Raw genomic sequence first — 57,251 nt, forward strand, 5'->3', positions numbered from 1 at the left:
AGTCCCGACTCGGCGACACCATTGTCGTCGAGCCAAAAGTTACTTCCCTTCTGACGGAACATCTCCTTGAGAGCGGCAGCGGCGATCTGCGGATAGCGCGGCGCCCGGGAGTAGCGGCGGGCGAGGGATTCATCCATATACTTGAGGTCGGGCAGGTAGACAGCGATGGAGCCCTCGAGTTCGCGAATCGTTTCGACGCGATCGTAGCCGCCGTTGTTGAAGACGTAGCGCAAGCCGGGGCGAATGTAGTTGAGGGCGCGGATGAGCACTTTCATCTGCGGGATGAAATGCGAAGGCGAGACGAAGCCGACCAGGTTGATGCCGCCATCGAGGACGGATTCAACGCGAGCGAGAATGTCGGACAGGTCGGATAGTTCCTGCTCGGGGGACTCGCGATTGCGGCTGATTTCGTAGTTCTGGCAATAGACGCACTGCATGTTGCAGCGATTGAAGAAGATGTTGCAGATACCGCGTGGGCCGGAAAGTACGGGTTCCTCGCCGCGGTGTGGGAAGATCGAAGCGACGGAAAAACCGACGCCGCTTTGGCAGAAACCGAGTTGGGGCGAGTTGCGGTCGGCATGGCAATCGCGCGGGCAGATGGAGCAGTCGGAAAGTTCGGCCAAGGGCGCGAGGATTTCGGGCCAGGGGAGGTGGGTATAGCGGGAATGCATTAGGGAAAGGTAAATGTTTCTGAGAGCGAGGGCAAGCAGAGGGCGCCGATTTCAGGAAGCCAGCGCGACGCAGAGGCACCCTCACCTCTGCTCTCCCAAGAGGAGAGGGGAAGCAATCTGCTGCGTTGCTCGGTTGGGGTCGATCCACAATAAGTATGGACATAAGGATCACGGGACCTTGTTCTACTTGCTGCAGGAGTTTGTCCCACCGCGATCCCTTGTTCCTCGGGACGCTGCGCAGGCGGTGGGGCACCGGTGGTTTGGATAGTCCGGCTGAAGTTTGGAGCGTCCGACTGAAGTCGGATCCACAGAAGTTGGAGATCAGATCGCATTCTGGACGTAGGGACTGCAGAAGTCATGGCTCATGGACGAGCCCGTCAGGAAGGGATTCCTGACGGCGCAGGAGAGGGGTTTCCTACCCCGCGCTTGTGGCGTGTAGGCCATTTCTTCGGGACTCTCCAGCGGGAGAGGAGTGAAGGCCGCAACGGCGAGAATGGCGAGATTTTCGCCGGTTAGTGCTTGCGATGGTTGTAATGGTCGACTGCGCGCACGAGGAGTTGCAGCGCATGGCGGAGGTCGGCTTCCTTGAGAACGTAAGCGATGCGAACCTCCTGCTTGCCCTTGCTCGGGTCGGCGTAGAAGCCGTCGCCGGGGGCCACCATCACGGTGGCGCCGTCGTGCGAGAAGTCGGTCAGCAGCCACTGGGCAAAGTTGTTGGCGTCGTCGACTGGCAGCTTGGGCATGATGTAGAATGCGCCGGCCGGTTTGGTGAAGACAGCGCCGGGAATGCGCGCCAATTCCTCGCAGACGATATCGCGGCGATGCTGATATTCGCCGATCATCTGGTCGAGGAACTTGTCGATAGTCTGGTAGCCGGCGATAGCGCCCATCTGCTCGATGGTGGGAGGACAGAGTCGCGCCTGGCCGAGTTTGAGGGCGGAATCGAGGACTTCACGATTGTGGCTGATCAGGCAGCCGATCCGAGCGCCGCACGCGGAGAAGCGCTTGGAAATCGAATCGAGACAGATGGCGCGCTCCGCGACCTCCGCCATATTGAGAATCCCTGTGTGGACGCCGCCATCGTAGGTGAACTCGCGGTAGACCTCGTCAGAGAGAATCCAGAGGTTATGGTCGAGCGCGATATCGCAAATAAGCTTGATTTCGTCACGGGAGAAGATGGCGCCGGTCGGGTTGTTGGGCGAGCAGTAGAGGACGGCGCGGGTGCGCTTGGTGATGCGCTTTTCGAATTCCTCGCGCGCGGGAAGACGGAAACCGTTTTCGACCCGGGTGGGAATCGGAACCAGTTTCATGGCGGCCATGCTGGCGAACCCGTTGTAGTTGGTGTAGAACGGTTCGGGCACGAGGACTTCATCGCCGGCATCGCCGCCGGTCATGAGCGCAAACAGTATCGCTTCGGATCCACCGGTAGTGACGACGATTTCGTCGGCGGTGATTTTAGTGTCGAAGCGCAGGAAGTATTTGCGGATTTCCTCGCGGAGCGGCAGCAGGCCCTGCGACGGGCCGTAGGCGAGGACATCCTCTTGGAACTGGCGGACGGCGGCCATGATTTGATCGGGGGTGATGATGTCGGGCTGACCAATGTTGAGATGATAGACTTTGGTGCCGCGTTTCTTGGCGGCATCGGCCAACGGCACGAGCCGACGAATCGGCGAAGCCTGCATTTCGAGAGAACGTGAAGAAATGGTTGCCGCTTGAGCAGCCCGATCACTGGTCTTGAGAGTCATAGATCACCAATTGCGCCGAGGCCGATAGAAAGTGGTTGCGTACGATACACACGGTATTAGTCTACGAGCGAAGCGCGCCCGAGTCAATCGAATTGTCGCGCAGGAATTGCAGCCGACAGGGCGAGAAATTCTTGACTTCAATGCAATCAGAGACGATTATCTGCGGGCAAAAGCGTCGAAGGTTATGGCAGACAGCAAACAACAGGCACAGATATTTAAGGCGCTCTCGGATGAGACGCGGCTCAAAATTCTCTTGATGTTGAACACGCGGCCGCGGTCGGTGGGAGAGATCGTTGATTTCTTCAGCCTGTCGCAGCCGACGATATCGCGGCATTTGCTGCTGCTGAAACAGGCGGGTCTGCTGAATTCGAAGCGGCGCGGGCAGCAGGTGATTTATGCGCTGAATGAAGAGGGGCTGCGAGAGGATGCGCTGGGGTATTTTCGGGGCTTTGAGTGTCTGAAGGGCGCAATCGGGGCGGCCGTTAGCAAGAAGAAGTAGAAATCGAGAGATTAAATATTGGGTGGCGCGGCTGTTCAGGCATCCTCACCCCCGCCCCTTTCCCTCAGGGAGAGGGGAGGTATCGTTCGTGCGGTGAGTAAAAGCGGGATTGGGTGCCGTACTGACGGAGCGATCAGGTGATTGTTCAGTTGGCTTGCGCTGAGGGGGCCATGATCTCGTGAACAGGCGGCGTGCGAAGATCCGATGCATTGAGAACACGGGAAGCCGACTGAAGTCGGCGCTACAGGGGTGGGAGATTTTGGCGGCGAAGATTGCTTCGTCGCGATGGAGGGCGGAGAAAACGTCAGGGACTCGTTCGCTCCTCGCAATGACAACCAGGATCTTTCAGATCGTGTAGGTCGTGTGGATCGAGTGAATCGAGATCTGCGCGGGAGTTAGCTCTTATCCGCGGCGGACTGTGCGCGACGAAGCGGACACACCCTTGGCAGCGCTCGGGGTGGGGCAGCGGGCCGATTATTCAGTGATGGTGGTGTCGTCGTGCTCGTACGGCGGCGTGCAGAGGCAGAGGAAGACGAGGTCGGTGTCGCCGCGGTTCCAGATCTTGTGGATAGTGCCGGGAGGAAGTGCGATGGCATCCCCTGCCCTAACCGGGAATAGCTCGTCGGCGGCCACTGATGAATCGTCGATGGCGGGCAGACTATGCATTGACATCGTCATCGTAGCGGCGCCGGCGGTAATAGGTTTCTCGGTGGAACGCAGCTCGGCACTCGAAGATTGGACGGCCGGACGGCGGATTCGCATTTCGCCAATGCCGGAAACGATGAAATAGATTTCCTCGGAGCGAGCGTGAAAGTGGTCGTGCGTGGAGCCACCGACGGGAACGACGGCCTCGGCAAGCGATTGGCGATCGATCCGGGAGTTGCGCGGCGCCATGATCTCCCGAATTTTGGAGCCGTCCTTGGTGACGAACTGGGGGCAGTCCTTGAGATTGACTACGCGTGGTCGTTGAGCCATAGGTCAATTTCCTCCTGACACTTCTTGCAGCGGCGGCCTTTGATGCCAGTAAGCTCACTACCAAAACCGTGGCGACGGATGACGGCGCTGTGGCACTTGGGGCAGTAAGTATCGCCGGTTCCGGCGATTTCGACGTTGCCGAGATAGACGTACTTGAGGCGGCGGGCGGCGATGTCGTAGGCGCGTTGCAGGCGCTCGAGCGGCGTCGGCGGCGCCGTCATTTCGTTGTTCGGAAAGTAGCGCGAAAAGTGGACAGGGATGCGATCATTGACACCGGCGACGAAGTCGGCCAGTAATTCGAAGTCGCTGTCGGAGTCGTTTAGACCGGTGATGATCAGATAGGTGATTTCGAGCGGCACCCGGTGAGCGGCGGTCATGCGGACGGCGCGTAACACGTCGGGGAGCGAGCCGTTGCAGACGTGGGTGTAAAATTCCGGGCGCATCGATTTCACGTCGATGTTGATGGCGTCGATGTGCGGCAACAACTCGCGATAGGGTTCTTCATTAACGTAGCCATTGCTGACAAGGACGGTCTTGAGACCACGCTTGCGGGCGATCGGGGCGGCTTCGATGATGTACTCGAACCAGATGAGTGGCTCGGCGTAGGTATACGCGATGCCAACGGAGTGGGCGTGGATCGCCATATCGACCAAATCCGCGGGTGGAATGAAGCGCGTCGGATGCGTATGCTGAGAGATCTGCCAGTTTTGGCAATTCTGACAGCGGAGATTGCAACCGTTAGGTCCCACCGAGAGAATGCGCGCGCCGGGGTGGAAATGGTAAAGGGGTTTCTTCTCGATCGGATCGATGGCAAGGGTTACAACCTGGCCGAAGTTGGAGGCATACAGTTTGCCTTCGATATTTTCGCGGCCCATGCAAACACCCATCTGACCGGCTTTGAGACGGCAGCGGCGTGGGCACAAGTTACATTGGACTTCCCCACCACTTAGTGGTTGCCAGTGGCGAGAGAGCACGAGTTCACCCATGATTGACGATCCACCTCACGGCCGCCAGAATATCAGGCACAACTTCCGCCGGGCAGTTAGTGTCGGACGCATCGCCGACTTCGACCGAGCCGTAACCGGTCAACACCATCACGCCAGTAGCGCTTACATTGCGGGCGAGTTCCATATCCAGGAGACGATCGCCAACGACGAAGGAGCGCGCGAGATCGAGATCGAAGGCGGCAAGTGCTTGATCGATCATGCCGCGCGCGGGCTTGCGACAGGCGCACGGCCCGGAGATGACCGGCAGATGCGGACAATAGAAGATGCCATCGAAATGAACTGCGCCGGCGGCAACAAGTTCTTCGAGCCGACGATTGACGCGGCGGACGTCGTCCTCGGATCCCAGACCGCGAGCGACACCGGACTGATTGGTGACAACGAAGAGCCGAAAGTTGTGAGCGCGGGCAAGTTGGAGTGCCTCGAGCGCGCCGGTGATGAGTTCGACCGCGTCGGGATTAAAGTTGTATTCCTTCTCGACAGTAATTGTGCCGTCGCGATCGAAAAAGATAGCGCGCTCGATCATAGTCGGCGGCTCGCGGCAGCGGCATTTTTCTTGTCAAGTAACACTTTTATTCGTTCGCTAATTACATTGTCGGCCATACGGTTGAAACAGAATCTCTCGTCTCGATGGCAACGGCGTTTCCCGTGCAAGCTGCACGGTGAGCAATATTCATTTACCGTGTAATGATCGGCGAAGTTCCCTAAAGGTGCAAAGCCGAGAACCGGGTGAGTCGGACCGAAAAGGCTCAGAGTCGGAGTGTCGAGGGCTGCGGCAAGATGAGCGACGCCGGAATCGTTGGAAATGACGAATTCGGCGGACTTGAGGACGGCGGCGGCATCGCAGATGTGGGGTTCGGCAATCACCGTGGCGGTGCCAAGTGAGTCGGCCAGAGAGTGGAGTAGCGCTCGCTCCGAGGGAGCGCCAAGAAGGATCAGTTTGCGGTCACGTTCGCGAGCCATAGACGCATGGATTCGTTGCCAGAGCTCGGGGGGAGCCTGTTTCGTGGCATGGGCAGCGCCGGCGGCAAAGATCATGTACTTCCCCGTCAGGTTACGAAAGACTCGCTCGCGCGTCCACCAGGCTTCGTTCTCAGGCGGGACGCTCAGGCACGGCGAAGGCGGATCAGGAAGGCTAAGGTGCAGCGGTGAGAGTGCGGCGGCATAACGATCGACGGCGTGAGAGGGAGTGCGCCGCCCGAATGATTTCAAGCGGACGGCCGCCACCCGACAGAACCACTCTTTACGGGTGCGATAGACGGGAACGCCGAGAGTGCGCGTGACGTAGTGGCTGCGCAGATTGTTGTGCAGGTCGATGACCCCATCCAGGTGAAGTGATCTTAGATCGGAAAGCAGAGACTCTTGCGATTCCGGTTGCCAGGGGTGAATACGGTCGAGGCCGGGAATGAGCGTCAGGAGATGCTGATGTTGCAGCTTGGTCAGAAAGTGCAGTTCGGCCCGCGGGTAAGCATGGCGCAAAGCGCGTACGATCGGCTCGGTCAGGACGAGGTCACCGAGCGAGCTGAAGCGGATAATCAGCAGGCGCTGCATCTTAGAGAAATAAGATAGTCAATATCCCGACGAGGAGGCAGTAGAATCCGAAAAGATAGAATTTGCGGCCGGCGAGCAATTTGAGCAGCCAGTGAATGGCGAGTAGGCCGACCACAAAGGAAACGATCGCGCCAACGGCAAAGGCGGAGATATCTTGAACTGGCGCAGCCTCCTTCATGAGATCGAGACCCTTAAGGAGGACGGCACCGGCCACGGCCGGCAGCGAGAGGAGAAAAGAAAAGCGCGCGGCCTGGCGCGGTTCGATTCCTTGAAACAGCCCGGCAGAAATCGTTGAGCCAGAGCGCGAGATGCCGGGAAGGATGGCGCAGAACTGCGCGACGCCGATCAGAAAGGTGTTGAGAAAACTCAAAGGTCGCTGTGCGGTTTTGACGAAGTGCGTGGCAATCAGGAAAGTCGCGGTGACCAGCAACATCGCACCGCTGAATTTGGTCGACTCAAAGGTCGCCTCAAACCAGTCCTTGAGAAGCAATCCGCCGACAGCGGCCGGGATCGAACCGATGATTATGAAGAGGCACATGCGGAAATTGTCGCGGTGCTGTTCGCGGTTGCGGCCGGCGAGATAGGCGAAGAACGATGAGAGCAATTGCGTGACGTCTTTCCAATAGTAGATCAACACGGAGAGCAAGGTCCCCAGGTGCAGGGCGACTTCGAGAAAGATGCTGGGTTCGTGGACCTTGAGCAGCGCCTGACCGATGACCAAATGCGCCGAGGACGAGATCGGCAGAAACTCGGCAGCCCCCTGCAAGACTCCGAGGATGATGGCGTCAGTCATGGTCATTTACTTGCTGCCGGGCTGCCTGCTGCTTGCTACCACATGAAGAAGCTGATGCCGCCGATGAAGCCGAGTTCGTCATCGATGAGCAATTCGCCGACCAGTTTAATCTTATCGGTGATGGAGAACTCGGAGCCGAGATTGACGGCGATGTTGAAGTCGGAATCGTCGGCGGATGAGGCGGCTTGCCCGATTCCGGGGATGGCGTCATAATTCCAGCTATAGCTGTCGGAGCGCAGGTTGAGGCGGCCATACGGTGTGAAGGCGAAGCCGTTTTCGAGTTTGACCGGGCGGCTGATGACGTAATTGGCACCAAGCGACCACTGTTTCAAGTCGGATGCGCCCAGGTCAAGCTTGTAGTACTCGAAGACCCCGCCAAGAGCCATGTCGAGAGGCCAGCCCATATCGGAGCGCATGAACTGATACTGCAAGTCGGCGTTAATCAGAAATGCGGGATCATCAGCGGATTCGGCATCAACGATGGCCAGCGAGGCGGAGACATCGAGCGGCGCAGCGAGTCCATAGCGAACCGTACCGTAGATGTCGCGAGAGTTTTCGAACAAGCCGATGCCGGTACTGAGACTGAGGCTCCCCATCCCGAGCGTCTGGGCGGAGCGCATCTGGCCGATAAACAAAGCCTGCGACGAGCCGGCGAGTGTGATCACCAGAAGTGAAACGATCAGCGCGAATTTCTTCATCTTCCCTACCTCCTCAATAGAGCTTGTCAATAATTGCAGCGCGGGCGCAAAGTCAACCACAAACTGATGGATAGTATACTCTGGGATCGGAGGAAAGTTCGGATTGAACTTTGGGGGAGGAGTGAGTCGCCAGATCGCGATGAATGGTAGAGGAGGTGGTGGCGCCAGTGGAGATCACCCTCACCCCCAGCCCCTCTCCCAGGGGGAGAGGGGAGAAGACGGCGCATGCTAGAACGGCGAAGCAAATTCGGAGACAGATTGCTTCGTCGCGATGGAGGGCGGAGGGAGTCCTGAGGGTGTGGACGCTCCTCACAATGACACCCGACGACAGACCAGCAGTCAATTCCCGGGAGGCGCTGCTTCGACGACGCCAATCGGCGCAGGGCGGGATTAGAGATATCGGCAGGTCTCCGGAAACATGTCCGCAAGTGTCGATTGTCGTCGGCAAGGAGACCTGCCCTGCTTCCTGTGGCGGGTTAAGTAGTGCGCGGGATCAAGACCTGCCGCAGCAATGTGCCGCAAGGGATGTGTAGAATCGTCGCTGGTCGCGTTTGAATTTGAGGCGGATCGAGTTGCCGACGAGGTCAAAGGTCGGCGCTATTTGCGCTTAAATTTAAGGCGAAGGGAATTGCCGACGAAGCCGAAGGTGTCGCGGATGCGATTTTCCAGATAGCGGATGTAGGAGCGGTCGACCTGTTCGGGGTGGTTGACGAAAAACACGAAGGTCGGCGGCGCGACATCGGTTTGTGTGACGTAGTTGAATTTGATCCACATGCCGCGATGGGCGGGCGGATGGCGTTCGGCCAGGGCTTGCTGCAGGAAGTCGTTCAATTGCGAGGTCGGGATGCGCTTGAGGCGGTCGGTGTAGACTTCGATGACTTTGTCGAGCACCTTGGCTACGCGCTGGCCGGTTTTGGCGGAGACGAAGATGAGCGGAATGTAGCTCATCGTATGGATGCGTTCGGCAAAGGTGCGGGTAAATTCGTCGACGGTCTTGGTGTCCTTCTCGACGAGGTCCCACTTATTCACGACGATGACGATACCCTTGCGTTCGTCATGCGCCTCTTCAATGATCTTGATATCCTGATGATTGATGCCTTCCGGACCTTCGACAAGCACGAGGGCGACGTCGGCACGCTGAAGCGCGCGGATGGTGCGCATGGCGGTGTACATCTCGAGGTTGTCCTTGACCTTGGCCTGACGGCGGAGTCCGGCGGTGTCGACGAGAACGAATTTCCGGTCCGCGTATTCGAGGAACGTATCGATGGAGTCGCGGGTGGTGCCGGCGATCTCGGTCACGATCAGGCGGTCGTCGCCCAACAGCCGATTCACGAGCGAGGATTTGCCGACATTGGGACGACCAATCACGGCGACGCGGATCGCATCGACAGCGGGTTCCTCGGCGTCGCTCGCGGCGGGCAAACGGGCCAGGATTTCGTCGAGCAGGTTGCCAGTATTGCCGCCGGAGATCGCCGAGACTGTGATCGGTTCACCGAGGCCGAGCGAGTAGTGCGCATTGGCTTCGAGGTGCAGGTTGAAGTTGTCGGCCTTGTTGGCAACGAGCAAGGTTGGCTTACCGGACCGGCGGAGGATCTTGGCGATCTCCTGATCGATATCGACGGGACCGACTTGAGCATCGACCAGGAAGAGCACAAGATCAGCTTCGGCGATCGCCAGTTCGGCCTGTTCCCTGACCTTCTGGTCGAACAGCTCATCGGAACGTGGCAGGAAGCCACCGGTGTCGACCATCAGGAAGTAGCGGCCGGACCATTCGACGGTACGATAGAGGCGGTCGCGAGTAACGCCGGGGGTGTCATCGGTAATGGCAACGCGATCGCGGCCGAGGCGATTGAAAAGCGTCGACTTGCCCACGTTGGGGCGACCGATTATGGCAACTACCGGCAATGGCATAACAAAAAAATAAGAGCGGGTGATGGGAGTCGAACCCACGACATTCAGCTTGGGAAGCTGACGTTCTACCACTGAACTACACCCGCAGCTGACCCGCAAGCTACGGGCGAGTAGCGGGGGAAGCAAGGGATTTCTTGGCGAGCTCAGGCGTTGACTGGTACGGGTGATTCGGCGGCGGTCGGCTTCTGCTGCTGCTTGGTCTTCTTCCACTCTTCCTCGAGCAGGCGTTCGCGATTGGGGTCGAGTGTGGACTTGGTGATGGCATCGCCGAGCTTCTCGAAAACGACTGGCCCGGCGACTTCTTCCTGAATCTCTTTGTAGACAGGACCGAAGTGGATGACGACGCCGGGGTAGACGCGTTCCTCGGCGACGATTCGGGCCCCGGTGAGCTCCTGGAGCTGGCTCTTAAGCTCATCCTGCTCGCGTTTGAGGTCATCCAGCAAGACTGGCAGATCACGCATGTACGCCTTGAACTGGTCGAGCGCTTGTTTCTTGTCAGGCGGGAGTTTGCCGTTGAGTTCGAGCTTGTAGAGCACGACCATCGCTTCTTTGATCCGCTTCTCATCCGCGGAGATGCGCTCGATTTCGTGGGCAACTTCGCGGAGACGCTCGACAGTCTTCATGTCGTAGGCAACGCGGATATGGGTCGGGACGCCGGCGGAATTGCCGATGACGCCGGTCTTGACGAGATGCTTGGCAGCGACGGAACCACCAACGATGTTGCCGGGCCGCCCGACGACGATGACGGAGTCATCGGCGTAGACGTCGGCGTTATGGCATTCTCCGCCGATATAGCAGGTACCGCCGGCGCGGATTTTCTGATTTTCGACATATTTGGCGGTGACATCGCCACCGGCCACGAGGCGTCCCTTGCCGCCGCCGAAGAAGCCGCCGCGGATGAGGATGTTGCCGCCGGCCTGGACGACGGCGTCCTCGACGTTGCCGCCGACTTCGAGGTCGTGGGCCACAGCGACCTTGAAGTCGCAGGTGATATTCTTGCCAATCTTGAGCGAACCGGCGGCATCGAGGTTGCCCGTGGAGGCATCCACGGAGTCGTGGATACTTTGATTCGGCTGGACGCTGACAACGCCGAATTTGACGGCGAGAGTGCCGTCGATCTTAGCAACCAATGCTAGGCCGTCGTGACTAACCTCAGTATTGGCGCCCTGCCCCAGCTGGCGATCGCGACCGGGCTTGGCTGGAATCTCCGTGCCAAAGACCGACTTGCCGGGTTGTCCGGGAGTCGGCGGACGCTTGCGGACAAGGATCTGGCCGGCCCTGGCATTCTGGATGTAGTTCAAGTTCTTGTAGTCGATGCGGCCGTGCTCGTCTTCCTTCGGCTTCCGGTTGAGATCCATGTCGAAGAGGTAATCGAGTACGGCATCCGACCCGGGATGTGACGGCTGGCCGCAGGCGATGCGAATCGTGGTATCGACCAGAGTCTGATTGATGATGTCGGCGATAGCATCCTCATCGATGCCAAAGACGACATTGTTCTCGGCCAGCATCTGCTTGATCTCTTCGCTCGAGGGCAGACGCCCCTCGAGTTCAGCAGCGACCAACTGGATGAAGGCCTCGGAGGCGTCGGTGTTGGTCGAGAGGATGATGCCTTTCGGCGCCTTGAGGTACTTGACGTCGCTGCTCATCGGGTGTCCTACGTGTTGGTGTTCGGGATCTGATTGCGGCCGGCCTGGGTTCGCCAGTAGGCCCGCTCAATGACAACTGTGACTTCGTAATGCTTGAATGGCTTGGTGATATACTCATCGGCGCCGGCAAGCAGAGCGTCTTTGATCGTGAACGCATCGGCGTAAGCGGTCATCATGATAACGGCAACATGCGGATAGTCGGCTTTAATTTCGCGGAGGAGATCAAAACCATTCACGTCCGGCATTTTGACATCAGTCAAGACAATATCGATCGGCTGTTCGGCGAGAACACGCTTGGCCATCAGGCCACCACCGGCCGTGGCAACTTTGTAGCCAGCCTTCTCGAGAATTTTGATCATCAGGTTGCGCATGACTTCTTCGTCATCAACCACAAGCACTCGAATCGGGTCGAATTCTTCCATCAAATCTGCTCCCGTATTGTCTAATTTAGTTATCGGCAAGGAAATACTGGGGTTCACATCCGACCGGCTTTCTGGCGAGCCGGAGCAGCCAGTTTGTTCTGGTCGGTAACAAGACAAGCGATAATCTGCTGGGCGGATAGTTCGCGGGCCGCCGGATGATGCGCCAGGACGCTGCGGCCAAGGTCGGAGACGACGGACTCGGCGCTGCTCAGGACAAGGGTATCGCAGCGATGTTGTTCCAGAGCGGAACAAGCGGGGCAGGTATCGGCGTCATCGCCGCGACCGGAGAGAAAGACGACAGTCAGGCCGGCACCGAGTTGCCCGGCCAACCGAGAAATGCTGGAGCTGATCCAGCGCTCGTCGGCCCGATCGGGCGTGAGTGCCAGGCGCCGGCCCGTGTTGTTGAGCGAGCAAGCGCGCCCACTTACGGCGAAGTAGACATGGCCGGCCTGGAGTTCGGTCTCAGTCTTAGCCTGGTGGAGTTTCAGCGGCGTGGTGCGCTGGAGCGCGCTGATCGACGACTCGTGCAAGAGCGGGTCGGAAGTAAGGAAAATCACGATCGGCAGCCGAAAATCGGCGGGGAGTTCCGACAGCAAATTGTGAAGCGCGACCGGACCGCCGATGTCAGCGACAATAACGATCAGGCGCGGGCTGTAGTTACGAGCAGGAGAATCAGGCTTCACGATTGATTCGTTGTCCTTTCTTAATCGCCAGCACGGTATTGATGATGCTTTCCGCCGCCTGGCGGATGCGGTCGAGGTTTTGGTCGAGTTCCTTTTGGATGTAGAGCTTCTCGTCATCCGACATTTCGTCACCGCGGGCGCGTTTGAGTGCGACTTCGGCGGCAGTTTGAGTGTCGGTGGCGGCGTCGATCAACTGCCGGAAGCTGCCACCGACGGCCTGGAAGGCGTTGTCCGTCAGGCGCAGCCGGGCATTGGCAATGGTGAGGTTGAGGTTGACGAGTTTGATTTCGTCGACCAACAACGCCACGCGTTCAACGAGGGTCGCCAGGTCCGGAGTCTGCGGTATGGTGGTCATTCGAGGAACTTCCCGATTTTGGATTTGAGTTCGCGCATGTCGCTGCTCTTGATCAGATAGTCGTTGGCCAGCCAGCTCTTGAAGTCGGACTTGTAAGTGTTGAACGCCGAGTGAAGGATGATCGGGAGCGTGGGGTCGCGGCGTTTGATTTCGGCCAGAATATCAAGGCCGTTCTCGGTACCCATCTTGATATCGAGCACAATCAGGTCGATCGGGTAGAAACGCATGCACTCCAGGGCTTCATTGCAGGTGCAGGCGGTTACCACCTGATACCCTTCGTCGGTCAAGATCTGCTCGTAGAGCTTGAGCAAGTTGGCTTCGTCGTCGACGCACATAATCGTCTTAGACATAGAGTTCCTCCAGCGCGGGATAGGCGATATAGAGAGCGGCCTGGCCATCGGCGCAGACGCCGATCCCGGGTTCGCCACCGTTATAGCGAATGGTTTCGAAAGCCAACATCATACGCAGGGAGCCGCCCTGCAGCTCGTTTTCGTAGAAGGCGGTGACCAAGTCGCGCAGGCGCTCGTGTGAGTGGGCACCGGAGCAGACGGCAATTTCGATACGATAGGTTCCCAGCTCGGCGGCGATGGTGATGCGCAAGGCGACGTCCGGCGGGAAGACCTGATCCATCTGACTGAGCAGGTCAAAGAAGACCTGGATCGACTGGTCGTGGTTGATGCGAACGGTAGCGGCGGCGGGTGCGTCAACCGCGACCTCGAGTGGCCGACGGCAGCCGCGCTGCACGAGGACCTCGATGGCGGCCGTCACGACCTGTCGGAGATCGACGAATTCGCGCTCCTGGGCAAAGGACTTGGAGAAATTCAGGACGTCGGTCATGGCCGTTTCCAATCGCATTGTCTCATCCATGATAATCTGCGCATGCTCACTCATTCTATCGGCAGAGTTGAGTTTGCTTTTTAGCAGTGCGGCGAAGCCGCCAATGATGGTGAGCGGATTGCGCAATTCGTGGGCGATTTTGTAGGTTAATTGCGCAAGCAGGGAGCTGCGTTCGATGGCGGTAATCTGGCGCTGGACCTGCTCGATCTTGCGCTGGGCCGCTTCGAGCGAGGAGGCGCGGCGTTCGAGTTCCTCGAAGAGCTGAGCGTGCTCAATGGCCGTGGAGGCATGCGAGGCGAAGACCTGGAGCAGGCGCACGGTGGTGTCGGGAATCGGTTTGCCGGTGATCAAGTTGTCGGCCACGATGACGCCGAAGGCGCGGCCGCGGGACAGCAGCGGCACGACGGCGCAGCGAGTGGTATTCAGCTCGCGCAACGCCGGCGATTGGTGGGCGAAGGCATCATACAGACCGGCGTCGACGTTGCACCACTCGCCCTGCTCCATGACCCGGGCAAAGAAGGGATCGACCGCCAGGTCGATCCGCAGGGAGCGGACGCGGCCGGTGACCTCGATGTCGTAGTGTTCGACGTTGCGCAGATAGCACTGGAGGACCTCATAGAGCGACCGGGGCGCAGAGCTGATACCGGCCCAGATGCGTCCGGCTTCTTCGGGACTGGAAGGGCCGATCGCGAGTTTGCCGACGAGGGCGTTATCCTCCGGGCTGAGCACAAACAGGAAGGCGCGATTGAAGCCGAGGCCTTCGCGCGTGGTTGCACCGGCGAGAATCATGCGCAGGATGTCGTCGGTATGCATCGACGAGTGCAGGGCGCGGGAGATTTCTTCGATGATCTTGAATTCGCGCAAGTGACGTTCGAGACGCGCCGTGGTCTCGGAAGAATCGGTGAGATCGTAGAGCACGATGACGACGTGATCGAGGCTATGGCGATCGGGTGCGAGCGAGCCGGCCAGCGAATAGAGGCGTCCGGTCCCATCGGTGAAGGCGAGCGGCGGTAAATCCAGCGGCAGGCCGGAGGCAATGACATTGGTTACGGAAGCGCGAATGTTATAGTCCAGCAAACCATCGAGTTGAGACAAATCGTCAAGCACTGAATGCCCGTCGGGTGAAAAGAGACGGCTGAAGGCTCGGTTGGCGTAAACAAGTCGCCCTTCCCGATGCCCGACGGCCACGGCGAACGGGACGTGGTCGAAGGCTGCGAAGACCGCGTCGGCAGCAGACACGGCCGAGTCGGAGGCGACGGAGGACATAGCTATCCCGACGCGGCTACCGCTGCCGCGCCAAGTCCTCGACTTCGGCGGCGACCTTCTCAGCGGCCTCGGTCTCGAGGTGGTCGAAAAGTTCTTTGCGGCTCTCGTACGAAAGGTAGAGATCAGGATCGGCGTCGGTGAAATCGAGGTATTGCATGGAAGATGGACCATACCGACGGAACTTGAGCCGTTCGGAGGCCACCGTACGACCTCGCAGGCAGTCGAAGATCCGGTAGTCCAGATTAAGCCGTGCCGTCACGCGCCGCTGTTTGGCAAGGAACGGAAAGGCAAATCCCTGCTCGACGCGCACCTGCTCGGACTCGATTTCGCACCAGACGATATAGCGGTAGCTGTTGTTCAGGCCGGCTTCAACGATTGCCTGCTTGTCGAAGCGCAGGCCAATGCGATCCTGGACGCGGCGGGCATCGGCGCTGTCGGCGACCAGGATGCCGTTGGTTTCGGCGATCCGGTCGACAAGCAGTTCAGCGAGCGTTCCGTCGGGCCAGGCACTGGAGGCCGTGTTGACGATCACAACGACCGATTTCTCGACCTGAGCGGAAGCCGCACCGAAGGCGGCGGCAAGCAGCGCAACCAGCAGGATGACGCTATTCAGCGGTCTGGCCATGGTCCGCCTCTTTCATTCGCTCCTGCACCTTGCGCGCAAAGATATAGCGCAGCAGGAAGCGTTTGACGCGGTCGTCGAAGCTGGAAATGACGCTGCCGATATTGGGCTGGCCGAAGACCTGGTTGAGTTCGGAGTCCGTGCAAAATTCGACGCCAACCAAGTATCCGCCTTCGCCGTCGTCATCGACGCGCTTGACCTTGCCGGCGATGCCGGTGAGCAGGTCGGAGCCGGCGAGTTCGAGGCTCATGGTGAGATAGGCGCCCTCGGCGAGCTGATGTTCGCAGACCATCAGCACACCGCCGCCGGAAATGTTGAGCATGGTGGCGTTCTGCTGACTGGCGTGGGCGTCGCCGAGCGGACGATCGAGATCGAGCACCGCATAGACGATCGGCGCGGCGATCTCGAGGCGGACGTAGCGGCGTTTCTTCTCGCGATAGAGCTGCAGCGGTTGCTTGATGACGAGATTGTCCGCGGCGGCTTTGCGGGGTTGCTGGTGTTTGCTCATGTGCTCCTCCTGTAGATTCCTATATGATGCCGCGCTTCTTCATCGCCACTTGCTGAGCGAAGACGAAGTTGAGCAGCGCGGTGCGTTGGGTTTCGGTGAACATTTGATAGCGGCGCGGGACGCGTTGAAGTTCGCGCTGGGAGAGCAGCATCTGTTGCTCTTCGAGCGTGAAGATTTCCAGACCGTAGTAATGCCAACCGTCTTCGTCGGTGTCGACCCGGCGGGCTACCGCCAGCAGCGCCAATTCGCGCGGGAAGTCGTTCGGCTTGAGGCGGACGAAGAAGCGTTGACCGGCACTGCCGGAATAGCGCGATTTGACCAGCAGCCCGTTGCCGGAGAGGTTGCGGCAGGAACCTTCGAATTCGCCCAGGTCACTTTCCTCACACTTGCCGGTAAGAAAGCTGTCGCAAGGGATGAGCACGGCGACGCCCTCGACCTCAATCCGGTAGTAGCGGCGGCGCTGGTTGCGCTCGATATTGCGCGGGTACGGGATCAGGTAGGTATCGCGGCCATCCGGATCCTTGGACAGGATCGTGCCATTAAAGGTGTAAGCAGAATCAGGTTTGAAGAAGTAGGCCGTGAAATCGGCACCGACTTCGAAGAGGGCGTCGCCGGAAATCAGGCTCGGGCGATCGATGACCAGGCTGGTCTCGGTGATGTCCTCCAGTCGCGTGCGGTAGCGGCCGGTGCGGCCGTGGTCTTCAAACACCAGTTCCAGCTTGTCCCAGAGGTCGAGCAGTCCGCCGACGCTGACTTTTTGACGAGTGGTTTTCTCCACGTCACTCACCCCGGGCGGCCTCAAGATTAAGCTTGCCTTGCGCGACGGCGAGGTCGACGATTTTGCGCGCGAGCGCGGTGCGAGTCTGGTCGCCGCGGTTCTCGAAGATCATTTGTTGGCCGGCCTTGATCGTATTGTTGAAGTAGAGCTTGGCTTCAACATTGCGGCCGGCGCGGCGGGAGAGTTCGGCGATAAGATACATCGCCTGGATTTCCTGATTGCCGGGCTGGATTTCGTGGCCGTCTTCGAACGCGGCTTTATAAAACTCCACGGCAAACAGGAGCGCTTCCTGCTCATTGAGCGGCGCGTATTCCCATTTCACTTTGACTTCGCGCAGGAATTCTTCGAACGAGGCGAATCCGCCGTAGGCGACACTGCCGGTGTTGGCGCCGCCGGTCGGAATGCGCTGACGCATGTTGTTTTCGATGGCGCCTGCGAGACCGGCCATGCTGGCGTTGAGTTGCTCCTGCAATTCGCTGATGCGCCGCAAGTGGCTCTTGAAGCCTTCCTGAATGGTCAAGAATTCCGAATTGTGCGGCGCGGCACTTCCCTGCTGGCCGAGGCTGTCGTCGACCAATTGCGAGATCGAGTTAACGTTGAGCGCAAAATAATCGCGCGCCTGCCGCAGCTTGGCGTAGGCCTTGTCGATGTCGAAGGCAAAGTGGGCGACTTCGTCGGCGGGGCGGGAGGCGGCACCATAGTATTCGCGATAGAGCCAGGCGATGCGCAAGAAGAAGCGACCGAGATCCAGCTTGCGCGGATGCTCATTCAACAGTTCGTCGTAGATGCCAAGCAGGAACTTGGTGACGGCAGTGCCGAAGGGGTTGGTTTGGGGGTTGCGGGCCTGGCCGAGCATCTTGACGACCGAGCCGTCGACGGCGACCGCTTCGAGATGGCGCGCCTGAGTCGAGCGCTGGCGGTAGGTGCGGAAGGCGGTGTCGTTCTTCCAGTCCTTGAATGCCTGATTAAATTCGCGGGTATAGAAGCAATTGTCACAGGTAGCCATGAAGAACAGGAGCGGATTGAAGACTTCGTATTTGGGATTGCGCCACTGGCGGCCCTGGGGACAGAAGTCGGTGTCGTGGTCTTCCTCGATGTAAGCGCCGACCTTGATGTTTTCGAATTCGTTGATGGTCTTGCAGACCGGACACTCAACTTTGGTCAAGAAGAACGGTGATTCCATGGCCATAATTGCCTTCCTGTGCTTAAAGTCCCTTCCTTATTTCAACTGTCCCAGCAGCTCCAGCTCCATGAAGGAGATGCCGAGAGCGCGCTCGATGTCTTCGCGGCGGCTGCCCTGGCGGTACATGCGGACGGCTTCCAGATATTTTTCGGTGCGGCTGAGACGCCGCCGACCGCGCGACGGCGGTTCCGCCACAAAGGCGCGCTGTGGTTCGTACTGCGCGACCAGGCCCGGGCGGACCGGACGCGGCGCAGCAGGCGCGGCGGCACGGACAACCTCGATCGGTTCCGGGACCGAGGCCGGTTTTGGAGCGGCGGGCGCGGGGGCAAGATTGTTGAGAACGTGTTGCGCGATCAGCGCGCGGAGGCGTTTTTCGCGGCGGTAAAGGAAATAGCTGACCATCGCCGCGATGATGACGATAAATCCGAAGTCTACTGCCAGTCTTGCTACCATCCATGTATCCATAGCTGACTCCTGTCCTATGCGGTTACATCCAGACCGCCGGGATTCTCCTGTTCTTTGGGTTTCTCCTGCTTCTGTTCTTTCTGCTGCTGTTTCCGGTCGCGGTCGCGGTGAATGATCGCCTCATCGGTTTTTTCGGTCGGAACCGCCTGGCGCTGTTTTTGCACATTGTGCTGGTCGACGACCTGGGCAGCCTGACGCTGATCGGTGTCGGGTGCGACCTTCTGGAGCTGGTTGACGCGCTCGGCGAGCGGCGTCTTGGCCAGATTGTCAACGACCGCGATCGGTTGCACCAACGACCATCACCTTCTTTACAGCGCGAACTTCTCGTGCACGAGGTTGCGCAGCTTATTCACGGCTTTGGTATGAATCTGCGAGACGCGCGATTCGGAGATCTGCATCACCTCGCCGATTTCCTTCAGCGTGAGTTCTTCGTAATAGTAGAGCGCGATCACGAGGCGCTCCTGCTCGGTGAGATTGGAGATGGCGACGCCAAGGTAGGCTTTCAGTTCCATCTCCTCGATTTCACCGAGGACGGAATATTCGGCCGGACCTTCCACAGTCTCGATGCGGGGAATCTGGCGGTTGTCTTCCTCGCGGTAGATCATCTCGTCGAGAGAGAGCAAGGTGGCGCCGGAGACGTCGCTGAGGGTGGCGCCGAACTCATCGATCGAGACGTTGAGGTGCTTGGCAACCTCGACGTGCGACGGTTTGCGGCCAAGCTTGCCTTCCAGTTCGGAGAAGGCGCGGTCGAGTTCGCGCGACTTGGCGCGGGTTGAGCGCGGTACCCAGTCGAGGCTACGGAGTTCATCGAGGATTGCGCCGCGGATCCGCGGCACGGCGTAAGTTTCGAACTTGATGCCACGGTTGGGGTCGAAGTTGGCGAAGGCCTCGATCAGGCCGATAACGCCGGTGTTGACGAGATCGGGGAGTTCGACGGTCTTGGGAAAGCCCATGGCCAAGCGGCCGGCAACGTTGCGCACCAAGGGGAGGTAATGGGCGAGCAGACGCTGCCGAATTTCCGGGTCGCCGGTGTTACGATAGGATCGCCATGCATCTCCAACGTTGATCATAGGATCTTTGCGCCTTTCCTGAAATATTGATAACATGATCTATTTGCTTCTCTTAATTGTTAGGGCCTGAGCTATCAGTCCGGTATCGTCAGAGTCGATAGCGGTTTTTAGAGAATTCGCGTCGGCGAGGGCGTTCCAGAGGGCGGAAGCGCGCCGGGGCGACGTTATGTGATTTTCGCGTAAGGTCTTAGTCAGCTTGTCCAATTTTCTAACAGCGGGGTTGCCGGCGCCCGAAAGTGCCACGAGCGCGTGCGTTTCGGCGAACTGCCCCAGCAGCGGGCTTTCCTCGATGATTCCGAGCGGCGCTACAGCTGTTTGAAGAAACTTCTCGACCAGTTCAGTGAACTTGGCGGCAGCCTGGAGTCCCTCCGGCTCCGATTCGACTCGATTGACGACGAAGGCAGCGGTGAGACGCGGATTGAGTTGCAGCGCCTCCTTCAATTGCGTGTAGGCGTCGGCGACGGCGGGAATGCGTGGTGTCGTGACGACGACGCTGAGGTCGGAATAAGCCATCAGAGAAAGTGTCAACGCATCGAGGCTGGAGGAGGTGTCGAGAATGACGACATCGAAGAGTGCATCAAGCTCGCGGCAGGTGTGCAAACCGCGTTCGTTCAACATGACAAGGTCGCGGGTGGCGCCGGCTTCAGTACCGATGAGCCAGAGATTCGGCGCGATCTTGGTAACGGCGGCATTCAAGTCGGCCTCGCCGGCGAGAACGCGTTCGAAGCCACAGCGGACGACAGCGTTGGTCATGACGGCGAGATCGCCGAGGCCGGTATCGGTGTCAAGCAGGAGCGTGCGGTAGCCGGATTCCGCCAATTTGGCGGCCAGGATCACCGCCGTGGTCGATTTGCCGACGCCGCCTTTGCCGGAGCAGACGGTCAAGTAGAACGCGCGGGTCTTGGTCTCAGTCATTGAGCCCTCCCGTGAGCTTGGCGAAGAAGTTCTCGACGGTGAATTGGGTCACGAGTGCGGTGGGCAGTCGCGAATCACTGATACAGAGGAGCGGCGGGTATTCGCCGACAACAAGGTTTAACAGGGCACCGCAACCGGCGGCGGCGTCCAGTTGCGTGAAGGCGACAGCGTCAACACCGAGCGGGCGGACAAAATCGAGAAAATGGCGCATATGCCGCCAGCCGGTAGTCAGGGACAACACGGCAATGGTGAATCGCTGCGGAATCTCGGCCAGTTGCCGAGTCAGAGAATCTAAGGAATCCTGATCGCCGTTGACCAAGCCGGTAGTGTCGATCAGATGCCGCGACAGCTTGCCAGCGACAGATTGACGGGGCTCGACGGCGAGTTCGAGGATGTCGGCGAGGTTGCTGATTTCCTCGTCGGCGCCAGGACGGAAGTTATCAAGCGTTTCGAGAGTCACGCGTTCCTTGCGGTTGAACACGAAGTGGGTCGCATACTTGGCGAGCAGTGAACTCTTACCCGAGCCGCAGGGACCGATGAAGACGAGATTGGCGGCTTCGGCCGGCAGCTCGATAGCGGTCGGCATGAAAGCGGAAATGATGCGGATCAGGCTTTCATCGGAAATCTGCTCGGTGCGCTGGAGGCGGCGACAGATATCAAGTGCGAGGTTGGCTTCAACATCGTGGAGACGAAGCGCCAGATAGTAGTTGCGTACCTGGCCCTTGAGTAATTCGGGCAAGACGACGTCCAGCATTGCCGATTCGAGGCCCGGGTCCCCGAGGCGTGCGATTCCGGGGTTCGGTGCGGCCGGCACGGATGGAGTCATCGGTGACGGAGTGCGCAGTGGCCGAGCGGCAGGCGCGGCGTCCTTGGCGGCAGTCACCGAGAAGAGGCGCGTGCCGTTATCGCGGATGACGTCGGTCTTGAGAATGACCGCATCGGCGCCGAACTCACGGCGGACGAGATCGAGCGCGTCCGGAATCGTCGGGGCTTGGAAGTTCTTAATTAGCATCGTATATGCTCACTGCTTCTTTTGAGAAAACTTCGATATGAGGGAGGATCTCCGAGTAGGAGAGCACGACAAGACCGTTGACGGCTCCCTGCAGGTAGCGCTGGAGTGCCATGCGGACGTTGGGGCTGACGAGCAGCACCGGCGTGAGTCCTTCACGGGTCATGCGCTCGACCGACTTGGCGATGCGCTGGGTCAGTACTTCCCCGTTGTTCGGCGGGATGACGAGCATCAAACCCTGCTTGGTCGCCTGAACATTGTCGGCGAGGAACTTTTCGGTACGCGGTTCGAGGGTGAAGACGGTCATCTGATCGTTGTCGCCAGCATAGTTGCGCGTGATGCTGCGGCGCAGGGCCATGCGCACGTACTCCGTGAGCACGTCGGCATCCTTGGTCTGCTGGGCGTAATCGGCGAGCGCTTCGAGGATCGTCACCATATCGCGGATGCTGACGCGTTCGTTGAGCAGGTTCTGCAGGACTTTCTGCAAGGTCGCGAGTGGGACGATTTCCTCGACGACGCCTTCTACAGCCGCCGGGAACTCGCGCTTGACGCGTTCGATGAGATTCTTGACATCCTGGCGGGTGAAGACTTCGGCCGCATGGGTCTTGATGATCTCGGTCAGGTGTGTGGCCATAACGGCGGCCGGTTCGACGACGGTGTAACCCTTCATTTCGGCGAGTTCTTTGTAGTTTTGAATGATCCACTTGGCGGACATGCCGAAGGCCGGTTCTTTGGCGGCAAAGCCTTCGAGGTCGTCTTCGATGTACCCGGGATTGATGGCCAGCAGGTGGTCGACCATCAGCTCGAAGTTGGCGATCCGGTTACCTTTGAGTTTGACCTCATACAAATTCGGACGCAGTTGAACATTGTCGCGAATGCGAATCGGCGGCACGATAACGCCGAGTTCCTGAGCGATTTGGCGGCGCAGGCCGGAAATGCGGTCGAGCAGGTCGCCGCCTTGCTGGGTATCGACGAGCGGGATCAAGCCGTAACCGATTTCCAGCTCGAGGGTATCTAGATGCAATGACTCTTCGGCCTGTTCCGAAGGGGTTTTCTTCTGCTCCGGCTCGATGCGCACTTCGGTGGACTTGGCTTCTTCGCGGCGCTTGATCGATTGCATTGTGATGAAAGCGGCGGCACCGACGATCACGGAGAAGACGGTAAATGGGACAAACGGCATGCCGGGGACGACACCGAGCAGGAAGACGATACCGGAAGCGACAGCCAACGCCTTTGGCTGTAGCGTCATCTGCTGGGCCATTTCAGTGCCGAAGTTCGAATCACCAGCGGCGCGGGTGACGAGGATACCGGAGGCGGTGGCGACGATCAGCGCCGGGATCTGGGTGACCAGGCCATCGCCGACCGAAAGCAAGGTGTAACGGCGGAGCGCTTCGGAGATCGGCAGGCCTTCCTGCGCCATGCCGATGATGAAGCCGCCGATGACGTTGATCAGCGTAATGAGGATGCCAGCGACGGCATCGCCGCGGACAAATTTGGAGGCGCCGTCCATCGCACCGTAGAAATCAGCTTCCTTGGTGATGTCGGCGCGACGCTTGCGGGCGTCGTCTTCCGAGATCAGGCCGGCGTTAAGGTCGGCGTCGATTGCCATCTGCTTACCCGGCATCGCATCCAAAGTAAAGCGCGCGGCGACTTCGGAGATGCGGCCAGCGCCCTTGGTGATAACGACAAACTGGATGATGACCAGGATGATGAAGATGATAAAGCCGACAACGTAATTGCCTTTGACCACGAAGTTGCCGAAGGAGTTGATGACCGAGCCGGCGTAGCCTTCGCCCAGGATCAGGCGAGTCGAGGCGACGTTGAGCGAGAGGCGAAAGAGTGTGACGACAAGGAGCATGCCCGGGAATACTGAGAATTCGAGCGGGCGCTTGATATAGAGCGTCGACAGCAGGATCACCAGCGACAGCGAGATATTGGCGGCCAGCAGCAGGTCGAGGAACGGCGTCGGAATCGGGATAATCAGGACGGCAATGATGCCGACCACAGCGATGGCCAAGATAACGTCCGAGTGCTGCATGTACTTCGGCATGGCCTATCTCCGCGACTTCCCTTTCAGGCTGTAGACGTAAGCGAGGATTTCGGCAACGGCCTTGTAGAGGTCAGCCGGAATTTGCATGCCGATTTCGACGGTCTTGAAGAGCGTGCGGGCAAGCGGCTTGTTTTCGATAATCGGGACGCCGGCTTCGGCCGCGATTTTCTTGATGGCCTCTGCAATCAGGCGCTCGCCTTTGGCGATCACGGTCGGCGCATCCATGGCAGCGGTGTCGTATTTCAGTGCCACGGCAATATGGGTCGGGTTGGTGATGACGACGTCCGCCTTGGGTACTTCCTGCATCATGCGCTTGCGTGCCTGATCGCGCTGGATGGCACGGATGCGACCCTTGATCAGCGGATTGCCTTCGGTGTGCTTCAGTTCTTCTTTGATGTCCTGAATCGACATCTTGAGACCCTTGATGTAATCCCACTTCTGATAGGCGTAGTCGAGGATCGCGATGACGGCGAGCGCGAGCAGGATCTTGAACGAGACGCGAACCGCGATGGCGACCATCGACTTGCCGATTTCGCCGGTGGACATGTCGGTAAAGGCGGCCATCAAGGGGACTTCCGCTCTGATGGCATAGAAGGCGATGACGGCGATAATGGTCAGCTTGATCAGGTCGCGGACGGCGGTGAAGACCGACTTCATACTGACGAGATTCTTCATGCCCTTGATGATGTTGAGCTTTTCGAACTTGGGTTCGAGCGCCTGAGTCGAGAAGAGACTTCCGACTTGCACATACGAGACGCCGAGCGCCACGACGACGAGCAGGATGATCATCGGACCGACGATCTTGACCGAAATCCAGCCGACCTGACCGAGAAGGGCCGGAGCGGAATCGGCCGTGATCGAGAAGTGCGCCGAATTGGCGAAGAGCCAGGTGAACATTTCGCGGCTGGAGGCAGTCATCAGCGAGCCCAGCGCCATCACACCGAGCAAGCCGGTGAACATGATGGCAATCGAGCTGAGCTCGGTGGAGCGTGCGACCTGCCCCTTTTCGCGGGCCTCCTTCAGCCGTTTAGGCGTCGGTTGTTCGGTTTTTTCCTGGAACGATTCGTCCGCCATGGCTTATCCTGCGAAACCTTTCGCAATCGAGAAGGCTTCGAGACTGATCTGGTTGAAGACTTTTGCGAACATGAAATTGAAGAGCGGCAGGCCGAGGGCAAGCATCAGCAGACCGACGCCGATTTTAACCTGGAAGCCGACGATCAGGATGTTCATCTGCGGCATGGTGCGGGCCACGATGCCGAGGCAGATATCGACGATGAAGAGTGTCACCAGCACCGGCGCCGCGATCTTGACACCGATGGCGAAGACCGCGCCGGAGAGGCGCAGTACCTGATCGAGCGCCAGCGGATTGAATTGCACGTGTCCGAGCGGCACGACCTTGTAGGACTCGAAGAGCGCTTGCAGGATCGTGTGATGACCGTCGATCAGGAAGAAGACCAGCGTCGAGACGATCATTTTGAGCTGGCCAATAATCGGGACATTTTCCGACGTGGTCGGGTCGATGACATTGACCAGCGCGTAGCCGATCTGATAACCGAGCAAACCGCCGCCGTATTGGACGCCGAGAAAAATCAATTGGAAGAGAAAGCCGATGATCAGGCCGAAGGCCAATTCGCGCAGGCCGAGCATCGTCAGCGGGATCAAGCCCGGATCAAGCTGAAGCTGCTGCGTTCCGACTAGCGGGAAGAGGAAGTACCCGAACAGCAGAGCCAGCATGATCTTGACCTGCGCGGGGACGTTGGCCTGGCCGAACACGGGGGCGGCAATGATCAGCCCGGCAACACGGAAGGTCGCCAGCAGAAAGACTGTAATGTTGTCAAGGGTTAGACCAAAGATTGCCTGAGTGTGCACGAGTTAGATGTCTCCTCTTCGGCAGACCTTTAAGCAAGGCTTGTGCCGAAGGGGAACAGCGACCTAACTCATTGTGGTATAATAGACTAATTGGCAACCCAGCGAACTCCCGTCGCGAAGGTAGGAGTATTTTTCCAGCGGCGTGGAAAAAGATTCAGCCGACCAAGGTCGGAATCTGCTCGAAAAGCCGGGTCGTGAAGCCCACTAACAGGTTGATAATCCACGGGAAAAAGACCAGAAGCGCCAGTCCGACGGCGATGATTTTCGGGACAAAAGTCAGAGTCATTTCGTGGATTTGGGTGACGGCCTGAAAGATGGCAATCACCAGGCCGACGATCAGGCCGAGAATCAACATCGGCGCCGACACGGTCAGTGTGAGCAGAATGGCTTCCTTCCCTAACGCGATGACATATTGCGGCGTCATGTTATCCTCCGGCGACGGCAAAACTTTCGAGCAGTGATTTGACGATCAGGTACCAGCCGTCCACCATCACGAACAGAAGAATTTTGAACGGCAAAGCTACCAGAATGGGTGGTAGCATCATCATGCCCATTGACATCAAGACCGAGGCGACCACCATATCGATCACGAGAAACGGAATGAAGATGACGAAGGCGATCGTGAAGGAGGTGCGCAGTTCAGACAGGATGAAGCCGGGCACAACCACGTAGGTCGGGACGTCATTGATCGAGGCCGGTTTCTCGAGACCGGCGTATTTGACGAAGAGCGCGAGGTCTTTCTCGCGGGTTTGCTTGAGCATGAAGGCGCGCAGCGGTTCGACGCCGCGATCGTAGAGTTCCTTCTGACTGATTTCGCCCTTCAAGTAGGGCTGGAAGGCGGTCTGGTTAATCTGGTTGGCGACGGGCGACATCACGAAGATCGTCATCACCAACGAGATGCCCATGATCAATTGCGAGGGCGGCAACTGGTTGGTGCCAAGTGCCTGGCGCAAGAACGACATGACGATGACGATGCGGATGAACGAGGTGGTCATCACCAGAATTGACGGCGCCAGCGCCAGTACGGTCAGAAGCAGCAGAATCTGCAGCGTGGTGGACATCGTCTTGGTATCGTTGCCCTGGCCGAATTGAATCGAGACCGACGGCAGCGCTTGGGCGAATGATCCGGCTGAAAGCAACAGCACGAGAGCCAGCGACAGAATGGCGATGGTCCGGGTGCTCATAGCTTTACCTCGGATTCTTTAACAGCGGTACGCGGCATCAGGGTCTCTTTCGCCTGGCGCAGGAATTGGCTGAACTTGGAGTTCGGCGTGCTGGCGGCACCCAGCGGGCCGGTGACCGGCGGTGCGGGTAATTCGACGTCACACAACTTGTTGATTCCGGATTCGGTGGCACCGACGAGGATGTGCTTATCGCCAACCTTGACGACGTAGATGGCCTGTTTCGGAGTGAGATGGCGGCGGTCGATGACTTTGATGAGGTCGCCGCCGGCGGGAGACTTCCCGACCGTATAGCGTTTCATCAGCCAGACCGAGGCGTAGATGATGATGATGATCAGCAGGAGCGCACCGGCCAGCTGCAGAAGCGTGGGGCCGATATCGCTGCCGAAATCCGGGGCCGGCTCTTCCTGAGCCAGGACGGAGGCACTGCCGAACAAGATCAGCGATCCGATGCTGAACAGTGTTCGTTTCATATTACAAGCTCTTGAGTCTGTCTTCCGGCGAGATCAGACTGGTTACGCGCAGTCCGAAATTCTCGTCGACAACTACGACTTCTCCTCTTGCGACGATTTTGTTGTTCACCAGCAAGTCGACCGGTTCGCCGGCGAGTTTGGTCAATTCGACGACCGAGCCGGAGCCGAGTTCGAGGATTTCCCGAATCGTCATCTCGGTGCGTCCGAGTTCGATCGAAACCGGCAGCTTGACATCCAGCAGGATGTCGATATTGCGGGGTTGGCCCACCGGCGCGGAGCGCGCGAAGCGGTCGAACTCGACGGACTGGACGGTAGCCGGCTGGGCCGTCGTGGCATCGTGAGCTTCGGCTCGCGCCAGTTCCTCGAGCATCTGCCGTTCGACCTCGTCATCGATCGAAGCGGGCGAGGCCAGTTGGTCGGCGGGGATCGCCGGCGGCGATTGTTTAGCCGAGGGAGCGGCCTCCGGTCCGCCGGGGACACGGCCCGCGAGGTTGTCTTCCTCGCCGGGCGGGAGTCCGGTGTTGAGATTATCAGCCATTTATCTGCTCCTGTTCTTCCGTCGTCCCGACGACTTGAATTCCCATTTTCTTGCCGACAATACCGGGACGGGCCAAGAACTTCTTTCTTCCACGCACAGAGATTTCCAACGGTTCGGCGATACGCTGATCGAGTTGGATGACGTCGCCGAGTTTGAGGTTCATGAAGTCGCGGACGGTCAGAGTAGCGGTTCCGAGCTGGGCGGCGACGTCTGCCGTGACGTCCTGCAGGTTGTTGATGTTCAACTGACGGCTTTCCTCGTAATCGCCCTTCTTGGACTGGTCAACCCAGGTGTTGCCGATCAGATCCTTCATGATCGGTTCGAGGGTGACGTAGGGATAGCAGATCGTCAGCAGCCCGGAATTACCGAGCATCTTAACCTGCATGCCGATGACGATTACGGTTTCGCCGGGGGGCACGATTTGCACGAATTGCGGGTTGGTTTCGAAGGAGTGCTGGCGCACTTGCAGCTTGATGACCGAGGTCCAGGTTCGCTCCAGCTCCTTGAACACATTACGAGCGATCTTGGACAAGACAGCGCGCTCGATACCGGTCAGTTCGCGCTCGGACTCGAGGATGCGTCCGACGCCGCCGAACATGCGATCGATAAAGAGGAACGCGAGCGTCGGGTTGAAATCGATCAGGCAGCGACCTTCCAACGGCTCAAGGTTAATCGTGAAGACGTTGGAGGGGTTCACCAGCGACATGATCAGTTCGGAGTAGGTGATCTGGTCGACGCTGACGAGTTCAATGTCGACCATGGCGCGCTGGATCGCCGACAGGCTGGAACCGAGATGGCCGGCGAAATTATCATGCAGGCTTTCCAGCGTCCGAATCTGGTCTTTGGAGACGCGATTCGGATGTTTGAAATCGTAGGCGACGATCGAGCGGGAGGCATCGTCGGCCGATTTCAATTTGGAGTCGATGTCCTCCGTCGACGAGACCGTCGAAAGGAGGGCATCAATTTCATCCTGTGACAGAATTTTCGCCACGTTCGGTCCTCGGTTTTACTGCAACACAAAGTCCGTCAGAAACACGGCATCGGCCTGGGCGGGCGCGACGTACCGGTTGACGACGGCCAGAATCTGCTTACGCATATCATTGCGCTGTTTGACGTCGGCCAGTTCCTCGACGGTCTTCGAGGAGAGGATCGTGATCAGGATGTCCTTGATCTTGACCTGCTTCTCCTTGAACACCGACAACGCATCCTTGGCCACTTCGAAGCTGACGCTGCACGACAAGTAGCGCGTGCCGCCGGTTTCGGCGGGGTTGACGACGATGCTTTCGATCGTAAAGAATTCCGAGGCGCCGTTGCCTTCGCCCGAACCGTGTTCCCCGCCACGTTCCTCCGTTGCGGTTCCTTTGGCCGGCTCGACCTTGGCGGGCGCGGTTTGCTCGACTGCGGGCGCATCGCTGGCCAGCATCGGTTTGAGCACTTTCAGCGTGACGACGTAGGCCGCGACGATGGCGACCAAGCCGATGACGCCGAAGATGGCGACCTTGGTCAGAAGCGCGGTCAGGTTGGACGGGAGTTTCACCTTGGCCGCCGCCGGCTGATGCTCAGTCGCTTCGGTTTTTTCTTTGACATCCGGCATCGCTATACTCTCTCGTTCTCACGGAAGGCGGCCGCCGGTGCGACGCTGTGGGTCGCGCGGCGGTACGCCACCGTTTTCTCGACAATTTCCTCTGTATTTTCCCGCACCATGATCTTCTTGCCTGTCGTCAGGCTGATGATCGTGTCCGGGATCTCCTCAACGAACTCGATCAGGTCGGCGTTGACGACGATCTGCTGTCCGTTGAGTCGGGTGACCTTAATCATGATGCCGCCTCAATCGCTTATCTCTTCAAGTTGACCAGATCATCGAGCATGTTGTCCGACGTCGTGATGACACGGGCGTTGGACTGGAAGCCGCGCTGGGCGATGATCATGTTGGTGAATTCCTGGGCCAGATCGACGTTGGCGGATTCGAGCGCGCCGGAGGAGATCGTCGCGGAGACGGTCTCACCGGCCGTGCCTTCAATGCCCTCGCCGGAGTTGGCCGAGGTCTGATAAAGCGACTCGCCCGCCTTGATCAAGCCGGCCTCGTTGTTGAAGTCCGCAAGGGTGACCTGAGCGAGGTTGCGCGAGACGCCGTTGGTGAAAATGCCGATGATCAGTCCGGTCGGGTCAATGGAGATCTTGTCGAGGATGCCCATGCCGTAGCCGTCCTGATTGATGGCGGCCACGGTCTCGACGCCGGAGAAGCCGGTCAGACCATCGTAGGCGCCGGAGGTGCCGGCGAACAAGTCAATTTGCGCCAGTCCGGCGCCGTTATTCGGGTCAAACTGCAGGTTGGTCGCGCCGCCGTCATAAGCCCAGCGCAACAGCGAACCGTCGGGGTTGAAGGTCACGGTCCCGGAGCCACCGGTCTGGATAGTCTCGCCGCCCTGCATTGTCACTTCCCAATACCACTTGTTCGGTTCATGGGACTTGATGAAGTTCGTCATCAGAGTATGAGTGCCGCCGAGCGAGTCATAGACAGTGAGCGAGGTGGCTTTCGACGTGTCGGCCGTGGTGATCGATGCGCTTCCGGCAATTAATCCGGCATCGCCGGTACTGGCCGTCACTCCGCCACCGCCCAAGCCGGTCACACCGGTCGCCAATCCGCTGCTGGAGGAGACGGAGATGCCGAGGTTGGTCGTCACGCTCGCGCCGCCGACGGAAGGTGTGAAGGTGTCAGTCGCGGCAAAAGTGTGATCAAGGCCGTTATTGACGCTGAACGCAGCTCCGGCCGCGGCGCCAAAGACGCGGTTGGCGATATCCCCGGCGACGGCCGTGTTGGTCACGACGTTATAGGTCGAGCCGGTCCCGGCCTTGGTGCGGGAAATCTCGACTTCCCCACCGACAATGCGAGCATCGACGCCGTCGATCAAGTCGATCGCAGCGACCAGCTCATTGATGGTCGAATTGAGGGTCAGGCCCGTAATTGTGATCGGTGTGGCGCCGTCGACGGTTAACGTCAGAGTCGGCGAGGTCACACCCAGCGTGGTCAGGGTCTCACTTCCGTCGAGAACATCGTTCGGGATGTTGTTGCCGACAGCGGTGGAAAAGGTGGCCTGGTTGCCGGTAACGGTGATAACATGCGTGCCGCCGGCGCCATCACGGGCAACGCCCGAGACCAACGACAGGTTGTTGGTGACCGGAGCGCCCTCCGTCAGGCTGGCATCGGAGCGGGTCGCCGAGGCGTCAAGGTTGTTACCGTATTCAACGCGCGAAGTCGGGAGCGCCGGATCCTGCTGGCCGAACGGCAGCTTGATATTGCCGACGGTGGCCGTCGACGGAATCTGCCCCGAGGCATCCGCCATCTTACCCTGCACGTACAGGCCATTGGCCGGATTCACGAGGAAGCTGTTGGCATCGAAGCCGAACGCTCCGGCACGGGTATAGAACTTGGAGTTGCCGTCGGAGAGAATGAAGAAGCCGTTGCCCTGGATCGCCATGTCGGTGATCTGCCCAGTCAGCTCAAGACCGCCCTGGGTGAACAGATTATCGATCGAGGCGACATTCATGCCGAGTCCGAGCTGGACCGGGTTGGTACCACCGGAGACGGCCGAGGGGCGACCGGCGCCGCGCAGGGTCTGCACCAGCGCTTCCTGGAAAATTGAACGGCCCGACTTGAAGCCGACCGTATTGATGTTCGAGATGTTGTTCCCGATGACGTTCATCCGCACCTGATGATTTCTCAGGCCTGCGACACCGGCGAAGAGTGATGCTAACATAGTTTCATAACCTCCATATCCAGGCTTCCTCAAAGGAGGTCCGGCCTGTACACATTTGTTTCTATCCTAAGACCACAGAATCGATATTCGTAAACACGCCATCCTTCATGCGCGAGGTGGCGATGGCTGTCAAGACCGTGCGCGACGGCACGTTGACTAAAAGTGCGAGGTCGTCGAGCAGGACGACGGAATCGCGCGCGCCTTTGCTGGCGACGCGATCGACGGCATCCGCAAGACGGGACATGCGATCGGGCGACATCTCGAGTTGGCGACGCTCGATGCGTTCGCTCAGGTGTTTGGAGAAAGTCAGTCCGTCGCCGTCCGCCGGTTGAAACCGAGAAACGGGGTTTGCGGCCGGTTGCGACGGGTTCGGACGAACTTGCGGAACGGCATTCAAGAATTCAGTCATCGTCTATCCTCCTGCCACGTGGCGAACAAGCGCCAGCGGAATCATGCCGCCATCGATCAGCAGGAAGGCCTGGCCGTCGACATACTCGACGCCTTCGACCACACCGCGGGTGAAGCTTGAGGCCGGGACCGACTGGCCCTTGGCATCGCGCAGATCGACGCGGAAGCCGTAATTGCCCGTGGCCAATTCGTTGCCGTTGGCATCGCGGCCGTTCCAGGCGATGCTGTGCTCGCCGGGACCGAGTTGAGAGACCGACAAGGTGCGGACGACTTCGCCAGCATCGTTGTAAATCGTGATGGTGCCGTTGAGGGAGAAGACACCGGTCGAGAAGGTGATCGGGCTGACGGTCTCGTCGCCGACAGTCGTGACGCTGGCGTCAGCCGTGATCGTTTTGCCGATCAGCGAGGTGGCCATCGTGTTATTGATGGTCTGCGACAGAAGCATGTTCCACTGCGTGTTCTGCGACAGCAGATCGTTCATGTTCTGCAGTTGCTCGAGCGACGAGAATTGGGTCATCTGTCCGATGAACTCCGCGTCGTTCATTGGCTCGAGCGGATTCTGGTACTTCATCTGCGCCGTCAGCATCTTCAGAAAGTCCTCCTTGCCAAGGGTCTCTTTCTTGGTAGAGGTCGATTCCGTCACTTGCGGCTGCAGGATCGAGCTGACTGATTGCGGTTCCATGGCTATCTCACGCTAACAGGTTGAGTCCATTGACTAAGGCCGTTAGACCCGTCGTCACGGTCACGGCGGCCGGGCTTTCGGCAACCGCTGCCGGAACGAATTGGCGGCGTGGCTGCCGGGGTTGGCGCGCAAACGCCTGCGAATGCCGCGACAGGGCATCCTCGCTGACGATAACTTCGATTTGATTCAGCTTGAGCCCGGCGCGTTCAAAGCTCTCGCGCAGCTGCGGCAGGTTGGCCTCAACCAGGCGGCGGGCATCGTCACTGGAGGTCTCCAGTCGCGCCGAGGTCTCATGCGGCGTCGTAACGAGGCGCACTTTGACGGTTCCGAGGTGCTCCGGTTGGAGTTGCAGCTTAATCTCGCCGCGCTTGATCAGAGTCTCGATCTGGACGCGCTTGAGCGAAACGTGGACGCGTTCGGTGTCAGGAATCTCGATGGCCGCGGTATTCGGCACTTGGCCGTGATCTTCGGCCGGCAATTTGTCGACTGCGGCAAAGGTGCTCTGTCCGGTGCCGGCACTGATAGTCAGATCTTGTTTAAGCATCTCAGATGGACGGATCGCTTCGGCGCCGGGCAATGGTTTCGGGCTTGTCTCGGACAGCGGTGCCGGCGCGGGCTTCGCAACGGCCGCCTCTGCCCCCACTTCGGAAGTTGGCGGTTGCGATCCAACTGCAGCGACAGGCTGTGCCGATGGTTGACCGCTCTTCTTGTGACCGGCAAGGTTGACCACCGAATGACCACGCAACGGCAGCGGCAGGGCCGCAAACTCCGCGACCGTCGGCTGAATAGTGGGATCTTTTGCCGCGGTTTCCGGCTGAAGTTTGACTGTGGCGTCGGTCTGCAGATGTCCATCCAGCGACTGGATGCGAAGCTCGGGAAATAGCTGCTGCAACTGGGATTTCAGTTGATGAACAGCCGCCGGCTGCGAGCCTGCAACGAACCGACTGACGCGAGGTGCGTCAGACAATGCCACGTCGGTGTCGGCAATTGGAGTCGGCTGAGTTAATGCGGCCACCAATTCTTGAGCGGTGATCGGCTGATCAACTTTGACATCAACGGTTGATGGCAGCGTAACAGCGACCGCGGTCTGGCTCGGGACTTGCGCGGGCTGACCGAGCATTTCGACGAGCATCACGGCCAACTGCTGATCGGCAAGCGGAGTCACGATATCAGCAACGACTGCGTCTTGATGCGCCGGTCGATTCGACTGATTTGGCAATGCTTGCGGCGAGGTGATGGCGGTGTTCGGATCCAACAACGCAAGGAGCGGCGGACCGGTATAAACCGTGGCATTGACGGCCGCGGGTTCAGACTGAGGAACCGCCAAGTGTGGTTGCGGGTCGACTTCTGTTGGCGAATGCGGCTGTTCCGATGCGACGGTTTGCTCGGCAAGTGCCGGAGTCAGCAGCGCAGCGGTCGTGCCGTCGGCATTGACCGGGACGATTGACTGCTGCACGGCAGCGTTCAAGGCCAACGCGAACAAGCCTGCGGGAACGACACCGGCCTGCGCTGACGGCGCTGCCGCGTTGGCTGCATTCGCAGTGGCGGGGACCTGAGTCAATATGTCGAGCAGCGGATTCATTTCGTCCTTAGTTGTTCATCGAAATCAGATACTGGGTGATGCGCGCGGCGCGCTCCGGCGGGAGCTGGCCGAGCACTTCGGAAGCCTTCTGCTTCTTCATCTTGCTGATCAGAATGCTGACCTGAGCATCTTCAAGGTTGGCCAGGATCGGAACGAGCGCGGAAGTTTCCATGCCTTCATAGAGCTTGGCCATCTGGGTGATATTGCCTTCTTCCGCAGCTTTCTTGCGGTCAAGCAGGGCTTCGACCTGGGCTTTGAGTTGTTCCAGTTGTTTGCGTTCAACGTTGAGTTGAGCCACCTTGCGGTCGATTTCCTGCCGCTGTTCTTCGTACCACTGGACTTTCTGGAGCGAATCGCGCACCATCGCCGAGTCGGTGACTTGCGTTTCAGTGGAACCGCCGTCGAAGCCGTCAAACAGCTCGTCGTAGGCGCTGGCGCCGGTGGATTCTTCGGAGTTGTCCGGTTCCTGAGCCACAGAGTCGCTTGCGGTCGCCGCCGGTTCGATTGATTGCGCTGACGGTTTGACGTTGGTGGAACTGAAGACCCCGAATTTCAGGGAGAAAATGATCACAAACACGACAAAGACGATCAGTCCGCCGGCGATCGGCGCCAGATGCGACTTGCCGCCGGCTTTGGCCTTTGGTGTCGGCTCGGCTTGCGGTGTTTGTTCTTGTTCTTTTTCCGGCATGTCTGCTCCTATTCAAGCGACAAATGCTTTTCTGCCGCTCTGCGAAGATGCAAGGGGGATGCCAAACCTGCCGGCGAACTCGCAAGTTTCTGCAAGGTAAGGCTTTAGTCGTGAGCGTCGATTGCGAGAGATGAGATGAAAGGCGACGGCGAGGAAAGATTTTCTTGGTGGAAGGAACTAAGTGTCGAGCGCCGTGGACGACCGAATTCGTAGCGGCAGACTACGGTTGAGTGAGTCGGCGCAGGTGTTTCAATGTCGTGTTGGGGTCGAGCGATCCCAAGTCGAGCTGGACGGATAGTTGACTAGCGCTGAGCCGGCGGCCGAAGGACCAGAATTCCTTCAACAAGTTACCGTAGTCAGGCTGGCGGAAGTAGTCGTCGCCGAGATTTTCCGTAGCGAAGTTTTGCAGAGCGGCCGCCAAGCCGAGTCCCTGCAGGTACTCGGCGGCAGTTTCCTCGCCAATACCGCGTAGATACATTTCACGGTCGACGGCACTCCATTCAAATCCGAAGAGTTGTCGATGCGATTGCTCGTATTCCGCCTGGATGTTCTCAGCTTCAGAAAACAGCACTTGTTCAAAGAGCACGTCGGCGCAGAGACGCCGCAACAACAGCAGGCGCTGGAATGCGGCCAAGCGGACGTAGCGGCGGGCGGCGGCAGGCGCCATGGTCAAGGTCTCGGTGAGATAGCGCGGTTCCAACAAGAGGTCTTCGAGCGCGAAGGCGGACGCCTCGCTGACGGCAACGCTGCCAAGCTGCGCCAGCTCCAACTCGCGCTCCTGTGAGTAGAGATAGCCGAGCGCGTGGCCAAGTTCGTGGTAGTACTCGTGAAAATGTGCAGAACCGCGCGGACAAGTAACGATGATACGAAGGTCACTGGGCGGCGCGATTGCGTAGGTTGAAGAACGACCGCCAAAATCAGAGCTGTCGACAACAATTTGGATGAGGATAAGGGTGTCCGGCGGCAGATGCCAGGCCCTGAGCGTGCGAGCTACAATCGGTGGCAGCGAATCAGGGTGAAACAGCGCTCCCAGGGGATCGGCGTTCATCAGGTAGGCAATATCGTAGCCACGCAAATTGTTGAGTTTGATGCCGGCAAGTTGCGGGACTAGATCTTCGGCCAGGGCGCGAAAGAGCGAGTCACTGGCAGTCAAGAATTCCTGGGCCTGGGTGGCCAGAGCGGCATAGTCGACATCGAGCTTCTCTTCCACGAACGACAGAATCGAGCCGTAGCCGAAGTGGTAGAGGGCAGAATCGGTGAGTTCGAGCACCCGCCGCCGTACGGCGTTTTCGCGCTGCAACAGCGGCAGAAGATTCTCGTAGAGCTGCTCGCGCAAAGTACGATCGGGGGATTCCGCCAACACGCGCGAGGCCTGAGGGAGTGAATACGTTCGATCATTGAGGTTGAAGCGGTAGCCGGACAGCATTTCTTCCAAGTACTGTCTCTCCGGTAACAAGGCGGCGCGAATGCGCGATTCGATCAGAAAGAGGCGGAGGCGACGGAACTTGCGTTCGTCCGGTCCGGGTTCGAAACTATCCTCCACCCGCTGCAGGAGTTCGATGTTGGCTTCCGAAAAGAGATTCTGATAGCGCGCGAAGATGTCGGCGCGCTCGTCGGGACCGGCACCGGTGCGGCTGTTGAATTCGTTTTTCTGCAATTCGCGCAGGAAATCACGAGCCTCGCCGCGCAATGCGATCACCTTTTCCCATTCGCTCTGGGCGATTTCCGATTTACGTTCGGAGGCGCAGGCACTGAGAAGCAGACCAGTTGCGGCGATCAGTACGGCGAGCAATCGTTGCATTGGGGTGACGGTACAGGAAACGAAGCCGCTTGTCCAATACAAATTGCGGCAGCTGTTTTGGGGCAAAAGAAAGCGGGCGCGATGTCGATCGCGCCCGCTGGAATGGACACAACGATGGGGGCAGCCTACGCTTCGGGCGCGGCGGCCTCGCCGGAGCCGGTGTTTTCCATGCCGGCATCTTCGAGCGCCGCAGCCATCTGCGAGGTCGTGATGGTCGGGTGCTTGGCGGCAAAGGCCTCCAACTCGGCGTGTTCACGGCCCTTGTAGTAGTCGTCAACGGAAAGGACGATCTTGCGCTGAGTCTGATCGAATTCGATCACCTTCAACGGGATTTCGTCGCCTTCCTTGAAGGCATCGCCCGGCTTGGTCAGGTCGGGCACGCCCAGATGATGGGTGGCCACAAAGCCTTCGACCTCGTTGCCGAGTTCGACGATGACGCCACGGTCAAGCACACGAGTAATGATGCCGACCGATTCGGTACCGATGCCGTATTTCAGCGCGTACGACGGCCACGGGTCGTCAAAGAGCTGCTTGTAGCCCAGCGAGATCCGGCGATTGGCGCGGTCGATCTTGAGCACGATCACGTCCACTTCCTGTCCCTTCTTCATGACTTCCGAAGGATGTTGGATGCGGCGATTCCACGACATATCGGAGATGTGCACCAGGCCGTCGATACCCTCTTCGAGTTCGATGAAGGCGCCGAAGGTCGTCAAGTTGCGCACTTTGCCGCGCACCTTCGAACCAATCGGGTACTTCTGGTCGAGGATGGTCCACGGATCAGGTTCCATCTGCTTGATGCCGAGGGAGATCTTCTCATTCTCCTTGTCGACAGCCAGGACGACGGCATCGAGGCGATCACCGACGTTCATGATCTTCGAAGGGTGCTTGATGTGCTGGGTCCAGCTCATTTCGCTGATGTGGATCAGGCCTTCGATGCCCTTCTCCAGCTCGACGAAAGCGCCGTAGTCGGTCAAGGAGACGACGGTGCCGTTCACCTTGCTGCCGACCGGGTACTTCTCCTCGATCCGCTCCCACGGGTACTCCGTGAGTTGCTTCATACCGAGCGAGATGCGGCCGGTATCTTTATCGAAATCGAGAATCTTCACTTTGATAGAATCGCCCAATTGCACCAGTTCCGACGGGTGGGAAATCCGGCCCCACGACATGTCGGTAATATGGAGCAGGCCGTCGAGTCCGCCGAGGTCGATGAAGACGCCGAAGTCGGTGATATTCTTGACCTGGCCTTCACGCACCTGGCCAACCTCGATGTGTTCGAGCAGTTTCTTGCGCATTTCTTCACGCTCGTGCTCGAGGACCACGCGGCGGCTGACGACGATATTGCGGCGGCTCTTATTGAGCTTGATAATCTTGAGCGGCAGGGTCTTGCCGATCAATTCGTCGAAATCGGGCACCTGGCGCAGGGCGATTTGCGACCCGGGCAGGAAAGCGTCGACACCAAATAGGTCGACGACGATGCCGCCCTTGATGCGGCGCATGAGACGGCCCTGGACCAGTTCGCCGGCGTCGTGGGCGTCGCGGATACGATCCCAGACGCGCATGAAATCGGCCTTCTGCTTGGACAAAATCAGTTGGCCGTTTTGATCTTCGACCGATTCGAGGTAGACGTCGATCTGGTCACCGACCATGATGTTGATCGGTTCCGGGAATTCCTCGATCGGGATGATGCCTTCGGATTTGAAGCCGACGTCGACAATCACGTCTTCGCGGGTGATGTCGAGGACGCGGCCCTTGATGATCTCGCCTTCGCGGATGTCCTGCAGCGTGTGGTTGTACATCGCCAGCAGTTCATCGTACTCCTTGGACGAATACTCCTCGTCGTCCAGTTCGGTCTGCTTGATGGCATCGACATGGGCAAACATGGCGCCGGTGTCGAAGCGACTCTGGGCGCGTTCGGAAACGCGGCGTTGGCGTTCGGTGGAGATGGAGCCGACTTCCTGGGCCAAGGTGGTCACCATCGAGGTGCCCTTTTGCTCGGCCTTGCTGACCTTCTTGACGATGGCGCCTTTGGCGCCGCGCGAAGATGACCTTTTGTCCTGAGCCTCACCTCCTGTCTTTGAAGTTAACTTAGTGGTTTTTGTGGTTTCGTCAGACATTTCTGTCTTCCTCCTTACGAACTATCGCTAACCCTTCCGGGCTGTTTTTGCTTGTTGGCTGCACGACACCTCCTGTAGTGAAAGTTACTCGTGACCGTAGTCGAGATTCGACCCGACCGTTTACTATCTGAGTTGCGCCCCAGGGACGCTTCAGAGCTTCTCCAATTCGGACTTCAGCCGACCAATTTCGCGCATGACGGTCTCAGTCAGATCGTCGTATCGCGGTTTGCCGCCGCCGGGGGCTGTGAAGCGGCTGACATCCAGCGGCTCGGCGAAGGCGATGCCCAGTTTAGCGCGGCGAAAGAACACGTCTTTCAGCCGGTTGGAGCCGACAATTGCCGTCGGGACTACCGGCACACCGGCGGAGAGCGCCAGCCGCGCCATACCGGGTTGAGCCCGTTGTATCTCACCCGTCTTCGAGCGCGTGCCCTCCGGAAAGAAGAGCAGCTGATCGCCCAGACGGAGATGATTCAAAGCGACTTTCCAAGCCGTCCGATCGGCTTCCCCGCGGCGTGCCGGAAAGGCATGAAAGAATTTCAGGATTGCGCCGATCAGCCGGTTTTCGAACAACTCGATCTTCGCGAAATAGTAAGACCGGCGCGACAACAGCGATCCAAGCAGGGGCGGATCGAAGTTGGACAGGTGATTCGACGCAATCACGGCCGCACCCGGCGGGACGTGTTCGTGTCCGACTACCCGCCAGCCCAGGAGTCCGCGCGCTCCGCAGCGAATCAGGATCTGGACCAGCCAGTACACCAAAATCAATCGACCGCGACCTGGCGAGCCAGATCGACGATTTTGCACACCTGCTGTTCGAAAGTCAGGTGCGACGTATCGAGGTCGATGGCGTCGGCCACTCGCGTCAACGGCGAAGCCGCGCGACTCGAGTCGGCGTGATCACGCCGCGCCAGCAGTTCGCTTTGCTCCTGCGACGAGGTCGTGACGCCAAGCTCGTTCATATCCTTGACGCGGCGCACGGCGCGCTCGCGAATATCCGCGTGCATATAGATTTTCAGATCGGCGTCCGGGAACACCACTGAAGTTGTATCCCGACCTTCGGCGACCACGCCGCCGCTGGCACCGATTTCCTGTTGCCGCCGGACCAGAATCTCGCGCACCTGGGGGTGTTGCGAGACCGGCGTCGTACCGGCGGTTACCTCCGGTGTGCGAATCTCGGAGGAGACGTCCTGCCCGTCGAGAAGAACCCGCTGGCTGCCCGCGACGATTCTGAACTCAATACGAGTCGAACGCGTCAGGTCGACAAGTCGATCCTGATCGTTCAGATCAAGTCCCTGGCGCAGGGCCTTCAGTGTTACCGCGCGATACATGGCCCCGGTATCGAGATAGAGCAATCCGAGGCGACGGGCGACTTCCCGGGCGGTGGTGCTCTTCCCCGATCCGGCCGGGCCGTCGATCGCGATCACGAGCTGTTGCAGTGACTTGTTCAATCCCTTGCGCAATTCAGGCACAGCCTTATAACAATAAACATAATCGCCGGATAATCAACAGAAAAGTCACCGCTCGGGTTCAGTGAAGTCCGACCTTTTTCTTGAGGCGGTCGACTTCGTGAGGACTCAGGAAGCGCCATTTGCCGCGCTCGAGGCCGGTCAAGGGGATTTCGTCGTATTTGATGCGAGTGAGGGCGATAACAGGAAACCCGATGATTTTGCACATGCGGCGGATTTCACGCTTTCGTCCTTCGGTCAATTCAATCGACAGCAGCGTCGTATCTTCTTCGCTTTCAAGGATCTTCACGCGGGCTTTTGCGATGTGGCCGTCCTCCAATTGGATTCCATCGAAGAAATGGCGCAGGTCTTCCTGACCGAGGCGACCTTTCACGCTGACGTGATAGAGCTTCTTGACCCCGTAGCTTGGGTGGGCGAGGCGGAAAGCCAGTTCGCCGTCGTCGGTAAGCAGCAACAGCCCTTCGGAATCAAGATCGAGCCGACCGACCGGGTAGACGCGCTGCTTGAGTCCGCGCAGAAGCCAGCGGATCGTCCTGCGGCCAAAGTCATCCTTTAAGGTAACAAGGTAACCTTTTGGTTTATATAGGGCTAAGTATACGTGCTCCGAAGGTCGAACGCACGGTCTGCCGTCGACTGTGATCTGATCGGTGTTCTCGTCGATATTTGTTCCGAGCTTGATGACGGTTTCCCCGTTGACTGTAACCTTGCCGCTGGCGATGAGCAAGTCAGCCGCACGACGTGAGGCGAGCCCGCAGAGTGAGATGTAACGGTTTAGGCGCAAGATCAGCTATTGGGGTTGTTCTGGTCACCGTCCAGCTCATCAAGATCAAGCTCGGCGGTGTCTTCTTCATCGGTGACATCAGGCGCAAGATCGTAGCGGGACGTCAAGGCGTCGGCGGCGGCATCGGCCAAGTCAGTAACAGTATCCGCCGCATCTGCGGTCGAGGCGCCCAGCTCAAGCTCGGGCTGGCGGTGCGCCAGCACCTTGTGGGAGGCAACCTCTGCGAGCCGCGGCAATTGCTCAAGGCCGGCAATGCCGAAGTATTCCAGAAATTTCTGTGTCGTGGCATAGAGGAGCGGCTTGCCGACCTTCTCTGCCCTGCCGGCCATCTTGATCAACTTCCGTTCGAGCAGAGTCTGAACCACACCATCGGCGGCAACACCGCGGATTTGTTCGATCTCGCCCTTGGTGATCGGCTGTTTGTAAGCGATGATGGCGAGCGTCTCCAACCCGGCCGGGGTCAGACGGCGATCGCGCTGAACCGAAAAGTACTTCTCAACCTGCACCGCAAAATCGGGAATCAGGTAGTATTGAAAGCCGCCGGCGATTTCACGGATGCGGAAGGTATTGTTGTTCGCCGTGTATTTCTCGTTCAACTTGTCGACGATGCCTTTGACACCGCCTTTGTGGCGCGAGGAGAGAAGCTTCTTCAATTCGACGGTCGGCATCGGCCGCGGCGACGAAAACAGCACCGCCTCGATCAGATTGATTTCTTCCTCGGTATATCCCTGCGGATTAGAGTCGGACGACATAGATTTCTCCAAAGTGTTGGTGCTGGCGGGCGGCGATGCGTTGCAGTTTGACCAGTTCCAGCAGCGCCAGCAACGTCACGACGTAGTAGATCCGCGCCTGGTTGCGCTCGACCAGTTCGGTCAGAGTGGTCTCGTCCTTGCGTTCGAGGACCGAGAGGATATACTCGATCTGGTCTTCGATCGACAGCTCAAAATTCTCCACCTCGTGGGTCGGTTGGTCGGCCGCGGATTTCATCACCTCGGCAAAGGCGCGCACGAGGTCATACAGCGTGGCATCGATCGTAAACGTCTCGCGGACTTCCGGGCTGAGAAAGGAGAAATCACCGCGCTTGAGCACTTGCCGCTCGCGGACTTCCATCAGAGCCATCTGCTCGGAGGCTTCCTTGTAGCGTTTGTATTCGAGCAGCGCCATGATGAGTTCTTCGCGCGGGTCCTCATCATCACCTTCGAGTTCAGGATGGCGTGGCATCAGCAGGCGCGCCTTGATCCGAATGAGCGTGGCGGCCATCAGCAGATATTCACCCGCCACTTCGAGATTCAGCAGCTTCATCATCTTGATGTAGTCAAGATACTGGCCGGTGATGCGGGCGATGGGTATGTCGTAGATGTCGATCTCTTCGTTGCGGATCAAGTAGAGCAAGAGGTCCAGCGGGCCTTCGAAGCCTTCGATCTTGATCGGGAAGCTCTCATTTTCCGCGACCGCTGAGATATCGTCATACAGGTTGTCGTCGGTCATCGCAGATGCATCTTCCCGCGCACAATCGCCATGGTTTCCTGAGCCCGCTCCCGGGCTCGTTTGGCGCCGTCGGCGAGGACATCGTTGACGAAGGACAGATTGCCTTCGAGTTCGCGCCGCCGCGCCCGGATCGGTTCTAACGCTTTATTTACATGATCGGCAAGCTCTTTTTTGCAGGCCACACAGCCGAGTTCGCCGCTGCGACAGGTGCGGTCAATGCGGTCGATGTCGTCTTTGGCAGTATAGAGCTGATGCAAGGCGAAGACGGGACAGATTTCCGGGCGCCCGGGATCGCCCTTGCGCAGCTTCTGCGGATCGGTAAACATCTTCTTGATCTTGGCAGCGGTTTCTTCCGGTGTCTCGGCGATGGTGATTTCATTGCCGTAGGACTTGCTCATTTTCTGGCCGTCGATTCCCGGCACAACCGGCACTTTGGTCAGGAGCGCGTCGGGATCGGGAAAGACGTCGCCATAGAGGAAATTAAAGCGGCGACCGACTTCGCGCGTCAATTCGATGTGCGGCAACTGATCTTTGCCGACCGGCACATAGTCGGCGCGGTAAAGTAGAATGTCGGCAGCCTGCAGGAGCGGGTAGCCGAGGAAGCCGTAGCTGTCGAGCCCGAGTTTCTCAGCCTTCTCTTTGTAGGACGGCACGCGTTCGAGCCAAGAGGTCGGCGTAATCATCGAGAACAACAGATGCAATTCGGCGTGTTCCTTGACCTGCGACTGGATGAAAATGGCGCACAGTTTAGGGTCCAGTCCGGCAGCGAGATAGTCGATGGCCATCTGGACGATCTTGTCGTCGAGGTCGGCAGTCTTGTCGTAATCGGCGGTCAGCGCATGCCAATCGACGATACAGGCATACATGTGGTAGTCGTGCTGGAGCCGCACCCAGTTGGCGAGCGCGCCTTCAAGATTGCCCAGATGCAACTTTCCCGTCGGCTGCATGCCGGAGAGAATGATTTTCTTCTGATTCATGGATGATTGATTACCCGACAAAGAGATACTTCTTCCAGACTTCATCGCCTTTGCGCACCAGCTGGCGAATGAAGGTGAGGTGGCTCGGTTTGCGCGGCCGGTTGATCAGCGGCAAGCCGGCCTCCTCGGGGGTGCGGTTACCCTTCTTGTTGTTGCAGCGCTCACAGGCGCAGACCAGATTCTCCCAGGTATCGCCGCCACCACGCAACTTGGGGATGACGTGATCAACGGTCATGGTGCCCACGGTGGTGCCGCAGTACTGGCAGACGCCGTTGTCGCGCTTGATGACGTTCTTACGATTCAGCATCACTTGTCGGTACGGGACCCGCGCGTACAGCTCGAGGCGGACGATCGATGGCTCGTCGATGGCGCGCGAAATCGAGCGGATTTTGCGGCCGCGCCGCGCTTCCACCATGGAAGCCTTCCCCATGTATACCATGACAATGGCGCGTTTGACGCTGGTGGTAATCAACGGTTCGTAGTTCTGGTTAACGACGAGTACGGGGTCACTTAGCATATATAAACCAAAGTAGCCTCTAAGTTACCCCGTTGCGACCGGAGTGTCAAACTAAAAACTGAGTTTCCCCCTTGAAATTCGCGGCTGCGCGCCGGATTGTTTTAGATTGACAGCCCGGCGAGGAGCGCGGAGATTGACAGCATGAAGAAACCCGCGATTACATACCGAGCAGCCCGCGCGAGCGATCTGGTTCCCGCGCAAAAAATGATCATGGTTTCGTTCAACGATCTGCGCAAGAAGTCGGGGATGGCGCGCATTAAGTACAAGATTACCGGCCCTGATCCCTGGATGGCCCACTTCATCAAGACTGATCCGGAGGGCGCGTTTGCCGCATTTGACAAGCAGGACCGGCTGATTGGCTATGCGCAGGCGCTGATTCGTGAGAACGAGTGGTACCTGGGATTTCTCTTCGTGCTGCCGGAGTTTCAGAGCGCCGGCGTCGGCGGCAGGCTGCTAAAACGGGCGCTGGATTACGGGCGACGGAACCGGGGGATCAAGCGCTGGGCATTGGCAACGTTTGCCTACAACCCGCAGGCGATCGCTATTTACAGCAAGCACGGCATGACGCCACAGAGTCCGCTGATCGCGATGGTGCGTAAGTGGGACGAAAAGCGCCCGCCGCGGCCGATCAAGGGCGGCTGTACGGCACGGGTCGTGACCGAGATCGACCACAAGTTGATCGGCCGACTGACAGCGTTTGATCGCAAGGTACGCGGGATTGCCCGTCCCGAGGAGCACTTCTTGTGGAGCGATACCGACACGATCTATCCACTGGTGTTCCTCGAGGGCCGAAGGATTCTTGGCTACTGCGTCGTCACCAAGGGCGGCTCGATCGGCCCCATCGCGGCGTCACGGCCGGAGTTGCTGAAGCCGATCCTGATTTCCGCTTTGAACTACGGTCTGGTGCTCGGCCATACTCGCCAGTTGATTCAGGCGGTTGGAGAGAATGTCGAGATCGTCCGGTTGTTGATGGACAACAGTTTTCGCATCGAGGAGACTTCGCTGGTGATGGCGAGCGAGCGCTTTGCCGATCCGCAGCGATACATTCCGGGGCATTTGGCGCACTATTAGTCGAAGAACGCCCCGCCAAGCGAACCCCCGCTGAAGAGATTTTCGTATATTCTTGAGAAGCGCAAGCCGATAGCTGCCTACAGAAGACCGCAGCAACGACTTCGTTAAAGCGAAGTTCGCCGGGCCGTCAAAAGTGAGGCCTTGGGAACCGCAAATATGACTTCAGGTTATCATAGGTGAGATGAGGCAATTCCAGTTAGCCGTAGCCGCCGGAATATTCGTGTTATTGCTCGCCCTCGGACAGGTGATCCTGCTGCGGGTGATGAATACGATTTGGTGGCGCAAGAGGCCGATCAAGCGGGTGTCGCTGGGTTTGCTGTTTTTCACACTGGCGGCTGCCGCGGGCTGGGCGATCGTGGCGTACTTCCGGATCTCGCCGACGTTCACCTACATTTTCGCCACCGCGACTTCCCTTGCAGCGATCTTGAGTTTTGCCTTGTTGGTATCGCTGCCATTTTCAGGAGTCCTGAACACGATTGAATACTGGATTGCGCGAATTCAGACCAAGCGCGCACCGGCCGCCTCCGACGAACCCGGCTCGAAGCAGCGGCGATTAGTTCTACAGACTGCGGCGGCATTCTTCCCCTTAAGTGCCGTGGCGTTGGGATCGGGCGGGATGAGCAAGGCGTTCTCCGGCGTCGACGTGCGCGAGATTCCGTTCTACTTCGAGGATCTGCCACCGGATCTGGACGGTTTCCGGATCTTCCACTTTTCCGACAGCCACTTGGGACCGTACGTCGACAATGACGATGTGGAAGCGCTCTTGCTCAAGGCTGAGACATTTCAGCCGCACCTGATGCTGATTTCCGGAGATATCGCAGATGATTTGACAATGCTACCAACCTGTGTGCGGCAGTTCGAGCAGTTCAAGACGAAGTACGGCGCCTACGCCTCGATGGGCAATCACGACTATTATCGGGGTGCGCCGCAAGTGATCGCGCAATTTGAGCGGTCGAGCGTGCCGATGCTGATCGACCGCGGCGTGACGCTGAAGGTCGGCCGGACCGACCTGTATATCGGCGGGGCTGATGATCCGCGGCGGATGGGCGAGCCGGTCGATGACTTCCTGCGTGTTTCGGTCGAGCGCACTCTTAACGGCGCTCCGGGCCAAGGATTCAAAATCATCATGAGTCATCGGCCGAGCGGATTTGACCAATCGGCTGTGCAGGGCGTGGACTTAACGCTGGCGGGGCACACTCACGGCTGCCAGATCGGATTCATGGGAGAGCCGATTTTCAACGAGTGGGGCGGTGAGCGCTATGTTTGGGGCAAATACCGGAAAGGTAATTCACAGCTGTACACGTCCAGCGGCGTCGGCCACTGGTTTCCCTTCCGGCTGGGCTGCCCGACAGAAGCGCCGATTATTGTCCTGAAACGCGGGAAAGACCCGAGAGCCGTATCCGAACAAGCGGTTTAATCCCACATCTGCCCAAAACAAAAACGGCGGGTCTTCCGACTCGCCGTTTGCATTGCCCAAGACATTCCTTACACGCCGACCGGATCGCCGCGCCGTGCCTCCTGGATTGCGCGGACTTCCTTGACGATCTTTTCCGCTTGCCGCTTGATGGCGACCAGATTGGTCGAGGCATCCTCGTCGCGCACGCCAACGGTAGTGATGAGATGATCGGTCCGGGCCATGATCGAGGTAAGCGGCGTGGCCAGCCGGACCGGAAGATCGACGAAGACCTCGCCGAGGGTCTGCGTCCGCTCCAATTGGTTGACGCGGCGACGCAAAGCATCGACCTGCAGGGTATCGCCAATTCGTTCGAGGACATGCGCCATCACACCGGCCATACCGCGCGCAAACAGCGTATCCGCGAGTGAAAAGTGGCTGCGCTCCCAACAGCGCAACTCCGAAACCGTCAGCAGCCCGAGGACGCGGCTGTTGGCGACAATCGGAATAATCAGGGCCGACTGCACGCCGGCAACCGTGGTCAGGGAGATTTCGCCGTCATCCATGCTGATGTGTTCCTCGCGCTGATTGATCACGATCAACCGCCCGTGCTGGACGGCAGCATTATGCCAGCGCGCCGTGTTTAGCGGGACGCTCGTGACCGCAGCGGCCTGCGCGGAGACGTCGTGGCTGGCCGATTCGCCGACCAGCTCGATCGTATCGGCGCGATGGTCGTAGCGCCAGAGTCGGCAGAAGGTGGCGGGAAGCTTGTGGACCAGGAGCGACATCAATTCGGCCAGGAGGCGATCAGGCGTCTTCTCCTGAGCGACGATGCGCAGCGCGCCGGTCAGATCGAGCAGTTGGCGATTGAGTGTCACCAGTTGATGGTTCAGCTGGTCGACGCGGATCGCCGGCGCCAGGGTGGTAATCAGGTCGGCCGCGATCTGTTCGCCCAGCTGATACGGCAAAGTCGGGGACTCGGAGGCGAGTGTGATCGCGGCAATAACCAGATTGTTGTGCAAGACCGGGAAAGTGAGCGCGTAGTTGACGCCGCACGAACTGAGCCAACGGTCATCTTCGAAATTGCTGCGGGCGAGGTCGTCGGCGGCGATGAGTTGTGGGCTGGCGAAGACGCGGCCAAGCTGGGTCGAGTGAGTTGCGATCGATTTGTTGCGTTCGCTGATCAGGTTGCGGCCCTTGCCGACGCAATACTGCGTCACCTGGAATCCGCGCGGATCAAAGACAGCGATACGCAGCAGGTCGAACGAGAGAGAGCGCCGCAGGGTATCGTAGATGAGCAGCAGCTTGTCCTCCAACAACTCGGCATCCCCCAGTTCACGGCGGAGTTCTGCCAGGCAGGCATTGAGGGTGCGATGGGGAGCGCCGGCGCCCGTCGCCGGCTGCATGCCGAACAGCCTATTCGCCGATTGCAGAAGTGCCATCTGACGGTCCCCGGGAAATTCGCTGCTATCCCATTCCAGGAGCGCCAGGGTGAGATCATCGCCTTCGCGACCGGTCGGCATGACAACGGCGGGACACGCGTTATCACGCAATCCGTCCGACACGAAGACGAAATTGGCGGAATCGAGGAGTTGCCGGTATGGCATGAGCCGTCGCGAGAGGAGTTCCGTATCGAGGCCGGCAGCGGCAGGAGAGTTGACGACGCCGCCGGGTGACAGCTTCAGCCAAAGTGCCGGTCGGCAGTCGAGGAATTTTGTAAGCGTGGCGGCGATTTGTGCGGCTCGTTCGGCTGGCGCAACGGAGATGTGCAGTGAGGCGGACAGCTCGTGCATCAGAGCCAGTTGCGATTGCACGAGAGCCGCGGAATGGCGCGTATCCGCGATGGCGGTCAGCCAGTCATAGAGTCCCGAACCGAAGACGATCGCGCCAGCCGCCAGACAGACTGCTTCCGCAGTAATCACGGCTGCTGGTGTGATCAGGTAAGCAATTTCGGCCACCCAGCCGGCGCGTACACAGACGTGGATGAACAGCGCAACCAGCCAGAAGAGCTGTCCCATCATCAATTTGTTGTAGGTTGCGGGCACCTCGGCAAAGAACGTCTGGCGGATACGCGAGAAGCCGAAGGTCGATACGATGAGCACAATCAGCAGCAGATATTCAGTCACAGTTCTCCTCCTTGAGAGGCATGCTCTCCCCTGTACTCAATGTATCGACAATTGGAAGCTAACGATTACCGCCGGGGCGGCGGTCAGAACTTGCTGAGATTCTCGTGGATCGCCGCCGGAAGCTGCGCCGGCGACAAGGCGCCGAGATCGGTGACAAAGCTGGTGACCAGGCGATTGGGGGTTTCTTCGAAAAGCCGGTCGATGCGGGTAATCCGGTCGGCGATCGGGACGGCCGATTCATGGCGCGACGGCCGCAGATGTGCCGGCGCCAGCTTGCTGCGATCAGCCAGAACATAGACCGGCAGGCGCAGGTCGGCGGCAAAGCGGCAGAGGGCATGCGTGCCAACCTTGTTCGTGAAATCGGCTTCGGCGATCCAGTCGGCACCGAGCAGGACGGCGTTTACCTCTTTCAGGAAGGTGAGGCGGGCATCATCGGGAAAGATGGTGACGGCGAATTTATCAGCCGCCAGCTTGGTGGCCAAGCGCAGACCTTCGACATCAGGGCGCGCCTCAGACAAGAAGATTCTGGTCTTGCGATTGAAAATCTCGGTCACGGCCTGTTCGAGGATGCCGGAATTGCTGTGCAGCATGATCGCCTCCCAGTTGGAGCCGATCGGCCAGAAATGGCTTACGATTTGAGTGCGGGCCAGCTGATGGTCAGCAGTCAGGCGCTGCAAGAGTTCGCGCAGGTGAGCCGTGAGGTCGCTACCGCCACCGCCAGTGACAGCGGCGGCTAGCGCTGCGCCGGCGTAATGGAAACAGGCCATTTCGCGACGCGTTGCAGTGACCGCTGCCGGCAGTTCAACCAGGTTGGCGCCGACCAACTCCGACTGATTCAACGCGGTTGTCAGGATGCTCAAGAGTTGTTGGTACAATTGCGACGAGCCGCTAGTGCGATCGGCGCGCAGCGGTTCAAGCAGTCTGGCCCAGTCGTGCATGGATCTTGCTCGTGTTTTTGAAGTGCGTTTTGGCGACGTCCGCCAGTTTCATGTCGCCGTGTTGGCGGACGAATCGAGCGCCGACTTCGTCGACGATGGCGCCGCCGCCTTTCGGCAGTGCGATTGCAAATTCCGCTGAAAGTCGTTGCAGGCGGTCGAGGAATTCCGCACGGGCAATGATCGAAGCGACCGCGACGGCCGGCTCGGCTTCGCCGCGTACCCGTTGGACGATTTCGACATTGCGCCCCTTCTCCATCAATGCGCCGTTGAGCACATGGGCCTTAGCAAACTGATCGCTGACAACCCGGGAACAATCGACCTTTTCCAGCAGGTTTTCGATGGCGCGGGCATGCCCCCAAGCGAGCAGTTTGTTAAGGTTGCCGATGCGAGCGTAGAGCTCGTTGTACTTGGCGGGCATAATTACGACGAGGGCGTGCGGCACGTCGCGCCGCAGCCGTGCGGCCACAGTGAGCGCGCGCTGGTCGGAAAGCAGTTTTGAGTCGCGGACATTGAGTTCATCGAGCAGCGGCCGCTCCAAGACGCTGATCGCTGCCGCCACCACCACCAGCGGGCCGAAATAGTCGCCCTTGCCGGACTCATCGACGCCGCCAACGTAGTCGCTCAAGCGCCGCTCCTACGCGCGCTCGAGATATTTGCCGGTACGCGTATCGATCTTGATCATGTCGCCTTCCTTGATGAACAGCGGCACGCGGACATCCAAACCGGTTTCGACCTTGGCGTTCTTGGTCACGTTCGAGACGGTATCACCCTTAACGGACGGCTCGACCTCGATCACCTTGAGGATGACCGAAGTGGGCATGTCGAGGTTGATCGGCCGGCCCTCGAAGTAGAGGATCGTGTATTCGGCATTCTCTTTGAGGTAGTCGGCGTAGCCCTCCAATTGTTCCTTGGTCAGGAAGAACTGGTCGTAAGTAGCGGCGTCCATGAAGTAGTACTCGTCGTCGCTGTGATACAGATACTGAGTTTTCTTGTGCTCGAAGTCGGGGATATTGAAATTTTCTCCGGAGGCGAAGGTGCGCTCCACGACCTGGCCGGTCTTGATATTTTTCAACTTGGTCCAAACGTTGGCGCGGCCGCGGCCGGTCTGCGAGCGCAGAAAGTCGATGATGTAATAGGGTTCTCCTTCGATGGCAATCTTCATACCGATTCGAAAATCGCTGGTTGAAATCATTATTCCTCCGTTGGCGCCAATCGGCGCGGTCGCAATCTAACAAAGAAAAATATAATACCTCACGTTGCCCGCCTGAGGCAAGCGAATAAGTGCCCGCGGCGGCATTCGCCAGTCCGTTGCCGGGCATCACCATCGCTCGAAATATGCCATCTTCCCTACCCGCGTACCTATCGGTTGAATCCCACAATCCACCGCAAAAGCGACCGTTTCAGAGTGCACCGATCCTGCTTAATCACAACAGGATCGCCAAGTTAGGGCGGCCCTAATTGTCGGCACGTCGATTGCGCCAATCAGCAGGCAAATCACCTGTTCTGGGGAGGTAACAAACCGATGAAGGAGCAAAAGACGGCCCGAGGCCGGCTGCTGGCTGTTGGCGCGCTGTTGATCGCGACGGCGGCCCTTGTGGTCAGCTGCGGCATTGAAGCACCGAAGGCCCCCAGCTGGGATACCACGCTGACGGTGCCATTAATCAACCGCACATTCACGTCCGGCGAGCTGTTCGACAAACTCGCCAGTGCGAATATCACCACCGACAGTCTCGGCAACAACATTTTCCAGGTAATGCAGCAGCTTGATACGGTGCGGCTGGAATCGATTCTGGAGGTCGATCCGATCGCGGACGACTACGCCAAAGCTGTCGGTTCAATCAGAATGGCGCAACCGGCGGATTTGACGCAAAGTATCAACCTGGCCGATCACATGTCGCTTGTCCTCGGCGAGGTCCCGGATACCGGCATGGCGGTCGCCACCGAGTTTGGTCCGGCAGACTCCTTCACGGAGGCGGTTGTTGACCAGGGGACACTATCAATCACGGCGACCAACAACACTGGATTTGACCTGGACTCGCTGACCGGCGAACTGCGTCATCCGGTGAGTCATGCACTGATCGCTCGATTCGTGGCGCCGGGGGGGTTGGCGGATAACGCCAGCCACACTCAGCAGTTTTCGCTGGACGAGCAGGCGCTCGCGGCGGACGCGGATTTTGACGTCTATTTTCACACGCCGGGCGGTCCGGCGCTGTCGCTGGCCGATCGCGCGATCGATTTTCGGCTGCAATTCGGCAATGAGATCTATGTCAGGTCGATTACCGGCGCCGTGGCGGAATTCGAGACGGAGCTTGATCAACGGATCGGGCTCGACGAGTCAGTAGAGATTCACTCGGCACGGTTAGCCGGCGGGCAATTGCACTTTGTGGCGGTCAACAATCTGCCTTTGGGCGCGCAGTTGACGGTGACGGTTCCCGAGCTGACCACTGGCGGGCAGCCACTGCAATTCACGATCAATCCGGCGGCGCATTCACAGCAACAATACCAGCTCGATTTGGCGGGCTGGACGTTGATTCCGGTTGACGATTCACTGCAGGCCAGAATCGAAGCGCAGATTCCCAGCAGCAACGGCGGTTACGTTTCGATCGACGAGAACGATCGTTTCGATATCCACTTCAGTGTCGACGCCATCGAGATCGCGCAAGCAACCGGCATCGTACCACCGACGCAAGTCGAGTGGGACGCTACCGACGTAGGCATTGAAGTGCCGACGGGTTTTGAGACGGCGTCGCTCGAACTGGTCGAACTCGTCATCACCATTGCCAATCGGAGCGAGCTTTCCGGCGATATCGAACTTGCGTTGAACGCCTCCAACGGCAAGTCGCTGACGGTGAACGGTACAATCGCTTCGGGAAGTACGCAGAGCGCCGCCGTCAGCGAGATCTATTCCGACCAAGTGGCTGATCTGCTCTCGCCGCTCCCGGACCAGATTCGCGTGGCGGGCATCACGCTCCTGGGCGACGGCGTTACCACGGTTGATTTCTCCGCTGCTGACTATATCACCGCAACGGCGCGGTTGACGGCGCCGATGGCGTTCAGCCTGACGGCGGCGACGGTCGATGGCGACCTTAACGAACTGAAGGTCGACGAAGAGATTTCTGATCGGGCCGACCGGCTACACAGCGGCCACTTCCAAGGCACGATCACGAATCATCTGCCGTTGGGGGCTACGATAGAAATCCACATCGCCGCCAATCCGGACGACGTTCTGGCGCAGCCGCAGGTCGTGATCGGGCCACTGGAGTTTACGATGGCGCCGGTGGACGGCAACGGTCTGGTGACCCAGGCGTTGAGCAGTGACAATGACATCGAATTGACGCAGGAGGATCTGGGGGTTTTTGCCAACCGCACGCTTTATGTCGCTCCGGTGCTCGTCATTGCCGGAACGAACGGTCAGGTCGTGCGCATCCGCGCCAACGACTACCTCACGATATCAGGAACTCTGGAGATCCAGGCGCGCGTCGGCGGGGAGGATTTTTAATGAAACGAAACAAAATCAAAGCGATTGCGGTCGCAGCGAAACGCTCGCTCTCAGCGACCGAGCTGGGGTTGCTGGTGTTGTCGGCCATCGTGCTGGCGCTGATCCTCAGCCTGAGCGCCCGCGGTCAATCGACACGCAGCGCACGGTCGCTGGGAATGGCGGATAGCTATTTTCTGTTGTCGGCCAACAGTGACGGCGCCCTGCTGAATCCGGCCAACCTGGCATTGGCGCGCGAAAAGACGCGTTCCTTGAAGCTGATTTCGGTGGCCGGGTATGCGGCGAACAACGCGTTTTCGCTGTCGGACTACAAGAAGTACAACGGCGAATACCTTGATGAGAGCGACAAGCGCGACATTCTGAACAAGATCCCAACCGAGGGACTGCTGTTTGATGCAGCCGCCACAGCCGGAACGATGTCGTTCTCTGTCGGGACGCTGGCGATCAATGCCGAAGTCATCGGCGGCGGCCGCGGTAACCTCTCGAAAGATCCGATCGAGTTAGCCCTGATGGGCAACAAGATCGGTCAAGTGGTGACGGTTGCCGGCTCAGACGGCGAGTCCTGGGCAGCGGCTTCGATCGGGCTATCGTACGCGCGGCCGGCCGGCCGGATTTTTGGACGCGACTTTGCCGTGGGCGGTACGCTCAAGTATTTGCAAGGGCTGGGCTACTTCGCCGCGACAGAACTGACCGCGCAGGCGGTGACGCTGGCGAGCGGCATCGACGGCGAGGGCGGTCTCAAGACGATCAGTTCCACCGGCGGCAGCGGCTATGCCTTCGATCTGGGCTTCGCGGCGCAGGGAGCTTTTGCACAGTACGGCATTGCCGTGCGCAACATGATCGGCCGGATGAACTGGACGAAGGAAGTCGAGCACACCGAGTACACATTTCACATCGATAACATGACCATCGACAACGCTGACGACGACACGATTGTCGTGAGCGACGAGGTCAAATCGTCGTTGGTCTCCTACACCACCCGACCGCCAGTCGAAGTAGAGGTCGGTGCGGCGCGGCATTTCGGCAAAATCCTGACGGCCGTTAGCCTGCGGCAGGGCTTTACCGACGCCGTCTTCATTTCGAAGACTCCGCGCCTGGCGGCGGGATGCGAGTATCCGCTGGCCGGCCTGTTGGAGCTGCGCACCGGCATGGCGTTTGGTGGGGTGGATGACTTCTCACTGGGGCTCGGGCTGGGTTTGAATTTCGGTCCGGTCAATATGGACTTGGCTTACGCGTCCTCGGCGAAACTGCAGCCGTGGGACGGCAATGGCGCCAAGCTGGCATTCTCGACAATACTTGAGTTTTAGCTAAGGAGGATCCCGTGAAAATCCGTAAATCGATGCTTCTGATGCTCGGCCTGTTGCTGATCGGCGCGCTGATCGCCTCCGGTGTCGACGCCATGCCGCCGCACCCCAGCTTGCTGGAGAGCCAGGATCGTGACGGACGGCCGGAGTTGTCGCCGTTGCACAGAGTGTGTCCGCAGCCGACTCCCCTGGCCGGATCGCCGGACGGGCGTGGTTTCGGCGCCCCGCTGCGGTTCGGCGGTGCAGCCCCAACAGCGACCGGCAATATTCTGTGCATCCTAATCGAGTTTTCGGACAAGGCGGCGCAGGCTACTGCGGTCTCGTTCGACAGCCTGATCTTCGGTAGTTATCAAGGCACAGTGAAGCACTATTACAATGAAGTCTCGTATGGCTCGTTCGACGTGGTGACCGTCAATTATCCGTCGACGATCGACTGGCAGACGGCACCGCAAACGTACGCTTACTACTGCAACGGCAATAACGGCCTCGGTTCCTATCCGCAGAACACGCAGAAGCTGTTCGAAGATGTGATCGATCTGGTTGATCCCGTTGTCAATTTCGCCAACTACGATAACAATGGGGACGGTTACGTTGATGCCGTGATGCTGGTGCATACCGGCCCCGGCGCGGAACTGACCGGCAGCGATTTTGATATTTGGTCGCATGCCTGGGGCATCACCCCGAAATCGAAGGACGGCAAATGGCTGTCGCGCTACGCGATAATGCCGGAGTATTGGACGACTGTCGGCGACATGACTTGCGGCGTCTTTGCACACGAAATGGGTCATGCCTATTTTGAGTACCCTGACTTGTATGACATCGATTACACGTCGCGCGGCGTCGGCCGCTGGTCGCTGATGGCGGGCGGCTCGTGGAACGGCACACTCGGCAATTCGCCGGCGCATCTGGACGCCTGGTGCCGACTGCAGGCCGGCTTCACGACGGCCACCAACGTGCTGGCCAACCAGATCAACCAATCGATCCCGAATGTCGAGCAGAACGCCTCCGGCGCTATTTTCCGGCTCTGGACCAACGGCACGGTCGGGAATCAGTATTTCCTCGTGGAGAATCGGCAGAAACTCGGTTACGACGCACAACTGCCGGGCGCGGGGCTGTTGATCTGGCATATTGACGATGGCGTAAATCCGGGTGACAACAGCGACAACTCCGACGAGTGGTATCCGGGGCACACCAGTTCCGGGCATCTCCGCGTAGCGATCGAACAGGCGGACGGGCTCTTCGAACTTGAGAAGAACCTCGACAACGGTGATGCCGGCGATCCCTTCCCGGGAACTACGAATAACACGGCGTTCACCAGTCTGGCGACCCCCAATTCCAACGACTATTTGGGTCTCGGGACGCTGGTCTCGGTGACCAACATCTCGGCATCGGCCGCGACGATGAGCGCCGATCTGGCGGTGAGCTTGATCGCCGATGTCGATGACTATGCCTACGACGGCGTATTGCCGGATGAGTATGCGCTCGACCAGAATTGGCCGAATCCGTTCAATCCCGTCACCAAGATCTCATTTGATTTGCCGAAGACCGGCGCAGTGACGCTGGCGGTCTACAATCTGCTGGGTGAAAAGATTGAGACGTTAGTGGACTGCGTGCTGCCGGCGGGCAAGCACTCGTTTAGTTGGCGGGCCGATCAGAACGGGCGCGACCTGGCTTCAGGTGTGTACTTCTACAAGTTAAATACCGAAGGCGCTTCGTTAAGCCGCAAGATGCTGCTGCTGAAGTAACAGCGCGGAAACAGTGCTGGGGGACTCGGCTGCTCCTTCCGAGTCCCCTACATTGGCGTGAGAGGTTCACCGCCACCCGGACCGATGGAGCCGTTCCCGATATCGCCAATCGGAGGAAGATCGGGATCGAAGTCGGGTGGAAAGCCGCCGTTGGACTTCCCATTACCGCCATTTCCCCGGCCCTTCCGCTTGTACTCGGCGTAACAAGTCCGGCATCGTTTCGGGTCTTCGGTAAAACCCTTCTCGGCGAAATATTCTTGAGCGCTCTCGGTAAAGGCGAATTCCTCTTTGCAGTCGACGCAAATCAGGATTTTCACCCGATAATGTTTGTCCATAAATCCCCCCGTCCCGGATTATGGATTGTTAGTTACTACACGAAGTAGCTGCTCGATTCCATCCTCACTAATGGCGCGCATCCATGCGCAGTCAATGATTGCCCAAGGGGTATTTCGCCATACCCGCTCGATTATATCTCAGTCCACGATTTGAAAGTCAACTAAAATTTCTGCAACGGCTTACGGAAATGCCGCAACAACACTCCCGGCGGTCGCAGCCGCCGCTGCGACTACTGCAGCTTGAGCATTTTGCGAATTTCGGAGTAGCTGCCCGCCTCGAGCCGGTAGAAGTAGACACCACTCGATACCGAACGCCCGAACTGATCGGTGCCATCCCAGGTGACGCTGCGGAATCCGGCCTCCTCGTAGCTGTCGACGAGAATCCGGACGGTCTGGCCGAGGATATTGTGCACGGTCAGACGAACATTGCAGCCCTCCGGCAGCGCATAACTGATTTGCGTCTGCGGATTGAAGGGGTTCGGATAATTCTGCAGCAAGGTGAATTCGCGCGGCAGCACCGATTCTGCCGCCAGCGAACTGACGATCGCCAACATCCGATTGCCGCTCTCGCTGCCGGAGAGCGCTGCGAGCGCCGGTCGCAATTGGCGGAAGCCCTCGGCGTACTGCCGGAAGTCCACGGCATCGGTCAAGGTCGGCGCAATCAACTGGTGCGACGAACTCCAATTCTGCGCGATGGTCAAGAGATCGGCGATGTCGATTGCGCCGTCACCGTCGGCGTCGGCATAGGTTGCCCGCGGGTCAGCCCATTCTTGCGCCTGTTTGGGCGCCCAGCCGTTGCCTTCACCGTAGAGATTGCGCGCCGGGCCTTCCTGTCCGAAGAAGACACCCAGCGGCAGAACGTCG

General features: G+C 58.9%; 60 protein-coding genes and 1 tRNA gene (1 of these 61 running past the window's edge). 6 read left to right on the forward strand and 55 right to left on the reverse strand.

The genetic code is table 11. The annotated features are described in order from the left end of the window. Together IT585_06760 and IT585_06765 are read right to left on the reverse strand one after the other, a co-directional pair. The coding region (locus tag IT585_06760) for a radical SAM protein (protein ID MCC6962935.1) at window positions 1–623 on the reverse strand (623 nt) is incomplete at its 3' end. A gap of 560 nt (window positions 624–1,183) precedes the next feature. Continuing rightward, window positions 1,184–2,416, reverse strand: a complete 1,233-nt coding sequence (locus IT585_06765; GenBank protein ID MCC6962936.1) for a pyridoxal phosphate-dependent aminotransferase — start codon at window positions 2,414–2,416, stop codon at window positions 1,184–1,186. Window positions 2,417–2,600: 184 nt separating this feature from the next. On the opposite strand from IT585_06765, the gene IT585_06770 reads away from it, so the two are divergent. Next, the gene (locus IT585_06770) at window positions 2,601–2,915 is read left to right on the forward strand and encodes a helix-turn-helix transcriptional regulator (protein MCC6962937.1); all 315 of its coding nucleotides are present in this window, start codon (window positions 2,601–2,603) and stop codon (window positions 2,913–2,915) included. Window positions 2,916–3,389: 474 nt separating this feature from the next. Here the strand turns inward: IT585_06770 and IT585_06775 are convergent, their stop codons facing one another. The 47 genes from IT585_06775 to IT585_07005 all read right to left on the reverse strand — a co-directional run bounded on the left by IT585_06775 (window position 3,390) and on the right by IT585_07005 (window position 43,979). Then, window positions 3,390–3,890 carry a cupin domain-containing protein gene (locus IT585_06775; protein ID MCC6962938.1) on the reverse strand — a complete coding sequence of 167 codons (501 nt, stop codon included), beginning with the start codon at window positions 3,888–3,890 and terminating at the stop codon, window positions 3,390–3,392. Beyond that, window positions 3,869–4,876, reverse strand: a complete 1,008-nt coding sequence (gene amrS / locus IT585_06780) for an AmmeMemoRadiSam system radical SAM enzyme (protein MCC6962939.1) — start codon at window positions 4,874–4,876, stop codon at window positions 3,869–3,871. Before amrS ends, IT585_06775 begins: the two co-directional genes overlap by 22 nt. Next, entirely contained in the window at window positions 4,869–5,420 is a 552-nt protein-coding gene (locus IT585_06785) for an HAD family hydrolase (GenBank protein MCC6962940.1), read from the reverse strand. Before IT585_06785 ends, amrS begins: the two co-directional genes overlap by 8 nt. Further along, entirely contained in the window at window positions 5,417–6,445 is a 1,029-nt protein-coding gene (locus IT585_06790) for a glycosyltransferase family 9 protein (GenBank protein ID MCC6962941.1), read from the reverse strand. The genes IT585_06785 and IT585_06790 overlap by 4 nt, the downstream gene beginning before the upstream one ends. A 1-nt stretch (window position 6,446) precedes the next feature. Further along, a complete protein-coding gene (locus tag IT585_06795) occupies window positions 6,447–7,244 on the reverse strand; it encodes an undecaprenyl-diphosphate phosphatase (GenBank protein ID MCC6962942.1) in 798 nt (265 codons plus the stop codon). A 29-nt stretch (window positions 7,245–7,273) separates the two neighbouring features. Beyond that, entirely contained in the window at window positions 7,274–7,936 is a 663-nt protein-coding gene (locus tag IT585_06800; GenBank protein ID MCC6962943.1) for a hypothetical protein, read from the reverse strand. A gap of 597 nt (window positions 7,937–8,533) precedes the next feature. Beyond that, the gene (der, locus tag IT585_06805) at window positions 8,534–9,847 is read right to left on the reverse strand and encodes a ribosome biogenesis GTPase Der (protein MCC6962944.1); all 1,314 of its coding nucleotides are present in this window, start codon (window positions 9,845–9,847) and stop codon (window positions 8,534–8,536) included. Window positions 9,848–9,861: 14 nt separating this feature from the next. Beyond that, window positions 9,862–9,933: transfer RNA gene (locus IT585_06810), tRNA-Gly, on the reverse strand. A 57-nt stretch (window positions 9,934–9,990) separates the two neighbouring features. After that, window positions 9,991–11,493 carry a DUF342 domain-containing protein gene (locus tag IT585_06815; protein MCC6962945.1) on the reverse strand — a complete coding sequence of 501 codons (1,503 nt, stop codon included), beginning with the start codon at window positions 11,491–11,493 and terminating at the stop codon, window positions 9,991–9,993. 8 nt (window positions 11,494–11,501) lie between these two features. Then, on the reverse strand, window positions 11,502–11,915 hold the full coding sequence (locus IT585_06820; GenBank protein MCC6962946.1) for a response regulator: 414 nt from the start codon (window positions 11,913–11,915) through the stop codon (window positions 11,502–11,504). Between the two features lie 53 nt (window positions 11,916–11,968). After that, complete coding sequence (locus tag IT585_06825) at window positions 11,969–12,598, reverse strand: chemotaxis protein CheB (protein ID MCC6962947.1); 630 nt, start codon at window positions 12,596–12,598, stop codon at window positions 11,969–11,971. Beyond that, entirely contained in the window at window positions 12,588–12,953 is a 366-nt protein-coding gene (locus IT585_06830) for a hypothetical protein (protein MCC6962948.1), read from the reverse strand. The genes IT585_06825 and IT585_06830 overlap by 11 nt, the downstream gene beginning before the upstream one ends. Continuing rightward, window positions 12,950–13,303 (reverse strand): response regulator, encoded by a 354-nt coding sequence (locus tag IT585_06835; protein MCC6962949.1) that lies wholly within the window; start codon window positions 13,301–13,303, stop codon window positions 12,950–12,952. Before IT585_06835 ends, IT585_06830 begins: the two co-directional genes overlap by 4 nt. Further along, complete coding sequence (locus IT585_06840; protein ID MCC6962950.1) at window positions 13,296–15,056, reverse strand: GAF domain-containing protein; 1,761 nt, start codon at window positions 15,054–15,056, stop codon at window positions 13,296–13,298. Before IT585_06840 ends, IT585_06835 begins: the two co-directional genes overlap by 8 nt. Before the next feature lie 16 nt (window positions 15,057–15,072). Beyond that, a complete protein-coding gene (locus IT585_06845; protein MCC6962951.1) occupies window positions 15,073–15,681 on the reverse strand; it encodes a hypothetical protein in 609 nt (202 codons plus the stop codon). Then, complete coding sequence (locus tag IT585_06850) at window positions 15,662–16,186, reverse strand: PilZ domain-containing protein (protein ID MCC6962952.1); 525 nt, start codon at window positions 16,184–16,186, stop codon at window positions 15,662–15,664. Before IT585_06850 ends, IT585_06845 begins: the two co-directional genes overlap by 20 nt. A 19-nt stretch (window positions 16,187–16,205) precedes the next feature. Beyond that, window positions 16,206–16,964, reverse strand: coding sequence for a PilZ domain-containing protein (locus IT585_06855; protein MCC6962953.1), 759 nt, complete (start codon window positions 16,962–16,964; stop codon window positions 16,206–16,208). 1 nt (window position 16,965) lies between these two features. Next, window positions 16,966–18,153: a DUF2225 domain-containing protein gene (locus tag IT585_06860; protein MCC6962954.1), complete on the reverse strand. Its 1,188-nt coding sequence runs from the start codon at window positions 18,151–18,153 to the stop codon at window positions 16,966–16,968. Window positions 18,154–18,183: 30 nt separating this feature from the next. Further along, window positions 18,184–18,600 carry a hypothetical protein gene (locus IT585_06865; protein MCC6962955.1) on the reverse strand — a complete coding sequence of 139 codons (417 nt, stop codon included), beginning with the start codon at window positions 18,598–18,600 and terminating at the stop codon, window positions 18,184–18,186. A gap of 26 nt (window positions 18,601–18,626) precedes the next feature. Further along, window positions 18,627–18,902 carry a hypothetical protein gene (locus tag IT585_06870; GenBank protein MCC6962956.1) on the reverse strand — a complete coding sequence of 92 codons (276 nt, stop codon included), beginning with the start codon at window positions 18,900–18,902 and terminating at the stop codon, window positions 18,627–18,629. Window positions 18,903–18,920: 18 nt separating this feature from the next. After that, on the reverse strand, window positions 18,921–19,682 hold the full coding sequence (locus tag IT585_06875; protein MCC6962957.1) for a FliA/WhiG family RNA polymerase sigma factor: 762 nt from the start codon (window positions 19,680–19,682) through the stop codon (window positions 18,921–18,923). 39 nt (window positions 19,683–19,721) lie between these two features. Then, on the reverse strand, window positions 19,722–20,597 hold the full coding sequence (locus IT585_06880; GenBank protein MCC6962958.1) for an AAA family ATPase: 876 nt from the start codon (window positions 20,595–20,597) through the stop codon (window positions 19,722–19,724). Continuing rightward, window positions 20,590–21,609 carry a hypothetical protein gene (locus tag IT585_06885; GenBank protein ID MCC6962959.1) on the reverse strand — a complete coding sequence of 340 codons (1,020 nt, stop codon included), beginning with the start codon at window positions 21,607–21,609 and terminating at the stop codon, window positions 20,590–20,592. The genes IT585_06880 and IT585_06885 overlap by 8 nt, the downstream gene beginning before the upstream one ends. Next, window positions 21,599–23,644 (reverse strand): flagellar biosynthesis protein FlhA, encoded by a 2,046-nt coding sequence (gene flhA, locus IT585_06890; GenBank protein ID MCC6962960.1) that lies wholly within the window; start codon window positions 23,642–23,644, stop codon window positions 21,599–21,601. Before flhA ends, IT585_06885 begins: the two co-directional genes overlap by 11 nt. A gap of 15 nt (window positions 23,645–23,659) precedes the next feature. Then, window positions 23,660–24,730, reverse strand: a complete 1,071-nt coding sequence (flhB, locus tag IT585_06895) for a flagellar biosynthesis protein FlhB (protein ID MCC6962961.1) — start codon at window positions 24,728–24,730, stop codon at window positions 23,660–23,662. A gap of 3 nt (window positions 24,731–24,733) precedes the next feature. After that, complete coding sequence (fliR, locus tag IT585_06900) at window positions 24,734–25,525, reverse strand: flagellar biosynthetic protein FliR (GenBank protein ID MCC6962962.1); 792 nt, start codon at window positions 25,523–25,525, stop codon at window positions 24,734–24,736. Window positions 25,526–25,679: 154 nt separating this feature from the next. Continuing rightward, window positions 25,680–25,949: a flagellar biosynthesis protein FliQ gene (fliQ, locus tag IT585_06905; GenBank protein MCC6962963.1), complete on the reverse strand. Its 270-nt coding sequence runs from the start codon at window positions 25,947–25,949 to the stop codon at window positions 25,680–25,682. Between the two features lies 1 nt (window position 25,950). After that, complete coding sequence (gene fliP, locus IT585_06910) at window positions 25,951–26,709, reverse strand: flagellar type III secretion system pore protein FliP (GenBank protein MCC6962964.1); 759 nt, start codon at window positions 26,707–26,709, stop codon at window positions 25,951–25,953. Then, window positions 26,706–27,179, reverse strand: a complete 474-nt coding sequence (gene fliO / locus IT585_06915; protein ID MCC6962965.1) for a flagellar biosynthetic protein FliO — start codon at window positions 27,177–27,179, stop codon at window positions 26,706–26,708. Before fliO ends, fliP begins: the two co-directional genes overlap by 4 nt. A 1-nt stretch (window position 27,180) precedes the next feature. Continuing rightward, a complete protein-coding gene (gene fliN, locus IT585_06920) occupies window positions 27,181–27,717 on the reverse strand; it encodes a flagellar motor switch protein FliN (GenBank protein MCC6962966.1) in 537 nt (178 codons plus the stop codon). Then, on the reverse strand, window positions 27,710–28,708 hold the full coding sequence (fliM, locus tag IT585_06925; protein ID MCC6962967.1) for a flagellar motor switch protein FliM: 999 nt from the start codon (window positions 28,706–28,708) through the stop codon (window positions 27,710–27,712). The genes fliN and fliM overlap by 8 nt, the downstream gene beginning before the upstream one ends. 15 nt (window positions 28,709–28,723) lie before the next feature. Continuing rightward, window positions 28,724–29,311, reverse strand: coding sequence for a flagellar basal body-associated FliL family protein (locus IT585_06930; GenBank protein ID MCC6962968.1), 588 nt, complete (start codon window positions 29,309–29,311; stop codon window positions 28,724–28,726). 2 nt (window positions 29,312–29,313) lie between these two features. Beyond that, complete coding sequence (locus IT585_06935; GenBank protein MCC6962969.1) at window positions 29,314–29,535, reverse strand: flagellar FlbD family protein; 222 nt, start codon at window positions 29,533–29,535, stop codon at window positions 29,314–29,316. Window positions 29,536–29,552: 17 nt separating this feature from the next. Beyond that, on the reverse strand, window positions 29,553–31,475 hold the full coding sequence (locus IT585_06940) for a flagellar hook-basal body complex protein (GenBank protein ID MCC6962970.1): 1,923 nt from the start codon (window positions 31,473–31,475) through the stop codon (window positions 29,553–29,555). A gap of 61 nt (window positions 31,476–31,536) precedes the next feature. Continuing rightward, entirely contained in the window at window positions 31,537–31,884 is a 348-nt protein-coding gene (locus IT585_06945; protein ID MCC6962971.1) for a flagellar biosynthesis protein, read from the reverse strand. 3 nt (window positions 31,885–31,887) lie between these two features. After that, a complete protein-coding gene (locus IT585_06950) occupies window positions 31,888–32,565 on the reverse strand; it encodes a flagellar hook assembly protein FlgD (protein MCC6962972.1) in 678 nt (225 codons plus the stop codon). A gap of 7 nt (window positions 32,566–32,572) precedes the next feature. Continuing rightward, a complete protein-coding gene (locus IT585_06955) occupies window positions 32,573–34,147 on the reverse strand; it encodes a flagellar hook-length control protein FliK (GenBank protein ID MCC6962973.1) in 1,575 nt (524 codons plus the stop codon). Between the two features lie 7 nt (window positions 34,148–34,154). Then, entirely contained in the window at window positions 34,155–34,835 is a 681-nt protein-coding gene (locus IT585_06960; protein MCC6962974.1) for a hypothetical protein, read from the reverse strand. A gap of 220 nt (window positions 34,836–35,055) precedes the next feature. Then, complete coding sequence (locus IT585_06965) at window positions 35,056–36,636, reverse strand: hypothetical protein (GenBank protein ID MCC6962975.1); 1,581 nt, start codon at window positions 36,634–36,636, stop codon at window positions 35,056–35,058. A 125-nt stretch (window positions 36,637–36,761) separates the two neighbouring features. Then, a complete protein-coding gene (gene rpsA / locus IT585_06970) occupies window positions 36,762–38,750 on the reverse strand; it encodes a 30S ribosomal protein S1 (protein ID MCC6962976.1) in 1,989 nt (662 codons plus the stop codon). Window positions 38,751–38,900: 150 nt separating this feature from the next. Further along, window positions 38,901–39,506, reverse strand: coding sequence for a 1-acyl-sn-glycerol-3-phosphate acyltransferase (locus IT585_06975; protein MCC6962977.1), 606 nt, complete (start codon window positions 39,504–39,506; stop codon window positions 38,901–38,903). 5 nt (window positions 39,507–39,511) lie between these two features. Next, window positions 39,512–40,186, reverse strand: coding sequence for a (d)CMP kinase (locus IT585_06980; GenBank protein MCC6962978.1), 675 nt, complete (start codon window positions 40,184–40,186; stop codon window positions 39,512–39,514). Window positions 40,187–40,277: 91 nt separating this feature from the next. Then, window positions 40,278–41,003, reverse strand: a complete 726-nt coding sequence (locus IT585_06985; protein ID MCC6962979.1) for an rRNA pseudouridine synthase — start codon at window positions 41,001–41,003, stop codon at window positions 40,278–40,280. Then, window positions 41,000–41,749, reverse strand: coding sequence for an SMC-Scp complex subunit ScpB (gene scpB / locus IT585_06990; GenBank protein MCC6962980.1), 750 nt, complete (start codon window positions 41,747–41,749; stop codon window positions 41,000–41,002). The genes IT585_06985 and scpB overlap by 4 nt, the downstream gene beginning before the upstream one ends. Further along, complete coding sequence (locus IT585_06995) at window positions 41,733–42,485, reverse strand: segregation/condensation protein A (GenBank protein MCC6962981.1); 753 nt, start codon at window positions 42,483–42,485, stop codon at window positions 41,733–41,735. Before IT585_06995 ends, scpB begins: the two co-directional genes overlap by 17 nt. Beyond that, a complete protein-coding gene (trpS, locus tag IT585_07000; GenBank protein ID MCC6962982.1) occupies window positions 42,482–43,462 on the reverse strand; it encodes a tryptophan--tRNA ligase in 981 nt (326 codons plus the stop codon). Before trpS ends, IT585_06995 begins: the two co-directional genes overlap by 4 nt. 10 nt (window positions 43,463–43,472) lie before the next feature. Further along, on the reverse strand, window positions 43,473–43,979 hold the full coding sequence (locus IT585_07005) for an HNH endonuclease (GenBank protein MCC6962983.1): 507 nt from the start codon (window positions 43,977–43,979) through the stop codon (window positions 43,473–43,475). Between the two features lie 141 nt (window positions 43,980–44,120). On the opposite strand from IT585_07005, the gene IT585_07010 reads away from it, so the two are divergent. After that, window positions 44,121–45,050 (forward strand): GNAT family N-acetyltransferase, encoded by a 930-nt coding sequence (locus IT585_07010; GenBank protein MCC6962984.1) that lies wholly within the window; start codon window positions 44,121–44,123, stop codon window positions 45,048–45,050. Window positions 45,051–45,270: 220 nt separating this feature from the next. Beyond that, window positions 45,271–46,467, forward strand: a complete 1,197-nt coding sequence (locus IT585_07015; protein MCC6962985.1) for a metallophosphoesterase — start codon at window positions 45,271–45,273, stop codon at window positions 46,465–46,467. A gap of 68 nt (window positions 46,468–46,535) precedes the next feature. Here IT585_07015 and IT585_07020 read toward each other — a convergent pair whose 3' ends face one another. The 4 genes from IT585_07020 to efp all read right to left on the reverse strand — a co-directional run bounded on the left by IT585_07020 (window position 46,536) and on the right by efp (window position 50,699). Beyond that, entirely contained in the window at window positions 46,536–48,569 is a 2,034-nt protein-coding gene (locus IT585_07020; protein MCC6962986.1) for a GAF domain-containing protein, read from the reverse strand. An 83-nt stretch (window positions 48,570–48,652) separates the two neighbouring features. Then, window positions 48,653–49,507, reverse strand: coding sequence for a hypothetical protein (locus IT585_07025; GenBank protein MCC6962987.1), 855 nt, complete (start codon window positions 49,505–49,507; stop codon window positions 48,653–48,655). Next, window positions 49,482–50,132, reverse strand: coding sequence for a ribonuclease HIII (gene rnhC, locus IT585_07030; protein ID MCC6962988.1), 651 nt, complete (start codon window positions 50,130–50,132; stop codon window positions 49,482–49,484). The genes IT585_07025 and rnhC overlap by 26 nt, the downstream gene beginning before the upstream one ends. 9 nt (window positions 50,133–50,141) lie before the next feature. Next, on the reverse strand, window positions 50,142–50,699 hold the full coding sequence (efp, locus tag IT585_07035) for an elongation factor P (protein ID MCC6962989.1): 558 nt from the start codon (window positions 50,697–50,699) through the stop codon (window positions 50,142–50,144). Window positions 50,700–51,029: 330 nt separating this feature from the next. On the opposite strand from efp, the gene IT585_07040 reads away from it, so the two are divergent. From IT585_07040 to IT585_07050, 3 genes are read left to right on the forward strand one after another with little or no spacing between them, the layout of a single operon-like run. Beyond that, window positions 51,030–53,006 carry a hypothetical protein gene (locus IT585_07040; GenBank protein ID MCC6962990.1) on the forward strand — a complete coding sequence of 659 codons (1,977 nt, stop codon included), beginning with the start codon at window positions 51,030–51,032 and terminating at the stop codon, window positions 53,004–53,006. Next, window positions 53,006–54,310, forward strand: a complete 1,305-nt coding sequence (locus IT585_07045) for a hypothetical protein (GenBank protein MCC6962991.1) — start codon at window positions 53,006–53,008, stop codon at window positions 54,308–54,310. Before IT585_07040 ends, IT585_07045 begins: the two co-directional genes overlap by 1 nt. Before the next feature lie 14 nt (window positions 54,311–54,324). Continuing rightward, entirely contained in the window at window positions 54,325–56,052 is a 1,728-nt protein-coding gene (locus IT585_07050; protein MCC6962992.1) for a M6 family metalloprotease domain-containing protein, read from the forward strand. A gap of 47 nt (window positions 56,053–56,099) precedes the next feature. On the opposite strand, the gene IT585_07055 is transcribed toward IT585_07050, so the two are convergent. Then, a complete protein-coding gene (locus tag IT585_07055) occupies window positions 56,100–56,387 on the reverse strand; it encodes a zinc-ribbon domain-containing protein (protein ID MCC6962993.1) in 288 nt (95 codons plus the stop codon). Between the two features lie 230 nt (window positions 56,388–56,617). Next, on the reverse strand, window positions 56,618–57,251 hold the final stretch of the coding sequence (locus IT585_07060; protein MCC6962994.1) for a PKD domain-containing protein. It continues 3,020 nt past the right edge of the window; only the last 634 of its 3,654 coding nucleotides appear in the window; the start codon falls outside the window, past its right edge; it ends in the stop codon at window positions 56,618–56,620.

The organism is Candidatus Zixiibacteriota bacterium, from assembly GCA_020853795.1.
Lineage (GTDB): Bacteria > Zixibacteria > MSB-5A5 > CAIYYT01 > CAIYYT01 > JADJGC01.

Coding starts and splice junctions, on each gene's coding strand:
- IT585_06880 (MCC6962958.1), bottom strand. CDS start 20,597: ATGACTGAGACCAAGACCCGCGCGTTCTACTTGACCGTCTGCTCCGGC.
- IT585_06960 (MCC6962974.1), bottom strand. CDS start 34,835: ATGCCGGAAAAAGAACAAGAACAAACACCGCAAGCCGAGCCGACACCA.
- IT585_06850 (MCC6962952.1), bottom strand. CDS start 16,186: ATGAGCAAACACCAGCAACCCCGCAAAGCCGCCGCGGACAATCTCGTC.
- IT585_07055 (MCC6962993.1), bottom strand. CDS start 56,387: ATGGACAAACATTATCGGGTGAAAATCCTGATTTGCGTCGACTGCAAA.
- IT585_06835 (MCC6962949.1), bottom strand. CDS start 13,303: ATGTCTAAGACGATTATGTGCGTCGACGACGAAGCCAACTTGCTCAAG.
- IT585_07045 (MCC6962991.1), top strand. CDS start 53,006: ATGAAACGAAACAAAATCAAAGCGATTGCGGTCGCAGCGAAACGCTCG.
- IT585_06930 (MCC6962968.1), bottom strand. CDS start 29,311: ATGCCGGATGTCAAAGAAAAAACCGAAGCGACTGAGCATCAGCCGGCG.
- fliP (MCC6962964.1), bottom strand. CDS start 26,709: ATGAGCACCCGGACCATCGCCATTCTGTCGCTGGCTCTCGTGCTGTTG.
- IT585_06845 (MCC6962951.1), bottom strand. CDS start 15,681: ATGGCCAGACCGCTGAATAGCGTCATCCTGCTGGTTGCGCTGCTTGCC.
- IT585_06800 (MCC6962943.1), bottom strand. CDS start 7,936: ATGAAGAAATTCGCGCTGATCGTTTCACTTCTGGTGATCACACTCGCC.
- fliN (MCC6962966.1), bottom strand. CDS start 27,717: ATGGCTGATAATCTCAACACCGGACTCCCGCCCGGCGAGGAAGACAAC.
- amrS (MCC6962939.1), bottom strand. CDS start 4,876: ATGGGTGAACTCGTGCTCTCTCGCCACTGGCAACCACTAAGTGGTGGG.
- IT585_06840 (MCC6962950.1), bottom strand. CDS start 15,056: ATGTCCTCCGTCGCCTCCGACTCGGCCGTGTCTGCTGCCGACGCGGTC.
- IT585_07010 (MCC6962984.1), top strand. CDS start 44,121: ATGAAGAAACCCGCGATTACATACCGAGCAGCCCGCGCGAGCGATCTG.
- IT585_06860 (MCC6962954.1), bottom strand. CDS start 18,153: ATGGCCATGGAATCACCGTTCTTCTTGACCAAAGTTGAGTGTCCGGTC.
- IT585_06940 (MCC6962970.1), bottom strand. CDS start 31,475: ATGTTAGCATCACTCTTCGCCGGTGTCGCAGGCCTGAGAAATCATCAG.
- IT585_06875 (MCC6962957.1), bottom strand. CDS start 19,682: ATGATCAACGTTGGAGATGCATGGCGATCCTATCGTAACACCGGCGAC.
- IT585_06955 (MCC6962973.1), bottom strand. CDS start 34,147: ATGAATCCGCTGCTCGACATATTGACTCAGGTCCCCGCCACTGCGAAT.
- IT585_07025 (MCC6962987.1), bottom strand. CDS start 49,507: ATGCACGACTGGGCCAGACTGCTTGAACCGCTGCGCGCCGATCGCACT.
- IT585_06965 (MCC6962975.1), bottom strand. CDS start 36,636: ATGCAACGATTGCTCGCCGTACTGATCGCCGCAACTGGTCTGCTTCTC.
- IT585_06820 (MCC6962946.1), bottom strand. CDS start 11,915: ATGGAAGAATTCGACCCGATTCGAGTGCTTGTGGTTGATGACGAAGAA.
- trpS (MCC6962982.1), bottom strand. CDS start 43,462: ATGAATCAGAAGAAAATCATTCTCTCCGGCATGCAGCCGACGGGAAAG.
- flhB (MCC6962961.1), bottom strand. CDS start 24,730: ATGGCGGACGAATCGTTCCAGGAAAAAACCGAACAACCGACGCCTAAA.
- IT585_06950 (MCC6962972.1), bottom strand. CDS start 32,565: ATGGAACCGCAATCAGTCAGCTCGATCCTGCAGCCGCAAGTGACGGAA.
- IT585_07040 (MCC6962990.1), top strand. CDS start 51,030: ATGAAGGAGCAAAAGACGGCCCGAGGCCGGCTGCTGGCTGTTGGCGCG.
- der (MCC6962944.1), bottom strand. CDS start 9,847: ATGCCATTGCCGGTAGTTGCCATAATCGGTCGCCCCAACGTGGGCAAG.
- IT585_06815 (MCC6962945.1), bottom strand. CDS start 11,493: ATGAGCAGCGACGTCAAGTACCTCAAGGCGCCGAAAGGCATCATCCTC.
- IT585_06995 (MCC6962981.1), bottom strand. CDS start 42,485: ATGACCGACGACAACCTGTATGACGATATCTCAGCGGTCGCGGAAAAT.
- IT585_06885 (MCC6962959.1), bottom strand. CDS start 21,609: ATGCTAATTAAGAACTTCCAAGCCCCGACGATTCCGGACGCGCTCGAT.
- fliQ (MCC6962963.1), bottom strand. CDS start 25,949: ATGACGCCGCAATATGTCATCGCGTTAGGGAAGGAAGCCATTCTGCTC.
- IT585_06865 (MCC6962955.1), bottom strand. CDS start 18,600: ATGGTAGCAAGACTGGCAGTAGACTTCGGATTTATCGTCATCATCGCG.
- flhA (MCC6962960.1), bottom strand. CDS start 23,644: ATGCAGCACTCGGACGTTATCTTGGCCATCGCTGTGGTCGGCATCATT.
- IT585_07005 (MCC6962983.1), bottom strand. CDS start 43,979: ATGCTAAGTGACCCCGTACTCGTCGTTAACCAGAACTACGAACCGTTG.
- IT585_06785 (MCC6962940.1), bottom strand. CDS start 5,420: ATGATCGAGCGCGCTATCTTTTTCGATCGCGACGGCACAATTACTGTC.
- IT585_06765 (MCC6962936.1), bottom strand. CDS start 2,416: ATGACTCTCAAGACCAGTGATCGGGCTGCTCAAGCGGCAACCATTTCT.
- IT585_06795 (MCC6962942.1), bottom strand. CDS start 7,244: ATGACCATGACTGACGCCATCATCCTCGGAGTCTTGCAGGGGGCTGCC.
- IT585_06945 (MCC6962971.1), bottom strand. CDS start 31,884: ATGACTGAATTCTTGAATGCCGTTCCGCAAGTTCGTCCGAACCCGTCG.
- scpB (MCC6962980.1), bottom strand. CDS start 41,749: ATGTCGTCCGACTCTAATCCGCAGGGATATACCGAGGAAGAAATCAAT.
- efp (MCC6962989.1), bottom strand. CDS start 50,699: ATGATTTCAACCAGCGATTTTCGAATCGGTATGAAGATTGCCATCGAA.
- IT585_06770 (MCC6962937.1), top strand. CDS start 2,601: ATGGCAGACAGCAAACAACAGGCACAGATATTTAAGGCGCTCTCGGAT.
- IT585_06935 (MCC6962969.1), bottom strand. CDS start 29,535: ATGATTAAGGTCACCCGACTCAACGGACAGCAGATCGTCGTCAACGCC.
- rpsA (MCC6962976.1), bottom strand. CDS start 38,750: ATGTCTGACGAAACCACAAAAACCACTAAGTTAACTTCAAAGACAGGA.
- IT585_06790 (MCC6962941.1), bottom strand. CDS start 6,445: ATGCAGCGCCTGCTGATTATCCGCTTCAGCTCGCTCGGTGACCTCGTC.
- IT585_06830 (MCC6962948.1), bottom strand. CDS start 12,953: ATGACCACCATACCGCAGACTCCGGACCTGGCGACCCTCGTTGAACGC.
- IT585_06775 (MCC6962938.1), bottom strand. CDS start 3,890: ATGGCTCAACGACCACGCGTAGTCAATCTCAAGGACTGCCCCCAGTTC.
- fliO (MCC6962965.1), bottom strand. CDS start 27,179: ATGAAACGAACACTGTTCAGCATCGGATCGCTGATCTTGTTCGGCAGT.